This window comes from Pseudomonas asturiensis (genome assembly GCF_900143095.1).
Classification (GTDB): Bacteria; Pseudomonadota; Gammaproteobacteria; order Pseudomonadales; family Pseudomonadaceae; genus Aquipseudomonas; species Aquipseudomonas asturiensis.
The window spans coordinates 1-40757 of the sequence record NZ_FRDA01000028.1 but is presented as its reverse complement, the minus strand read 5'-3'; the positions used below and the strand labels follow the sequence as shown (position 1 = coordinate 40757).

The following is a 40757-nucleotide window of genomic DNA, read 5'->3' as shown; positions in this document are numbered from 1 at the left end:
TTAAGCCAGCGTTTTATGGTGGGCTTGTCGTTGGTTATCGAGGTGAGCAGATCCTGATCTGGCTCATAAATAACGAGTTCAACTTTGGCGACATCCACGCCCACGATTGACTTCGAAACGCGCATTGCCATGGACAGTTCTCCACGTTAAGGTTTTACGGCTTGAAGGGGTTTCACCCAGAGGCGCAGGCTTGTTTCTATCGTCGCTTGAACGAAGCATTCTTTATCGGCGCTTTTGGTGGAAGGGGTGGGGCGAGGTCTCCCACGGTCTGTACTGTTACAGCAGTCAGATGCGAACTGTTCGTCCCACCACCCCTTCAAGTCTAACCATACAAGCGAGCTTGCTCGCGAAGGCTACGGCTGGAGCACTGCACCTTTATTGAATTCGAGTGCCCATTCGCGAGCAAGCTCGCTCCCACTCGAACAGTGAGCAGTAGCTCGTCGGCGATGGCGTCAATCCAGTCACTGACAGGCATTGGAAACAGCAGCGCCGACGAGCCGCCTCCCACAGACCTGGGTCATTAGACCCGCTATGCGTATATCCGCTTAAAACCACTTCTCCGGCAACAGATTGCGCGCATACCATGGCCGACGTGGCACGCGGCGGACCAGGTCGCCGAGTTTGTCGTCGGCCGCGAAGGTGATGCGCAGCGCCAGCTTCATGACTTCCGGGTCCATCTCCATCGACGTCCCCGCCTGCAGGCCGGGTGTGGTACTGCAGCCGTGGGTCTCAGGACCGAGCCATGGATCACTGACTTCAACCCAGCGTCCCGGCGCGAACCAGGGAACGCCGTCGACCTCAAGGCGCTTCACCTCGCCCGGATGAAAGCGCTCGTGCGCCCTGAACCAGTCGTCGATACGGTCGTCGATCCAGCCATGAAACATCCAGAACACCGGGTTCACATGGGATGAGAACGGGTCGGCGAGAAAGTCGTTTTCCGGACCGAACCAGCGCTCGGCAAAGTCATCCGAACGTCGCGCCATCGGCACCGGCTGGCCGTTGGCCGGGTCGCGGGCCACCGAGGCCCAGCGCATGTGCAGCCAGTCGTGCAGCTCCAGTTCGACCTGCGAACCGAACTGCCCCAGCGTCAAGGTCGACAGAAAGCGTGGATCACGGTACTGGGATTCCCAGACCTGAAAATGCGTGTGGTAGGTCTCGGGGCTTTTGATGTCGCTGACCAGTTGGGTGTATTCCTCATCGCCGGGAGCCAGCCAGTTTGGCGGCAGTGAACAGCCGTCGTGATTGTCGAAGTAGCGAGCGAAGCCCAGGCGGTCACGTTCAAGTTCCGGCTGCGGCATCGGAAAGCGTGGCCACGACGGCAGATCCTGAATGCGCCGTGCCTGAATCAGCATGTGCCGGTGCATGTAAAAGAAATCCACACCCGAGCCGTTGCGATCCTTGTGCGGTCCGCGAGCATCACGCTCCTTGTCCCGCGGCCCCGGCTGCCAGCCGATCCCGCGCAGGGCTTCCTGCTTGTCGCGGGGCAGCTTGTGCCACTTGTCGCGGGACGCATGCCAGAGCTGATGAAACAGACGATGTTCCCTGGAAATCAGCCAGGCATGAAACTCAGGCGTCAGGCTGACGCGCTCCCGCGCCTCGGGGAACAGTTGTTTGATGGCGATCACCCGGTTTTCCAGCTCCGGCAACGCCAGCGGTCGGTCGAGGCGTTCGATACGGCCACTCAACGTACCGCTGCCCGCGTTGCCGAACGCACCCCAGACCTCATCGAGGATCAGACTGAATTCATAATGCGGCGTGTCGCTGTGGGGGTCATTGCCCACGTGACCGTCCATGACCCGCAGATACAGTTTGGCGGCGTTGGCCGGTTGCAGATCGCCAATGACCCGAAAGCGCGGCGGTGCCTCGCCGCGCAGGTTGTCCGCGGTGTCGATGTAGCCACGCAGACCGCGACCGCGCGGGGCGATGTCGAGGAACATTTCCAGGCCCTGCAGCGGCGCACCCGGCAAGCCCGCATCGCGGCCTTCGAAGCGCAGCGTCCACACGCCCCGCAGCTTGTCGGCCAGACGCTGAGTCGCGGTGTCGGCCGGCCCTGCGGAGGCCTCGCCGGGAGTGACGGGCTCCTCGACACGGGTGAATTCCCGATGCGCGTACCAAGCAGCCGGTACTGCCGCGCCGGTCAGCGCCAGACCTGCCATGAACCCTCGTCGAGAAATCGTCATCACCCTACCTGCTACAGCCCCCGAGACACCGGTTATCCAGCTAGAACGTAAAGCCTGGGCATAAATTTACTGAGCGGCTCGTCTTTACACTGATCGCTCTACGTGGCCCTCATCGCGAGACAAAAGTCATCTGACTCTCCAAAAAGCAGCAGCACTGAAGCGCTTTTCTGACGCGATAGTGAGAACACCATCGATTGCGACGTGGGTGAAGGCTGAGTCCTGGCGCTGATTCGGGGGTCAGCCGGCAGGGATGCCGGCTGAGCCGCACTGGGCCATGGATGGCCCATTTGCGGCGACCCCCGAATCAGTGTCAGGACGAAGGAACCCCGGCGAAGCCGGGGCCGGAACCGGAGCTTAGGGGTTTGCCTACTTTGCCCCGTCAAAGTAGGTCGCCGAGGGGCGAAAAGGTGATGAGAGTCGAGCGCGCGGCTCACTGAGTCCACTGTCTGTGCCATTTGTGACGCGGCGCGTCACGGGCTGAATGCCCACGCGAAGCGATGGGCACAATCAGTACGAAAGCGCAGTTGAGAAAAATAATGCGCGCCCTGCCAGGCTGAACCGACGCTAAATTTTTCCGCCATCCGCTCGTTCTCCCCACATAGCAACGGCCCTGATGCCCACAGGCAAGGCAGGCCTGCACCGATCACCTGAACGAGACGGCAATGACAAAACCGCGTTGGAAAAAGGCTCTCTTCATCGGCCTGCCCCTGGCCCTGGCCATCAGTGCAGGCGCGGGCTATCTGGCCTGGCATTACGGGTCGCCAGCGGGTTATCCGATCAAGATCATGAAGCAGGCCGAAGACTTGCAGGAACGGATCATTTCCTTCGACAGCCACATCACCGTGCCGATGAAGTTCGGCAGCGAGCGCAACGAAGCCGACAAGGACGGTTCCGGGCAATTCGACCTGGTGAAGACCGCACGCGGCCGACTCTCCGGTGCAGCCTTGACGGTGTTCGGCTGGCCGGAAATCTGGAATGGCGCCAACGCTCCGCATCGCCCCACACCCGGCTTTGTCGATGAAGCGCGTAAGCAGCAGGAAGTGCGCTACAAGATCATCACCGGCATGGTCCGCGACTTCCCGAATCAGGTCGGCATCGCCTATACCCCGGACGACATGCGCCGGCTGCACGGCGAAGGCAAGTTCGCAATCTTCATCAGCATGCTCAACGCCTACCCGCTGGGCAACGACCTCGATGCGCTGGACCGCTGGACCGCACGAGGCATGCGCATGTTCGGCTTCAGCTATGTCGGCAATAACAGCTGGGCCGACTCGTCGCGTCCTCTGCCGTTCCTGAACGACACGCCGGATGCACTGGGCGGTCTGTCCGGGATCGGCAAGCAGGCCGTACAGCGGCTCAACGATCTGGGCGTGATCATCGACGTATCGCAGATGTCGAGCAAGGCGCTGGAACAGGTCAGCCAGTTGAGTCGCACGCCGATGGTCGCTTCGCACTCGGCACCGCGCGCGCTGGTGGACATCCCGCGCAACCTCAGCGATGAAGAAATGCAGTTGATCAAGCAAAGCGGCGGTGTGGTGCAGGTGGTGGCCTTCCCTGCTTACCTCAAGCCCTTGAGCCAGCCGACCCAGGACAAGCTCAATGCGCTGCGCAAGGAATTCGACCTGCCGCCGCTGCCGAACCTGGCGATGGCGCTGATGCCCGGCGACGCGATCATCACCGTCTGGCCGGAACAACGCTTCGGTGCCTACGCCAGCAAGCTGTACGCGATTCTTGAGGAAGAGCCCAAGGCCACGGTCAAAGACTTCGTCAACGCCATCGACTACACCGTGAAGAAGATCGGCATTGACCACGTCGGTATCAGTTCCGATTTCAACGACGGCGGCGGCGTGAAAGGCTTCAACGATGTCAGCGAGATCCGCAACGTGACGGCTGAATTGATCGAGCGCGGTTACGCCGAGGCGGACATTGCCAAGCTCTGGGGCGGCAACTTCCTGCGTGTCTGGGAACAGGTGCAGGCCTCGGCAAAACCGGTGGCCCAGCCATGACTGATCGCAGAACGTTCCTCAAACAGGCCGGACTGCTGGCCGCCGCCCTGCCGCTCGGATCGAGCCTGATCGCGCCTGCTGTGGCCGCCACACCAGACCCCGTGGCAGCAGACAAGTGGACCGCGTTGAAGCAGTTGTTCAATCAAGACCCTGACTACATCCACCTCTCAAACTTTCTGGTGACCTCGCACCCAAGGCCGGTGCGCGAAGCCATTGAACAGCACCGCGCTCACATCGACCGCAACCCCGGTCTGGCAATGGATTGGGACCTGCAGGAAACCGAGCTGCGCGAGCATGAAGTGCGTGTCTGGGCCGGCAAGTACCTGAACGCCAAACCTGGCCAGATTGCGCTGACCGGCAGCACCACCGAAGGGCTGGCGATCATCTATGGCGGCCTGCACGTACGCCCGGATCAGGAAATCCTCACCACCGAACACGAACATTCCTGCGCCCGTAGCATCCTCAATTTCCGCCAGCAGCGTGACGGCACACGGGTGCGCAGGATTCGTCTGTTCAAGGATCCGGCGCAGGTGTCGGCCGACGAAATCATCGCCTCGATTGCCCGCAGCATCAAACCCGACACCCGCGTGCTGGGCATGACCTGGGTGCAGTCGGGCAGCGGCGTGAAGCTGCCGATCGGCGCCATCGGTGATCTGGTGGAAGAACACAACCGCAACCGCGACGCCGGGGACCGCATTATTTATGTGGTCGACGGAGTCCACGGTTTTGGCGTCGAGAACCTGGATTTCCCGGACATGAAATGCGACTACTTCGTGGCCGGTACGCACAAATGGATATTCGGCCCACGCGGTACGGGGATCGTCTGCGCCCGTTCGGAACAGATGACCGACCTCACGCCGACGATTCCGACCTTTTCCGAAGCGACCAACTTCGCCACCACCATGACGCCGGGCGGCTATCACTCGTTCGAGCATCGCTGGGCATTGAACAAGGCGTTCGAATTGCACTTGCAACTGGGCAAAGCCGATGTTCAGGCACGCATCCATCAGCTCAACACCTGCCTCAAGGAGCGCCTGCAGGCGCAGCGTAACGTCGAGCTGGTCACACCGATGAACCCTGCCCTGTCGGCGGGCTTCAGCTTTTTCAGGATCAAGGACCAGGCCAGCGACGAAGTGGCTGCCTGGCTGATGAAGAACCGCATGGTAGTCGATGCGGTAAGCCGCGATGTCGGCCCGGTGGTGCGCACCGCGCCGGGCCTGTTGAACAGCGAAGCTGAAATCGACCGGTTCATGGCCCTGCTCAGCCAGCGCACCTGACGCCTGCACACCCGCTTTGCTTCACCTGCTTTCCGTTTTGCCATTGAGGCCCGTCATGAAAAAGATGCTGTTCACCCTGTCCCTGACCTCGCTGCTTGGCCTGTCTTTGAGCGCTACGGCCCAAGCCGCCACAGCCGAGCCCGGCAAGGTTTTCAAGGACTGCAAGGACTGCCCGGAGATGGTCGTACTGCCCGCGGGCACCTTCACCATGGGCGCACCGGAAGAGGAAATGGGTCGTCAGCCGGATGAAGGCCCGCTGCACGATGTGACCTTCGCCAAGCCGTTCGCCATCAGCCGCTTTCAGGTCTTGAGCGGTGAGTGGGACGCCTACATCAAAAGCTCCGGCTACAAAATGCCGGACGGCGACACCCGGCCCGGACGCGAGTGCAAGGCTGGCAAGCCACGCTATCCGCTGGGGCCTCGTCAGCCTGCGGTGTGCATGGACTGGAACGAAGCCAAGGCCTACGTCGCCTGGCTGTCGAAGAAGACCGGCAAGTCGTACCGCATGGTCAGCGAAGCGGCCCGTGAATACGCCGCACGCGGTGGCAGCAAGGGCTCATTCCCGTTCCCGATGGATGAAGGCAAGCCCTACGGCATCGCCAAACACGCCAATACCTACGGCCCGGAAGACGGCTTCAGCTACACCGCTCCGGCCGGCAGCTACAGCCCGAACGACTTCGGCATCTACGACGCCCACGGCAACGTGTACGAGTGGACCGCCGATTGCGAGACCAGCAACTACAACGGCGCGCCCACCGACGGCAGTGCCTGGCTGGCAGGCGATTGCACCTGGAAGATGATCCGCGGCAATGACTGGACCGAAGCGCCGATCTTCTCCCGCTCGGGCAATCGTAACAGCCGCCAGCCGGATGTACGTGGCGACTGGCTGGGCTTTCGGGTCATGCGCGACCTCTGACCGATCGATCGACCCTGCGGCCTTCACGAGGGCCGCAATCACGGACACTCACGAGAACCATCATGACCCTCAAAACCCAAAGCCTCGTCGGGGAAACCCTGAGAATCCTCAAACCCTTCTGGTGGCTGGTGGCGCTGTCAACGGTGCTGGGGATCGTCAGTGGCCTGAGCGTGACGGCGCTGCTGGCCACGATCAATAACGCGATGAACCTGCCGGGCGGACCCGACACCCAGACCGCGCTGCTGTTTGCCGGGCTGTGCGTGCTGACGCTGGCGTGTTCGACGCTGTCCAACCTGTCGACCAACTACGTGGGCCAGCGAGTGGTTGCCAACCTGCGCCGCGAGCTGGCCGCCAAGGTGCTGGTCGCCCCCATCGAGCAACTGGAGCGCTATCGCTCGCATCGGTTGATCCCGGTGCTGCTCAACGACGTAAATACCATCAGCACGTTCGCCCTGTCGGTGGCGCCGATGGTGATTGCCTTCACGGTGACCCTCGGCTGCCTGACCTATCTGGCGTTGTTGTCCTGGCAGATTCTGGGCCTGACGGTGCTGACCGTGATCCTGGGAACCGGCGCGCAATTCGTGGCGCACAGGTTCGGCATGCGCAGCATTCTGGCGGCACGCAATGGCGAAGACGAACTGCAGAAGCACTATCAGGCATTGTCGGCAGGCGCCAAGGAACTGCGCATTCAGCGCAAGCGTCGTCAGCACATGCTCGACGAAAAGATCCACGCTGCCACCGAACAGATCTGCCGGTCCAACATCCGCGCCGCGAACATCTTCGTCAGCGCCGAGACCTTCGGTTCGATGCTGTTCTTTGCCGTGATCGGCATGGCCATCGCCTTTCAGGCCCTGTGGCCGACCACCGAAAAGACCGTACTGGGCGGCTTTGTGCTGGTGATGCTGTACATGAAAGGCCCGCTGGAGCGCCTGGTGAACGCCTTGCCCGCCATCAGCCGCGCCCAGATCGCCCTGCGGCGCATTGCCGAACTGTCGTGGAAATTCTCCAATCCCGAGCCGCACCTGCTGGTCAGCGACCGCCCCAATGCGCTGGCCAACCTCAAGACCCTGGAACTGCATCAACTGCGTTACGACTATCCCCGCGTCGAGGGCAGCGACGCGTTTCACCTCGGCCCGATCAACCTGAGCGTCAAACAGGGCGACATTGTGTTCATCGTTGGCGAGAACGGCTGCGGCAAGACCACGCTGATCAAGCTGCTGCTGGGCCTGTACACGCCGCAACAGGGCGAAATACGCCTCAACGGCGACGCCGTCACCCCGGAAAACCTGGACGACTATCGCCAGCTGTTCACCACGATCTTTGCCGACTATTACCTGTTCGACGAACCGCTGCCGGGCCAGGCAAGCCTGCCGCAAGACGCCGGCAAATACCTGGAACGTCTGGACATCGCCCACAAAGTCAGCATTCGCGACGGTGCCTTCACCACCACTGATCTGTCCACCGGGCAGCGCAAGCGTCTGGCCCTGATCAACGCATGGCTGGACGAACGTCAGGTGCTGGTGTTCGACGAATGGGCTGCCGACCAGGACCCGGCCTTCCGGCGCGTGTTCTACACCGAGCTGTTGCCGGAACTCAAACAGCAAGGCAAGACCATCATCGTGATCTCCCACGACGACCGGTATTTCTACATCGCCGACCAACTGGTGCGCATGCAGGCCGGGCAGATCGACGTCGAGCAGGTGCAGAGCGAATCCGTGTCGGCCTGACCACAGGCCCTCCCCGATGCCCCGCCCGGCTGGTCCGCGAGCGGGGTTTTTTCGTTAATTACGCTGCTACTCACTGGACGCAGATAGCCATACGCCATCTTTTTTCGTGAATTGTGAAAAATTCATTAAATAACAGCGAGTCGGTTTCGTTCTCATTTACAGCGAATGGTGCGCCCGGCTGTTTCTGACGTCTGGTCGCTCATCGATAAAGTCGCTCACGACTGCCCGGTTCCCTTGGCGAAACCCGAGTCTGCAGATCTGAACGACGCTTTCTGCCCTCTGCCGATACCTACGAGAAAGAGCCACGTCATGCACAACCCGTCACGACTCACCCCGCTCAGCAAAGCCTTGCTGCTCAGCCAGATGTTCAGTTCCCGACCATCCATGGCAGCCATGGGTTTCGCGCTTTGCATGCCACTGGCCTCGCAGGTTCAGGCGGAGGAAGCCAGCACAGAAGGCTCGTCCACCGCAGGCACGGTGACCCTGGCGCCGACCGCCATCGACTCCAGATCGCTGGGCACCACCACCGACGGCACCGGCTCTTACACCACAGGTGCCGTCAGTATCGGCAAGGGTGCCGCTCAATCACTGCGTGAAACACCGCAGTCGGTCAGCGTTGTGACCCGTCAGGTAATGGACGATAAGAACCTGACCAGCCTCAGCGAAGTGCTGGAAGACACCCCCGGCATGAGTTTCCAGTACCGCAACTTCGGCGGCCACGTGTACACCTCGCGGGGTTTTTCGCTGCTGGCGGAAAGTTTTCTGGTCGATGGCATCGGCGGTCAGGGCTATCAGATCACTGGGTGGATGCAGCCGGACATGGCCATTTACGACCGCGTCGAAGTGCTGCGTGGCGCGTCCGGCCTGCTGGTCGGCGCAGGTCAGCCTGGCGGTGCGGTGAATCTGGTGCGCAAGCGCCCGACGGCCGAGAACAAATTCTCGATCACCACCCGTGCCGGCTCCTGGGATCAGTATCGGGTCGATCTGGACGGCAGTGGCAAGCTCAACGATTCGGGCACGCTGAGGGGCCGTATGGTCGCCGCCTACGATGACAGCGGCTCTTACCTCGACGGCCGCGACAGCCGCACGCCGCTGCTGTATGGCATCGTCGAAGCCGACGTGACCGACAACACCACGCTGACCATGAGCCTGCGTCGTCAGGAGCAGGTCATCAACGGCTATTCCATCTATGGCCTGCCGCGCTACAGCAACGGTCAGTCACTGGGGCTGTCGCGCTCGACCAACCTGGCGCAGGACTGGAACCGCCTGGAAAGTGACATGACCGAGGTGTTCACCGAGATCGAACACCGCTTCAACGATGACTGGAAAAGCCGCACGTCGTTGACCTATTCGCAAGGTGGATTCGATCAGGCGATTGCGTATGCACGTGGCGCGGTGAACCCGACGACCCTGGCAGGCTCGACCTTCCAGAACACCCTGTTCCGCAAGGACGAAGTGAACAGCATCGGCCTGAACAGTCAGCTGGAAGGCAACATCAATGCCTTCGGCCTGAACCATCAGTTGACTCTGGGTGCGGACTGGTCGAAACAGGAATCCAATACCAAACAGGCGACAGTCAGAACCGCTTCGCCCATCAATATCTTCAACGTCAACCAGAACGCGTTCGCCAAGCCCGCCCGCCCGGCCTGGGGCAACGACATCGACATGACCGAAGAGCGTGCGGGCCTTTACGCCAACGCGCGCATTCACTTGAGCGAACCGTTGAGCGTAGTGCTCGGCAGCCGTTTGAGCTGGTATGACTACAAGTACGATGTAAAAACCGGCGCAGCCAACAGCTACGAATCCAAGCAGACCCAGGAATTCACCCCGTTCGCAGGTCTGATCTACGACATCAACGACAACTGGTCGTGGTACGCCAGCTACGCGGACATCTTCACGCCGCAAGCCGACTTCGTCGATGTGGCGGGCTCGCCGCTGGACCCTGCCGTCGGCTCCAACTACGAAACCGGCTTCAAGGGCGAGCTGTTCGACAAGCGTCTGAACCTGTCGATGGCGTTGTTCTACATCAAGCAGAAAGACGTGGCAGCAGTGGATCTGTCGGCTGACGCCGCTTCCGTGTTCTGCCCGACCAGCTCGGACGGTTCGTGCTACGTGCAGGACGGCATCAAGCGCAGCAAGGGCGTGGAAATCGAAGCCAGCGGCGAAGTGTTGCCGGGCCTGCAGGTGTTCGGTGGCTACACCTACAACATGCTGCGTAACAATGGTGACGCCGAAGTCGCTTACGAAACCCCGAAACACATGCTGCGCCTCAACACCAGCTACAACCTGCCGGGCGCATGGAACCGCCTGACACTGGGTGCGGGTGTGTCGGCGGACTCGGGTTATGAAGTGCCGTCCAACGACCAGTTGGGCGTGGCCGGTCGTGCGATCTGGGATGCCCGTGCCTCCTGGAAACTCGACGAAAACTGGCGCGTTTCGCTCAATGCCGAGAACCTGTTCGACCGCAAGTACTACTCCACTGCGGTGGCGACCGACCGTTCGAACGTGTACGGCGAACCTCGCAGTTACGTCCTGACCCTGCGCGGGGATTTCTGATCGATCGCCCGATTCCCGGATAGCCGCAACAGCCACAAAGCCAAGGGGAAACCCTTGGCTTTTTGTGCTTTGACGGTGCGGGTATCAGCGATATGTGCACGACACCTGACTGACTGAAGAAACTCCGTGGGAGCGGACCGGGCGGCGTTCCGCTTGTCCGCGAAGGGGCTCGTACATCCGACAATTATTCAGTGGCTGAAACACCGTATTCGCGGACAAGTCCGCTCCCACCAGGATAAGTGCCCTGCCCAGGCTATCGGGCGCACCTCAAACTCCGTGGGAGCGGACCGGGCGGCGTTCCGCTTGTCCGCGAAGGGGCCCGGACATCCGACAAATATTCAGCGACTGAAACGAAGACTGACGGCCGCCCCCCTTGCCGACGACAGATACAGTATTCTGCACCGGCGTCCCGAAAGAGCTTTTCTGCCATGCAACCACCCTTCAAACGCTGCCATTCAGGCCCCGTGAAACCCTTCGACAAAAGCCAGAAATCCGGGCTGACACTGAAGGGGCTGGGGCTCGTGCTGTCGCTGTTTGTTCAGGGCAATGCGCTGGCCAAGGAAGTCGAGTTCGACATTCCCGCCCAACCCTTGAACAGCGCCTTGAAAGAACTGGCGCGTCAGGGCGATCTGCAAGTGCTCTACAACCCGGACGACGTGCGCGGCAAGACCAGCAGCGCGGTACACGGCAAACTCACGCCCGAACAGGCGACGACGTATCTGCTGCGGCAAGCCGGGGTTGCACACACGCTGGAGGCCAACACCCTGACGCTCAGCCAGGCGCCAGCGCTGCAGCCGGTAACGTTGGGGGCGATGGCGATTCAGGCGAAGCAGTTCGGCGTGACCACTGAAGGCAGCGACTCGTACACCACCGCGGCCACAAGCCTCAACAAGACACCGCAGTCGCTGCGTGAAACGCCGCAATCGGTGACCGTCCTGACGCGTCAATGGATGGACGACAAAATCCTCACCGGTCTGGACGAGGTGATGGCGCAAACGCCCGGCATCACGTTCTCGCAACGCAACTTCGGCTCACACGTTTTCAGCGCTCGCGGCTTCGCCATGGAGGACGAAAGCTACACCATCGATGGCGTGTCCGGTCAAGGCTACAGCGTGACGGGCTGGATGCCCCCGGACATGGCCATCTACGACCGCGTCGAAGTCCTGCGCGGTGCTGCGGGTCTGTTGATCGGTGCCGGTAATCCCGGCGGAGCGGTCAACCTGGTGCGCAAACGCCCGACCGCCATTGCGCAGTTCTCGGTCACCACCCGTACCGGTAGCTGGGATAACGACCGGATGGAGCTGGACGGCAGCAGCGCGCTCAATGACGCGGGCAACATTCGCGGCCGCTTCGTGGCGTCCTATGAAGACCGTGGCTACTTCATCGACGAACTGCACAAGACCGCACCGCTGATATACGGCATTGTTGAAACCGACCTCAACGAAGACACTACCCTGACCCTCGGGCTGCGCCATCAGAGCGCAGACATACGAGGCTTTTCCATCTTCGGCCTGCCGCGCTACAGCGATGGCCGTGCGCTGAACCTGCCTCGCTCCACGTCCCTGGCCCAGGACTGGAATCGCCATCAAACGGAAGCGAACGAGGTGTTCAGCGAGCTGAAGCATCACTTCAGCGAAGACTGGGCGGGCACCCTGTCAGTGACCCACTCCGAAGGCGACTTCGATCAACGTGTGGCCTACGCCCAAGGCGCCATCGATCCACAGACCCTGACCGGCTCGCGTCCGCTTCGCACGCTGTTGCGTTCCGATACGTTGCAAAGCACCGGTTTCGACAGCCATCTGGATGGCCACTTCGAGGCCTTCGGACTGACCCACCAGTTGACCGTGGGTGCCAACGGGTCGGAACAGCAACGCCGCTCACAACAGGTTCTGGTCAGCTCGAACACGGCACTGGATGTCTTCAATCCGGACCACCACGCCATTGCCCGACCGAACCGTCCGGCGTGGAGCAGCATCACCGACTTCAGCGACAAACGTTATGGTCTCTATAGCAACCTGCGCCTGAGCCTGAGCGATTCCCTTAGCCTGGTGATGGGTGGGCGCGTCAGCGGGTACGACTATCAGACCCAGGCGGCGGGACTGACCACCAAGGCCCAACAGAATCACGAGGTCACGCCGTTTATCGGGGTGATTTACGACCTGAGCCCCGAATGGTCGTGGTACGCCAGCTACACCGATATCTTCCTGCCGCAGAGCGGCTATCAGAGCGCAGCAGGCAAATTCCTCGATCCGGCCATTGGTGCCAGTCATGAAACCGGGATCAAGGGCGAGCTGTTCGACAAGCGCTTGAACGTGTCGATGGCCGTGTTCTACGTGAAACAGAAAGACGTGGCCGTGGAAGATGACGCGAACAGCGGCAACTGCCCGACCAACGACAGCTACGGTACTTGCTACCTGAACGGTGATATCCGTCGCAGCAAGGGTTTCGAGCTGGAGGCCAGCGGCGAGCTGCTGCCAGGGTTGCAGGCGCTGGCCGGCTATACCTTCAATGTCACGCGAGGCAGTGACGGGCAGTCGATTTCTGCCGAAACGCCCCGCCACCTGTTCCGCCTGACCAGCCACTACACCCTGCCCGGTGCCTGGCATCGACTGACGTTGGGAGCAGGCGTTTCAGCGCAGAGCGGCTACTCGGAAACCGAATCGACCCAAGTCATCAAAAATCCCGGCCGCGCCATCTGGGATGCCCGTGCAGCCTGGAAAATCGACGACCACTGGTCCATCGCCCTCAACGGCAACAACCTGCTGGATCGCACGTACTACAAGGCGACGGGTGATATTGACCGGGGCAATTATTATGGCGATCCGCGCAACTACGTCCTCACGTTGCGAGGGGATTTCTAGCGGTCGGGCGGGTTACAGAACCCAGTAAGCAAACACCGGACTGTGGGAGGCGGCTTGCCGGCGATGAACGATGACGGGTTTTTCTGACCTACCGCGTCGCCTTCATCGCGGGCAAGCCCCCTCCCACAGATTGATCTGCACCCCAGGAAGTCAGATGGGTGTCCAGCTTTGGGGGTGCAGATCAGATGCTGACCAAGAGACAGTGCTGCATCGTAAAGCCTGGAATGCGTCCGCAACGAACTACGCCCTCAACCGCGCCGCCAGCCCGTCCAGAAACGCATCGGCAATCACCACGTTGTCATGGCGTTGATCGACGACGCTGGAACTGGCCAGTCCATTCACCGAGCACTGTTCGAGCACCACCCTTTCAGCCTTGGCAATCTGCTCAGGCTCACGGCTTTGCCCTGCCCACCAGCAATCCACTTTCACGCTCAACGGTTTCAAGGTGAAGGCTTCGCTCAAGCGGGCGTTGGCTTCCAGCAGTCGGTAGCCGGTTTCGATTTCGTCCTGCACAGCGATGTCCTGGAACACACTGCGCAGGCTATCAACGCTCATGCCTGCGTCGAGTGCAACCTTGTCGACGACCCAATCGATGACCTCATTTTCACCGGACAACGACTGCCGCGCCGTGTCGATCAACGCAACAATGGCCTCTTCCTGCAAACCCGGCACGAAGGCCTGGAGACTCTTGATCAGGCTGCGGTAGTAATTTTCACCCTGGTTCCGGGTCAGGCTTTCCGGGTCGTCCTGAATGAATGCCATGCCAACGGACGCAGGCAACTGGGTGTCCACCAGACCGACGAACTCCACGGTCTCGCCTGCGCCTTCCAGGCGATGCGCGATGTCGATCGCCAGCGCGCCACCCATCGACCAGCCCAGCAGGCTGTAAGGTCCGACCGGCTGGGTATTGCGAATCTGTTCGACGTAATAATCAACCATGTCCGGCCAGGACGTGTCGAACCAGCCCGGCACCACGTACGCCTTGTTGACCAGCCCGTAAACCCTGCGGTCGTCGTTCAGCCTGCCCGCCAGCGGGTAGTAGGAATACGTACCGCCGCCACCCGGTGGTAGGCAGAACAAGGGGGTTCGAGCCGACTGGCTGGTGTTCATGGCGATGACCGCTGACTTGACCTTGGCCTCGCCAGCGCGCATGAAATCGGCCAGCTCACCCAGGGTCTGCATCAACAGAAAGTCGTGCAGTTTGATCGAGACATCAAACGTCTCGCGGATCCGCCCGGCCAGCGAAACCGCCAGCAAAGAATGCCCACCCAAGGCAAAGAAGTTGTCGCTCAACCCGACCCGCTCGACCTGCAGCACCTGCTCCCAAAGCGCAGCCAGACGCTGTTCCAGCCCGGTACGCGGCGCAACGTAACCTTGCGCGCGGCCCGCTTGAGGTTTGGGCAAGGCGCGGCGGTCCAGCTTGCCGTTGGCGGTCAGCGGCATGGCGTCGAGCAGGACGAAATGCGCAGGCACCATGTAATCCGGCAGATGCGCCTTGAGGTGCGTTGTCAGCGCTTCACGCAAGGCATCTGCATCCTGATCCACAGCGTCTGTCACCAGATAGGCCACCAGCTGTTTGCCGGTCGGGCCGTCGATGTCGATCACGCTGGCTTCGCGAACGGCTGCGTGCTCATGCAGCCGCGCTTCGATTTCACCCAGTTCGATGCGCAGACCGCGGATTTTCACCTGATGATCGATGCGCCCGGCATAGTCGATCACGCCTTCGTTTCGCCCTTCATTTCGATAGCGCGCCAGATCGCCGGTGCGATACAGACGCCCGCCGCCCTGCTCGTCGAACGGGTCCGGCACGAAGCGTTCGGCCGTCAGCGCGGCACGCTGGTGATAACCCCGCGCCAGGCCAACGCCGCCCAGGTACAGCTCTGCTGCTACGCCTGGTGCGGCAGGCAGCAGGCCGTCGTCGAGGATATGAGTCTTGAGGTTGTCGATGGGACGCCCGATCGGCACGCTCAGGACGTCGTCCGGGGTGCAGGTCCAGTGCGTGACGTCGATGGCCGCTTCGGTCGGGCCATAGAGGTTGTACAGGCCGACCTGCGGCAAGCGTTTGAGCACTTGCCCGGCCAGCTCCGCAGGCAAGGCTTCGCCACTGCACACCACGCGCTTCAGGCTCTGGCAGCTTTCCACCTGCTGATGAGTAAGGAAGGCTTGCAGCATCGACGGCACGAAATGCAGCGTCGTGACCTGATACTGGCGAATCGTCTGCACCAGGCGCTCCGGGTCACGATGATCGCCCGGCAATGCGACGGCCAGACGCGCGCCGGTCAGCAGCGGCCAGAAGAACTCCCAGACCGACACGTCGAAGCTGAACGGGGTTTTCTGCAGCACCGTGTCGGTCGCATCCAGCCTGTAAGCCTTCTGCATCCAGTGCAGACGGTTGACCAGCGCACGGTGGCTGTTGCCCGCGCCCTTGGGTTTGCCGGTGGAGCCTGAGGTGTAAATCATGTAGGCCAGATTCAGCGGATCGGTCAGGTTGATCGGGTTGGCACGGCTGTAGCCGCTCAGCCAGTCGCTGTCCTGATCCAGACACAGGCTCTGCACGCCGGCAGGCAGCGGCAGCCGCTCCAGAAGCGCCGTCTGGGTCAGCAGCAGACCGATGCCGCTGTCCTGCATCATGTACGCCAGCCGGTCTTCGGGATAATCCGGGTCCAGCGGTACATAGGCACCGCCTGCCTTGATGATGGCCAGCAGGCCGATCACCAGCTCCAGGCTGCGCTCGACACAGATACCGACTCGCACATCCGGGCCGACACCCGACTCGCGCAGCTTATGCGCCAGCGGGTTGGCGCGTTCGTTGAGCTCCATGTAACTCAGGGCGTTGCCGTCAAAGATCAGTGCCGGAGCATCCGGCGTGGCCAGTACCTGGGCTTCGATCAAGGAGTGAATGCACTGCTCGCTCGGGAACGCCGCAGCCGTCGCGTTCCAGTCACGCAGTATCCGCTGCTGCGCAGGCTGATCCAGCAACACCAACTCGCCAATGGCGGCCTGCGGATCGCGGATCAACGCCTGCAACAGGTGCTGGAACTGCGCCGACAATTGCGCCACATCGGCTTCGCTCATGCACTGGCGGTCGTAGCTGAAACGCATCGACAGGGTCTGTCCCAGATTGACCACCAGCGTCAGCGGGTAATGGGTCTGCTCCTGGGTGTGCAGGCCGCCGAACACCAGCCCCGGCGGTGCGGTCTGTTGCAGCGCGTCGGACACCGGGTAGTTCTCGAACACCAGAATGCTGTCGAACAGCGCGTCACCGCCGCTGCGCGCCCAGCGCTGAACGTCGTACAGCGGTGTGTGCTCATGCTCGCGCAGGGCCAGGTTTTTCGCCTGCACCTGTTGCACCCAGTCGGCCACGCGCTGCTCGGGACGCGGGCTGGCGATCACCGGCAAGGTGTTGATGAACAGACCGAGTTGCTCCTCGACGCCCGGCAGGTCTGCGGGGCGTCCGGCGACGGTCGCGCCAAAGGTCACGCTGGACTGCCCGGTATAGCGTTGCAGCATCAGCAGCCAGGCTGATTGCACCAGGGTGTTGAGGGTCACGCGCTGCTCGCGGGCAAACTCGCTCAAGGCCTGGGTGGATGGCGTGTCGATCAGGTGCAGAAGATCGCCCTGCCCTGCTTGCCCCGGCGGCGATTTGAAGCACTGCATCAGGCGGGTCGGCGCGTCCAGTTCCGCCAGTTGTGCGGTCCAGAAACGCTCGCTGAGCGCTGCGTCCTGACGTTGCAGCCATTGAATGTAGTCCCTGTAACGGCTGGTCTGCCTGGCCGGCGCCTGCCCGCTGTAGCGTTGCAGCACTTCGCCCAGCAGGCGCGAACTGCTCCAGCCGTCCATGAGGATGTGATGGCTGGTGTAGATCAGTTGATGGGTGTTCTCGCCGGTACGCACTGCGGCCAGACGCAGCAACGGCGCCCGGGCCAGGTCGAAACCCTGCTGACGGTCCGCAGCGGCCCAGTCGCCGAGCCATTGCGGAGCCTGTCCTCTGGCATCCAGCTCGGTGAACGGCATCGACACCTCACGCAACACCACTTGTAACGACTGATCGAGGTGGCTGACAAAACCGCTGCGCAGCACGTCATGGGCATCCAGCGTCGCCTGCCAGGCGGCCTTGAAACGCGCGATGTCCAGACCGCTGACCTCGACGCGCATCTGATTGATGTAGTGGCCCGCCTCCTGCTCGAACAACGTGTGGAACAGCATGCCTTGCTGCATCGGTGCCAGCGGATAGAGGTCTTCGATCTGCTGTGCAGCCACGGGCAGGCTGTTCAGTTGCGCCTGAGTCAGGCGGGCCAACGGGAAGTCGGACGGCGTCACACCGGCCGCCCCCTCAGACGTGCAATGCGCAATGAGCTGTTGCAGCTCCAGTGCGTAGTCATCTGCCAGACGCTGTACGGTATCGGTCTCGAACACTGCGCCGCTGAAACTCCAGCTCAGGCGCAACTCGCCGCCGTACACCTGACCATTGATGCTGATCGGCGCGGCCAGCGGCGCGTTGCTACTTTGCGAAGCACCGACCCGGTCGGCAGAAGGCGTGAACAGCGCGCCCTGCGCATCGAAACTGCCATCGAACTGGCCCAGATAATTGAATACGATGCTGCCTTGCGGCAACTGCTGCAGCGTTCGACGCGCCGAGTCGCTGCCCAGATACCGCAGCGCGCCATAGCCGATCCCCTTGTCCGGCACCGCACGCAATTGTTCCTTGATGGTCATGATCGAGTCGGACAATGCGTCCTGCGGCGACAACCTGACCGGGTACAGGTTGCTGAACCAGCCGACCGTGCGGGTGATATCCAGGGCATCGAACAGGTCTTCGCGGCCATGGCCTTCCAATCGGATCAGCACGTCGCGACGGTCGGTCCAGCGGCTGATCACCCGCGCCAGCGCGGTCAGCAGCAGGTCGTTGATCTGGGTGCGATAGGCAGCAGGCGCATCCTGCAGCAGCTGTCGGGTCAGTTCGCTGTCGAGTTGCGTGACCACCGACATGGCGTGCTTCTGCTGTTGCCCGCCGTGCGGATGGTCGCAGGGCAGTTCGTCACTGACGTCCTGTAACCGGCTCTGCCACCAGGCCAGTTCCTGCTCCAGCGCAGCGCTCTGAGCATAGGCTTGCAGGTGTTCGGCCCAGGTTTTCAGTGAGCTGGTCTTGCCCGGCAGCGTGACGGGCTGACCGGTGGAAACCGCCTGATACGCCTGTTGCAAGTCTTCCAGCAATACCCGCCATGACACGCCATCCACAACGAGGTGATGGATGACCAGCAGCAGGCGTTGCTCGTCCTGCGGCAGCGAGACCAGCACGGCGCGCAGCAGCGGGCCGTTTTTCAGGTCGAGACTGCGTTGCGCTTCGTCGGCCAGTTCGGTCAGGCGTTGCGGATCGTCCAGTTCATGCCGCCACAGCACCTCACCGGTGTTCAGCGCGCCAAAGGTGGCGTGCCACTGTCCGCCCTGTTGCGCGAAGCCCAGACGCAGCGCGTCGTGCTGTTCGATCAACGCGGTCAGCGCATTTTGCAGCGCCGTGGCGTCCAGCCGGGTGTTGGGCTTGAGCATCACCGCCTGGTTCCAGTGATGACGCTCGGGAATCTCCAGTTCGAAGAAGCGCGCCTGTATCGGCAACAACGGCAACGAACCGCTGACCTGCTCCACCGCGGCTGCCGGCTTCTTCTGGATAAGCTTCGCCACCAACGCCAGTTGGCTGATGGTCTGTTTTTCGAACAGTTGCTTGGGGCTGAGCTTGATGCCCTGACGCTTGGCGCGGGCGATGATTTGCAGGCTGAGGATCGAGTCGCCGCCCAGCTCGAAGAAGTTGTCGGTGCTGCCGACCTGTTCCAGCTTGAGCACGTCGGCCCAGACAGCCGCGAGTTTTTCCTCAATCTCGCCGACCGGTGCGGTGTAGCGCTGTTTGACCACGCCCGGTTTGGGCAATGCACGCTTGTCGAGCTTGCCATTGGCGGTCAGCGGCAGGCGTTCGAGCAGCAGGATCTGCGCAGGTACCAGGTATTCGGGCAGGCGTGCAGCCAGTTGTTCGCGCAACGCTTCAGCGCTCACAGACGCCACGCACCACGCCACCAGTTGCAGGCGCGACTCATCGCTTTCCAGCGGCTGAGCCAGCACCACGGCCTCGGTCACGCCGTCCAGGGTTTGCAACAACTGCCCGACCTCACCAGGCTCGACACGGTAACCGCGGATTTTCACCTGATCGTCGGCGCGGCCAAGGTACTCCAGTACGCCGTCTACCCAGCGCGCCCGGTCGCCTGCGCGGTACAGGCGCTTGCCATCGGCATCAGGGTCCGGCACAAAGCGTTCGGCGGTCATCGCTGCGCGCCCCAGATAACCCTGCGCGAGGCCTGCGCCGCCCAGATACAGCTCACCCGCCACCCGCTCGGCGACCGGATTCAGGTAAGCATCCAGTACCCGCGCCTTGCCGTTGGCCAGCGGCTGGCCGACCGGCACGCTGCGGCAGGCAGGCAGCCGTTCAGCCACCTCATGGGTGAGAATGCCGACGGTGGTTTCGGTCGGGCCATAGTGGTTGACGATCCGGCAACCCGGCTTGAGCAGGCACACCTGCTCGATCAAGGCCCAGGCACTGACCTCGCCACCGACAATCAGCATCTGCCTGGGCAACACGTCGGCCGGATTGGCCGCCTGCAGCAGACCTTGAAGATGGCTGGGAACGATTTTCAGGACATCCACCTGATGCTCGGCCATGTAGCGGGCAAACCCGTCGGGGTCGAACGCCTGTTCATGGGACAACAGGTGCAGTGTGCGACCCGAGGCCAGCGCGCCGAACAACAGGGTGTGCCCCAGGTCGGCCGCCACGGTGGAGACCATCGCCATGCTCGCGTCGGCGTCGAGCGACAGGCGAGTCAGTACTGACTGCACGTAATTGGCCAGCGCGCCATGGCTGATCACCACGCCCTTGGGCTGGCCGGTCGAACCCGAGGTGTAGATGATGTAGGCCGGCTGTTCGGCGGCAACCTGAATACCCAAGGCGTCATCGGCAATGTCGGCCCACTGCGTCGCGTCGAACGCCAGCACCGGGCAGACGCCCAGATGGTCGGCCTTGTCGTCACCTGCGGCATGAATCAGCAGCACCGCGCCGCTGTCTTTGGTCAGTTGCTGCAAGCGCTCGGCAGGCTGTGAGGTGTCCAGCGGCAGGTACACCGCGCCCAGCTTCAGCACCGCCAGCAGGCTGACCACCCATTCCACAGAGCGATCCTGGCACAGCGCAACGGTCATGCCTGCGCCAATGCCTTGGGTTTGCAGGTAACGGGCGAAGCGGTTGGACTGCTGCTCCAGTTGCGCGAAGCTCAGGGTTTGCTGACCCACCCGCACAGCGGTCTTGTCGCGTCCACTGTGCAGACCCTGTTGCCAGAGGCCGGGGAAGTCGCAACAGGCGAAACCTTGAGAGGGCTCGACAGCAGGCAACGCCCCCGTCAACGGCTGATCGGCCAGACGCTGGTCGATATCCACTACCAGTGCCTGCAGCAGGTCACGCAAGGCGTCGGCGATGCGTTCGATGGTGCGCGCTTCGAACAGGTCGGTAGCGTAGCTGAAGTAACCGCGCAGGCCACTCGGCGTGTCGGTGAAGTCAAACGCCAGGTCAAAACGCGCATCGCCCGCGCCCACGGGAAATTCGCTGACGCTCAACCCGGACAGGCTCTGGCGCGACGCGTCCGTCTGCTCGGCAACATAGACATGCTGATTGATCTTGAACTGAAACAGCGGGTTGTGGCCCAGATTGCGCTCTGGTGCCAGGGCGTCCACAAGATGCTCGAAGGGCAGTTCCTGATGCGACTGCGCGCCACTCACCACCTGCTTCACCTGATCCAGCAGCGTCGCGAAGCTGTCACGCTCATCCACCTGCACGCGCAGTACTTGGGTGTTGACGAAAAAGCCGATCAGCCCTTCCAGCTCGCTGCGGGTACGCCCGGCATTCGGCGCGCCGATACGAATATCGGCCTGCCCGCTGAACCGCGACAGCACCACTGACAACGCCGCCAGCACCTGCATGAAGATCGTCTGGCCACGGCTGCGGGCCAGGGTCTTCAGTTGCGCACACAGGTGCCCAGGCAGGTCGAGCCGCACGGTCGCGCCGCGATGGCTGGGCTGCAACGGACGCTCATGGTCCAGTGGCAAGCTCAGCAACGGGTGCTCGCTGCCCAATTGCTGCTTCCAGTAATCCAGCTGGCGCTCGCCCTCGCCGGCTTCCAGCCAGGCGCGTTGCCAGATGGCGTAGTCGGCGTATTGAATCGCCAGTTCAGGCAGATCAGCGTTTTGACCAAGGACCCGCGCCTGATACAACTGGACGAATTCACGAATCAACAACTCGCCCGACCAGCCATCGGACACCACGTGGTGCATGCACACCGTCAGTACATGTTCGGTGTCGCTCAACTGGAACAGCTTGACCCGCAGCAGCGTGTCGCTCAGCAGGTCGAATGGCGTATGCAGCTCAGCGTGCACCTGCGCGTCGATCTGCTGGGCCTCGACGCTGACTCGTGCCAGGGCAACGCTGCCCTGCGCCAGGATTTGCTGATGGAACTCGCCGTCTTCGCAGACGAACCGGGTACGCAGGGTTTCGTGGCGCTGCACCAGTTGATCGAGCGCTTCGGCAAGTGCCTGCGGGTTCAGCGGACCGTTCAGGCGCACCGCCAGCGGCACGTTGTAAGCGATGCTGTGCGGCTCCAGTTGCCAGAGAAACACCATGCGTTGCTGCGCGTACGACAGCGGAATGCGGGCCAGGTCATGGCGGGTCACGGCAATCGGCAGCAGCCGGAAGCTCTGCCCGGTCTCGTTCATCTTGCCGAGGATCTGGCGACGCTGTTCGACGGGCAAACCGACGAAACGCTGGGCGATACGCGCTGCTGCAGACTTGTCCATGTCAGATACCCGCCATTTCGTTCATCATTTTCTCGATATCGGACAAGCCGTCTTCGGTCAGCGACAGACCGCTGTGGGCAAACGCCTGGATAAATTCGTTCAATTGCGGTTTCTCGAAAATCAGGCGCAACGGGATGTCGATACCCAGGCCGGTGTGGATTCTGGAAATAAGCTGTGTGGCCAACAGTGAATGACCGCCCAGTTCGAAGAAGTCGTCGGTCAGACCCACACGTTTGACGTTCAGGACCTCGGCCCAGATCGCCGCCAGTTGCTGCTCCTGCGCAGTGACCGGCGCCACGTAAAGGCGCTGCAATTGGCTGGCATCCGGCTTCGGCAACACCTTACGGTCCAGCTTGCCGTTAGGGGTCAGCGGCAGTTGCGCCAGCCAGATGAAATGGCTGGGCACCATGTATTCCGGTAACCCTTGCTTGAGAAGCGACTTGAGTTCTTCGCGCAGCGTGTGGGTGTCGCGGGCCGGATCGCTGGCCACCAGGTAGGCGACCAGTTGCTTGCCGGAAGGCCCGTCGATGTCGATGACCACCGCGTCCTGGACACTGTCCTGTGCCAGCAGCACCGCTTCGATTTCGCCCGGTTCGATACGGAAACCGCGAATCTTCACCTGATGGTCGAGACGGCCTGCGTATTCGATCACCCCGTCGGCGTGATAGCGCGCCAGGTCGCCGGTGCGATACAGGCGACTGCCATCGGCGGCAAACGGATCAGGAATGAAGCGCTCGGCGGTCAGGGCTGCGCGGTTGTGATAACCCCGCGCCAGCCCGTCGCCGCCGATCAGCAATTCACCCCGCACGCCCACAGGCAGCAGGTCGATGGCGTCGCTGACGATGTGCAGACGGGTGTTGGCCAGTGGACGTCCGAGCCGGATGTCATCGCTGTCGGTCAGGTAATGGCGGGCCGACCAGACCGTGGTTTCAGTCGGTCCGTAGACATTCCACACGTGCCCGGCGTGCGCGATCAGACGTTCCGCCAGCTCGACGCTCAACGCCTCGCCGCCGCACAGCACGGTCTTGCCGCTCAGCGCGTTGGCCGGTGCGACGTCCAGCAGCATGCGCCAGGTCGAGGGCGTAGCCTGAATGACACTGACTGCCTGCTGCTCGATAACCCTGAGCAACGCCTGGGGATCCTTGTTCTGGTCGGGTTGCAACAGCACCACCGTGGCACCGCGCATCAGCGGCAGGTACAGCTCAAGCCCTGCGATGTCGAACGACAGCGAGGTCAGCGATAGCACCTTGTCATCCGCGCTCAGGCCCGGCTTTTCAGCCATGCTGGACAGGAAGTTCACCAGCGCGTCATGACGAACCGTAACCCCCTTGGGCTGCCCGGTGGAGCCCGAGGTGTAGATGACGTACGCCAGGTTTCGCGGGTGCAGATTGCCCGGCAGATTGTCCTCGTTGTAGTCGGTGAGCCAGTCATCGGCGCGGTTCACGCACAGGCTCTGCACATTGGCTGGAATCGGCAGGCTGAGCAGCAGATCGGTGCGGGTCAGCAGCAGGCTCAGGCCACTGTCCTGAATCATGTAGGCCAGCCGCTCCTGCGGGAAATCCGGATCCAGCGGGACGTAGGCACCACCGGCCTTGAGGATCGCCAACAGCGCGACGACCATGTCCAGGCTGCGCGGCACGGCGACACCGACCAGCACGTCCGGGCCGACACCCAGTTCGCGTAGGCGATGAGCCAGCTGATTGGCGCGGGCGTTAAGCTGGCGGTAAGTCAGGTGTTCACGCTCCAGCACCAGCGCTGTGGCGTGCGGCGTGGCCTGCACCTGCGCCTCGATCAGCGCGGGCAGGCACTGGGTCGGGTAAGCCGACGGCGCAGGGTTCCACTCATGGACAATCTGCTGACGCTCGGCAGCGTTGAGCATCGGCAACTGCGCCACACGGCACTCGGCATTGACACAGATCGCTCGCAACAGCGCTTGCCAGTGCTGCGCGATACGCTCGATGGTGCTGCGTTCGAACAACGCGGTAGCGTAGGTCATGCCTGCGCTCAGTCCACCGGCGTGCTCAGCGGTGTTAAGGGTCAGGTCGAACTGCGCCGGATGGCTGTCGAATTCCACGGGCTCAACCTGCAGACCGGACACCGCACGCACCTCGGCGCTGGCTTGGCTCTGGTGGTTGAACATCACCTGAAACAATGGGCTGTGACTCAGGCTGCGCTGCGGTTGCAGGGCTTCGACCAGTTGCTCGAACGGCAGCTCCTGATGCGCCTGGGCCTGCAACGCCGTGTGTTTGACCTGTTGCAGCAGTTCGCTGAAGGTCGTATGCAGGTCGAACTCGGCGCGCAGCACCTGGGTGTTGACGAAGAAACCGATCAGCCCTTCGGTTTGCGTGCGGGTGCGGTTGGCAATCGGCACGCCGACGCGAATGTCAGACTGCCCGCTGTGGCGATGCAGCAGGCTCTGGAACGAGGCCAGCAACAGCATGAACAGGGTCACGCCCTGCTGACGTGCGACGTTTTTGAGGTTGTCGATCAGCGCCGGCTCCAGCTCGACGGCGAGGCGCGCACCGGCATGGCTCTGCAGCGCCGGACGCGGTCGATCGGCGGGCAGCTCCAGAATCGGCTGCTCGTCGCCCAGTTGCTGTTTCCAGTACGCGAGTTGCCGCGCCTGCTCGCCCGCTTCCATCCAGTTGCGCTGCCACAACGCGTAATCGGCGTACTGCATGCTTAATTCGGCCAGTTGCACGTCACGGCCCTGGCTGAAGCCTTCGTACAGGCGTACCAGCTCATCGACCATGATCGGCATCGACCAGCCATCGGAGACGATGTGGTGCTGAGTCAAAACCAGCACATGCTCGTCGCGACCAGGATTCAACAGCCTGACGCGCAGCAACGGCCCTTGCTCCAGATCGAACGGACGCTGCACGTCCTGCTGCACGATGGCTTCAAGGCGTTGCTCGCCTGACACCTGTTCGACCGTCAGGGTCAAGGCGCGCGGCGGATGAATGATCTGCACGGCCTGCTCGCCGTCCTGACGGAAGGTGGTGCGCAGGGTCTCATGACGGGCGATCAACGCACTGAAACTGTTTTCCAGCGCTGCGATGTCCAGCGCGCCGCTCAGGCGCAACACCGCAGGCATGGTGTAAGCGGTACTGTGCGGGTCGAGTTGCCAGAGGAACCATTGCCGTTGCTGGGCGTAGGACAGGCCCAGCGGCTGGCTGCGGTCGGCTTTGACGAACGAGGGCTCGCTCTCTGTCTGGCCCTGATCTGCACGCTGCGCGAATGCGGCCAGATCCGCGGCTTCGAACAGGTGGCGCAGGGACAGCTCCATCTTGAGCTGCTGACGAATGCGCGAAATGACCTGTGTGGCCAGCAACGAGTGCCCGCCCAGCTCGAAGAAATTATCGGTACGACCGACCTGCTCGACCTTGAGCACCTCGGCCCAGATCGCCGCCAGTTGCTGTTCCCGTTCGCCTTCGGGCGCAACGTACTGGCTCTGCAATTGGCTGGCGTCCGGCGCAGGCAGGGCCTTGCGGTCCAGCTTGCCGTTGGCGGTCAGCGGCAGGGCGTCCAGCAGCACGAAGTGGGTCGGGACCATGTAGTCCGGCAGTTGGGTTTTCAGCTCGGCTTTCAAGGCGTCGCGCAGGGTTTGCGGGTCCTGCGCAGGGTCGCTCGGCACCAGATACGCTGCCAGTTGCCCGTCCAGGGCGAGCACCACCCCTTCGCGCACGCCGGGCTGAGCCTGCAAGCGTGCTTCGATTTCGCCCAGTTCGATGCGATGGCCACGGACCTTCACCTGATGGTCGATCCGCCCGGCGTATTCGATCACCCCGGCAGCGCGATACCGGGCCAGGTCGCCGGTGCGGTACAGACGCCCGCCGTCCGCTGAAAACGGGTCGGGCACAAAGCGCTCGGCGGTCAGCGCCGCGCGGTTGTGATAACCCCGCGCCAGACCGGCATGGCCGATGTGCAGCTCGCCGCTGCAACCCTGGGCGACCGGGTTGAAATCAGCGTCCAGCACGTACCACGACAGGTCCGGGATCGCCTCGCCAATCGGGCTGGACAGGCTCAAGGTGTCGGCCTGGGTGATCGGCCGGTAGGTCACGTGAACCGTGGTTTCGGTGATGCCGTACATGTTGATCAGTTGCGGCGTTTGATCGCCGAAACGTTCGAACCACGGCGTCAGGCTGGTCACGTCCAGCGCCTCGCCGCCGAAGATCACCGAACGCAGCGCCAGCGGTTGCGGGCTGTCGCAAGCAACGTGCATCAACTGCTTGAAGGCCGAAGGCGTCTGGTTGAGTACCGTGACCTGTTGCTCGATCAGCAAAGCGTGAAAGTCTTCCGGCGAGCGGCTGGTGTCACGCGACACGATCACCAACCGACCGCCGTGCAGCAACGCGCCGAAGATTTCCCAGACCGAGAAGTCGAAGGCGAAGGAATGGAACAGCGTCCAGACGTCCTGCTCGTTGAAGGCGAACCACTCATCGGTGGCCGCAAACAGGCGCATCAGGTTGTGGTGGGCGAGCAACGTGCCCTTGGGCGTGCCGGTCGAGCCCGAGGTGTAGATGACGTACGCCAGGTTGTCCGGCGTGGTGTGGTTGATCGGGTTTTCCGTGCTGTAGCCGTCCAGCGACGCGTCGATCAGCAGGCAGTGGACGTTCGCTGGAACGGGCAGCCTGTCCAGCACAGCGGCTTGAGTCAGCAGCAGCTCAATCCCGCTGTCCTGCATCAGGAAGCTCAGCCGATCCTGCGGGTAATCCGGGTCCAGCGGCACGTACGCGCCACCGGCTTTCAGAATCGCCAGCAGGCCGACGATCATGTCCAGGCTGCGCTCGGCCGAGAGCCCCACGCGCACGTCCGGGCCGACGCCCTGCTCGCGCAGTTTGTGGGCGAGCTGGTTGGCGCGACGATTGAGCTGCTCATAGCTCAGTTGCTCGGCACCCAGGCTCAGGGCGATGGCCTGAGGGGTTCGGGCAGCCTGGGCCTCGAAGCGTTGATGCGCGCATTGCCCGGTCGGGTAAGCTTTCAGACTGGCATTCCAGCCCTGCACTGTCGCCTCTCGCTCATCGGCGCTCAGCAACGGCAGCTCGGCAATGCGCTGCTGGACATTGCCCGTCATGGCGTGCAGCAGGTTGCGCCAATGGCCAGCCATGCGCTCGATGGTCGAAGCGTCGAACAGGTCAGTGGCGTAGATCAGGGATGCACCCAGCCCGTTCTGGCGCTCGCAGGTGTCCAGCGTCAGGTCGAACTGTGCAGTGTGTTTGTCGGACAGCTGATACTCAAGACGCAGACCGGCCAGCTCGCGAGCTTCATTGCGGGCTTCGGTCTGATGGTTGTAGGCAACCTGAAACAGCGGGCTGCGGCTCGGATCACGCGCCGGCTGCAAGGCCTCGACCAGTTGCTCGAACGGCAGGTCCTGATGGGCCTGGGCCTGCACAGCGGTGTGTTTGATCTGTTGCAGCAGGTCGGCCACGGTGGTCTGCGCCGAGAACTCGGCCTTGAGTACCTGGGTGTTGACGAAGAAGCCGATCAAGCCTTCGGTTTCGCTGCGGTTACGGTTGGCAATCGGCACGCCGACGCGCACATCGTCCTGGCCGCTGTAGCGATGCAACAGGGTCTGGAACGAGGCCAGCAACAGCATGAACAGGGTGATGCCCTGCTGACGGGCCAGCGCCTTGAGGCTGTCCAGCAGCGCGGCGTCCAGTTCGATATTCAAGCGTGCGCCATGAGGGTTGCGCGTGGCCGGACGTGGTCGGTCGGTGGGCAGTTCCAGCACTGGCGACTGATCGCCGAGCTGCTGTTTCCAGTACTCCAGCTGCCGCGCGTGCTCGCCCATTTCCAGCCAGTTGCGCTGCCAGATGGCGTAGTCGGCGTATTGAATCGGCAACGGTTCACGTTCGATGTCGCGACCCAGGCTGAGCGCCTGATAACCCTGCAGCAATTCCTCGACCATGATCGGCATCGACCAGCCATCGGAGACGATGTGGTGCTGGGTTAACACCAGCACATGTTCATCATCGGCGACGTTCAGCAGCCTGACGCGCAGCAGTGGCCCGTGTTGCAGATCGAACGGCTGCTGCACTTCGTGATCGACACAGGCCTGAACCGACTGGCCGTCGGCAAGCCGCTCCACATTCAGCACAAAGGGCGATGCCGGATGCACGACCTGAAGCGCATCGTCACCCTGTTGCTCGAAGGTCGTGCGCAGGGTTTCGTGACGTTCGATCAACGCCTCGATGCTACGGCGCAGCGCTTCGATGTTCAAAGAGCCATGCAGCCGCAACGCCAGCGGAATGTTGTATGCCGCGCTGTGCGGTTCCAGTTGCCAGAGAATCCATTGCCGCTGCTGCGCGAAGGACAATACGGACGGCGCCTGCGTCTCCCGTGGGAAGATCGGCGTGACCCCGTAAAGATTCACCCCCTGACGTTTGAGCAGGACCGCCAGGGCCTTGCGTTCACGGGCGGACAGCGATTTAACGGAGTCAAGCAACTGTTGCACGGGTGTTTCTCCTAAACAACTGAAATGAAGCAGTCCTGAGGGAACCGGCGCTGTGCCTGACACAACGCTATCTCGCGGCAGATAGATAATCTGTGGGAGATCATTCGTGGGAGCGGACTTGTCCGCGAATACTGCGCGTCAGTCGCTGAATATTCGTCGAACTGACTGGCCTTTTCGCGGACAAGTCCGCTCCCACAAGTGTGCTGCGCGACAGCGCTGTGTCAGGGCATAAAAATGCCCCTCCACCCTGCAAAACCATCACGCCAGCAAATTATCAATTTCCTCCGCTGATAAACGTTTGAGAGCCTCCAGTGATTTAGTCAATTCGTCCTGTGCGAGGTCACTTTCGCCGTTTTTCTGCTGAATAGTGGCGCTGAAGTCGGCCAGTGTGGGTTGCTCGAACAGGTCCTTGAGGCTGACCTCATGCTGCAGTTGCTCGCGAACGCGCACCAGCATCTGCACCGCCAGCAGCGAGTGCCCGCCCAGTTCGAAGAAATTGTCGGTACGACCGACCCGTTCGACCTTGAGTACGTCGGCCCAGATCGACGCCAGTTGCTGTTCCCGTTCGCCTTCGGGCGCAACGTACTGGCTCTGCAATTGGCTGGCGTCCGGCGCAGGCAGGGCCTTGCGGTCCAGCTTGCCGTTGGCGGTCAGCGGCAGGGCGTCCAGCAGCACGAAGTGGGTCGGGACCATGTAGTCCGGCAGTTGGGTTTTCAGCTCGGCTTTCAAGGCGTCGCGCAGGGTCTGCGGGTCGTGTGCGGGGTCGGTCGGCACCAGATACGCCCTTGGGTTTCGTGCTTCGATTTCGCCCAGTTCGATGCGATGGCCACGGACCTTCACCTGATGGTCGATCCGCCCGGCGTACTCGATCACCCCGGCAGCGCGATACCGGGCCAGGTCGCCGGTGCGGTACAGACGCCCGCCGTCCGATGAAAACGGGTCGGGCACAAAGCGCTCGGCGGTCAGCGCCGCACGGTTGTGATAACCCCGCGCCAGACCGGCATGGCCGATGTGCAGCTCGCCGCTGCAACCCTGGGCAACCGGGTTGAAATCAGCGTCCAGCACGTACCACGACAGGTCCGGGATCGCCTCGCCAATCGGGCTGGACAGGCTCTGTGTGTCGGCCTGAGTGATCGGGCGATAGGTCACGTGAACCGTGGTTTCGGTGATGCCGTACATGTTGATCAGCTGCGGCGTTTGATCGCCGAAACGTTCGAACCATGGCGTCAGGCTGGTCACGTCCAGCGCCTCGCCGCCGAAGATCACCGAACGCAGCGCCAATGGCTGATCGTTCTCACAGGCAACGTGCATCAGCTGTTTGAAGGCCGAAGGTGTCTGGTTGAGTACCGTGACCTGTTGCTCGATCAGCAGCGCATGAAAGTCTTCCGGCGAGCGGCTGGTGTCACGCGGCACGATCACCAGTCGACCGCCGTGCAGCAACGCGCCGAAGATTTCCCAGACCGAGAAGTCGAAGGCGAAGGAATGGAACAGCGTCCAGACGTCCTGTTCGCTAAAGGCGAACCAGTGATCGGTGGCCGCAAACAGGCGCATCAGGTTGTGGTGGGCGAGCAACGTGCCCTTGGGCGTGCCGGTCGAGCCCGAGGTGTAGATGACGTACGCCAGGTTGTCCGGCGTGGTGTGGTTGATCAGGTTTTCCGTGCTGTAGCCGTCCAGCGACGCGTCGATCAGCAGGCACTGGACGTTCGCTGGAACCGGCAGCCTGTCCAGCACAGCGGCTTGAGTCAGCAGCAGCTCAATCCCGCTGTCCTGCATCAGGAAGCTCAGCCGATCCTGCGGGTAATCCGGGTCCAGCGGCACGTACGCGCCACCGGCTTTCAGAATCGCCAGCAGGCCGACGATCATGTCCAGGCTGCGCTCGGCCGCCAGGCCCACGCGCACGTCCGGGCCGACACCCTGCTCACGCAGTTTATGGGCTACTTGGTTGGCGCGATGATTGAGCTGCTCATAGCTCAGTTGCTCGGTACCCAGGCTCAGGGCGATGGCCTGAGGCGTCTGTGCAGCCTGGGTCTCGAAGCGTTGATGCGCGCATTGATGCGTCGGCCAGACTTGCACGGTCTGAGTCCAGTCCACCGGCAACGACAACTGACCGAGACAGGCCGAAGGTTCGGCACTCAGATTGTGCAGCAGGCAGTCGAAGTGTGCGGCCAGTTGCGCGACCGTTTCGGCGTTGAAGTGCTGACGGTCGTAACTGAAGCGCACCGACAGCACGTCGGCAGCCTCGACCACCAGGGTCAGCGGGTAATGCGCCTGTTCCTGATTGCGCAGCTCGCTGAAGGTCAGGCCGTCCGGCGCACGTTGCAGCGCTTCGGACATCGGGTAGTTCTCGAACACCAGAATGGTGTCGAACAGCGCTTCGCCGCCGGTACGCGCCCAACGCTGAATGTCGTACAGCGGCGTATGCTCGTGCTCGCGCAGAGCAAGGTTTTTCGCCTGAACCTGCTGCACCCAGTCAGCCACCGTCTGCTCCGGACGCGGGCTGGCGATGACCGGCAAGGTATTGATGAACAGACCGAGTTGCTCCTCGACACCCGGCAGATCCGCCGGACGCCCGGCGACGGTGGCGCCAAAGGTCACGCTGGACTGGCCGGTGTAGCGTTGCAGCACCAGCAGCCACGCCGACTGCACCAGCGTGTTGAGGGTCACGCGTTGCTCGCGGGCGAATTCGCTCAGGCGTCGTGTGCCGTCGGCATCGATCAACTGCACATAATCGGCATGGCCCTGCCCGCTCGCCGACGACTTGAGCGCATGCACCAGCCGGGTGGGTTCGTCCAGCCCGGCCAGTTGCGCGGTCCAGAAACGCTCACTGTCATCGGCATCCTGAACGCTCAGCCACTCGATGTAGTCGCGATAACGCCCGGCCTGTTTAGCCTGCACCTGGCCGCTGTAGCTTTGCAGCACTTCACCCAGCAGGCTCGAGCTGCTCCAGCCGTCCATGAGGATGTGATGGCTGGTGTAAATCAGTTGATAAGCGTCTTCGCCGGTCTGCAACAGCGCCACCCGCAGCAGCGGCCCCCGCGCCAGATCGAAGCCCTGCTGCCGGTCGTCGTTGGCCCAATCATCCAGCCAGTGATCCGGTTTGCCGCGCGCATCCAGTACCAGAAAAGGCACATCAGCCTGGCGCAGCACCACTTGCAGCGACTGCTCGGCGTGGCTGACAAAACTGCTGCGCAGCACGTCGTGGGCATCCACCGCAGACTGCCAGGCAGCCTTGAAGCGCGGCACGTCCAGCCCATTCACAGTCACGCGAAGCTGATTGATGTAGTTGCCCGCCTCCTGCTCGAACAAGGAGTGAAACAGCATGCCCTGCTGCATCGGCGCCAACGGGTAGATGTCCTGAATGTTTCCGGCAGGAATCGACAGCCGATCGAGCTGCGGCTGACTCAGGCGCGCCAGCGGGAAGTCCGATGGCGTCACGCCCTGATTACCGGCCAGGCAATGCTCGATCAGGGTGATCAAGGCCTGCTCGTAACGCCGCGCCAGGGCATCGATGGTCGAAGGCTGGTATTGCTCGCGGCTGAAAGTCCAGTTCATCTGCAACTGGCCGTCGAACACCTGACCGGTGAGGCTCAAAGCGTTGGCCAGCGGGCCGTCTTCATCCTGTGCGACACCGGCGCTGTCTGCGCTCGGCAGCCACAAGGCGCTCTGGCTGTCGAAGCTGCCGTCGAACTGGCCCAGATAGTTGAACGTAACCTGAGCCTCGGGCAACGCGGCCAGTTGGCGGGCGAACGCCGGCTCGCCCAGGTAACGCAGCACGCCATAACCGATGCCTTTGTTCGGCACGGCGCGCAGTTGCTCCTTGATACCGCACAGGCTTGCGCCCAGCGCGGGTTGCGGCGTGAGCCGGACCGGAAACAGGCTGCTGAACCAGCCGACCGTGCGACTGAGGTCCATGTCGTCGAACAGGTCTTCGCGGCCGTGGCCTTCCAGCTGGATCAGCACTGAAGGCTGTCGGCTCCACTCACAGAGCACTTGCGCCAGCGCCGTCAGCAGCAGGTCGTTGACCTGAGTGCGATAGGCCGCAGGCGCGACTTTGAGCAACTGATGCGTCAGTTCCTTGCTCAGCCAGGACGATGCGTGGGCCGCGTCGCGGTTGCGCTGCGTGCCATCCGGATTGTCACGGGGCAGCGGTTGAGCGCCGTTCTGCAACGTGCTCAGCCAGTAGTCGCACTCGGCAGCCAAAGCATCGCTGGTCGCGTAACGCTGCAACTGCTCGGCCCAGTGCTGCAGCGCGGTGGTCTTCGCAGGCAGCGCCAGGGGCTGACCGGTCACCAGCGCTTGATAGAGGTGTTGCAGATCTTCCAGCAGCACACGCCATGACACGCCATCGACGACCAGGTGATGAATGACCAGCAGCAGGCGTTGCTCGCCTTGCGGCAGGTTGACCAGAACAGCGCGAATCAGTGGGCCGTTCTGCACATCCAGGCTGCGCTGGGCCTTGTCGGCCAGTGCAGTCAACTGCTCGCGATCGTCCAGTTCATCGACCCACAGCAGATTGCGCGTATCAGGCACGGCGAAACTCGCTTGCCACTGGCCGTTCTGCTGAGCGAAGCCTGCGCGCAGTGCGTCGTGCTGTTCGATCAGCGCCGCCAGTGCGCCTTGCAGCAGCGTCGCGTCGAGTGGCGTTTGCGGCTTGAGCATCACGGACTGATTCCAGTGCTGACGCTCGGTAATCGCCAGCTCGAAGAAGCGTGCCTGAATCGGCAGCAGGGGCAACGAGCCGCTGCTCTGCTCCACCGCCGTCACGGTTTTCTTCTGAATCAGTTTTGCCACTGATGCCAACTGGCCAATGGTCTGCTTTTCGAACAGCTGCTTGGGGCTGAGCTTGATGCCCTGGCGTTTTGCGCGGGCGATGATTTGCAGGCTTAGGATTGAATCTCCGCCCAGCTCGAAGAAGTTGTCGGTGCTGCCGACCTGTTCCAGCTTGAGCACGTCAGCCCAGACAGCGGCGAGCGTTTCCTCGATCTCGCCGACCGGCGCGGTGTAGCACTGCTGCACCACGCCCGGTTTGGGCAAGGCGCGCTTGTCGAGTTTGCCGTTGACGGTCAGCGGCAAACGGTCGATCAGCACAACCTGCGCGGGCACCATGTAGTCCGGCAGCCGTGTTGCCAGCTGTTCGCGCAACGCTTCTGCGCCAACAGACGCCACGCAGTACGCCACCAGTTGCAGGCGCGACTCGTCGCCTTCCATCGGCAGCGGCAGCACGCAGGCCTCGTTCACCGACTCAAGCGCCAGCAGCACCCGCGCCACTTCGGCAGGCTCGACCCGATAGCCGCGCACCTTGACCTGATCGTCGGCACGACCGATGAACTCCAGCAAGCCTTGGTGATTACGCCGCATGCGGTCGCCGCTGCGGTAAACCCGAGCGCCATCCTGCGCAAACGGATCCGGCACGAAGCGTTCGGCGGTCAGACCAGGCTGGCCGAGATAGCCCAGCGCCACGCTGTGGCCACCGATGTACAGCTCGCCCGCCACCTGAGTGTCAGCCAGGTTCAGCACATCATCCAGCACATAAGCCTGCGCACCCGGCAACGGCGCACCCACCGGCACCGGGCGGGCCGGATCGAGCGCCAGCACTTCGTGGGTCAGCACCCCGATCGTGGTTTCGCTCGGGCCATAGTGGTTGATCACCCGGCAACCCGGTTTGAGCTGACGAACCTGCTCGACCAGCGCTGGCGAACAGGCTTCGCCACCGACGATCAACGCGTGCTGCGGCAATGCATCGGCAGGTCGGCTGGCCTGCATCAAGGCCGCCAGATGACCGGGGACGATCTTCAGCACGCCGACCTGATGCCCGGCCATATAACGGGCAAAACCGTCCGGGTCGAAGCCCAGGGTTTCAGGCAACACGTGCAAGGTACGCCCGGAACACAGCGCGCCGAACAGCACGGTGTGGCCCAGATCGGCGGCGATGGTCGAGATCAGTGCCATGCTCGCATCAGGCGTCAGTTGCAGTCGATCCAGCAAACCGCGCACGTAACTGGCCAGCGCGCCGTGGCTGACCAGCACGCCCTTGGGTTGGCCGGTGGAGCCGGAGGTGTGAATGACGTAGGCAGGTGCTTCGGCGACCAGGGTCGGTTCGACGACGCTGGTTGGCAGGTCCTGCCAAAGCGCAGGCGTCCAGGTGACGCCCTGACAGCCGTCGACCGCGAGTGAATCGGCCCGCGTGTCGCCTTCGGCACACAACAGTACGCTGGCCTGCGCGTTGGACAGCATCTCTTGCAGGCGTGAATCCGGCGCTTTGACGTCCAGCGGCATGTACACGCCGCCCGATTTGAGAATGGCCAGGACCGAGGTCAGCCATTCCAGCGAGCGCTCCATCAGCACCGCGACGGGCTGGCCTTGCTTTACACCCAGGCGGGTCAGATGACGGGCCAGTTGATTGGCCGCCTGATCCAGCGCCAGGATGCTCAACGTACTGTCGAGATATCGGGCCGCCAGCGCGTGGGGCTGCTGCGCAACCTGATGATTCCACTGTTGCAGAACGCCGCGCGCAGGCTCAAGCGGCCGTGGTGCCGGCTCGACCGCCAGCGCGCCGAGGCTGAACAATGGCGCGCCGGGTGCCGCCAGCAGGGCCTGGAACAGTGCCAGCAATTCAGGCACGAAGCGCTCGACGGTCGAACGGCGATACAGGTCGCTGGCAAAGGCCATATCGCCATGAATCAGCGTGCCGTCGTCGGTGATGTCCAACGCCAGGTCAAAGTGCGCACCCTGCTTGTCGAAGGCATATTCACTGACTTCCAGGCCCGGCAGCTTGAGCGCAGTCTTCTGTTTAAGCACCACGTTCTGATTGAACTTGGCCTGGAACAACGGGTTATGACCCAGATTGCGTTCCGGCGCCAGGTGATCCACCAGTTGCTCGAACGGCACGTCCTGATGCGCCTGCGCGCCAAAGGAGGTGTCGCGAATCTGTGCCAGGAGATCGAGGTAGCTCAGGCGTTCGTCCACCTGACAACGCAGCACCTGGGTGTTGATGAAGAAGCCGATCAGCCCTTCCGTCTCGGCCCTGCCCCGGTTGGCGTTGGGCACACCGATGCGGATATCGCGCTGCCCGGCCTTGCGCGACAGAAACAGCGAGAACCCGGCCAGCACCAGCATGAACAGGCTCATGCCCTGACTGCGGGCAAAGGCGTTGAGCTGCTGCGACAGGTCCGCACCGAAATCGAAGCGCAGGTGCTCGCCCTGATAGCTCTGTACGATCGGTCGCGGGAAGTCTTGCGCAGCATCAAGCAGCGGCTGTTCGTCGCCCAACTGGTCGCGCCAGTAAGCCAGCTGACGCTCGCCCTCACCCGCCTCCAGCCAACTGCGCTGCCAGATCGCATAGTCGGCGTATTGCAGCGGCAGTTCCGGCAGGCTCGGTTCGCGGCCTTCGCTGTATGCCTGATAGGCATGCACGAATTCCTGAATCATCACGTCCATCGACCAGCCGTCGGACACGATATGGTGCATGCACACCACCAGCACATGCTCATCGTCGGCAAGGCGGAACAGGTGAGCACGCAGCAGTGGACCGTTGCGCAGGTCGAACGGCTGATCGGTGACGGTCGCCACCTGCAAGGCCAGTTCAGCCTCGCGCTGTTCGGTGCCCAGCGCCGACAGATCAATACGCCCCAGCGCCACGTGCTGATCGTGCAGCACCACTTGCAGCGGTTGGTCGCCGTCCGTCTGGAACACGGTGCGAAGCACTTCGTGACGCTCGATCAGGCAGTCGAATGCGCGGGTCAACGCCACCTCATTCAGCGTGCCGTTCAGACGCAGGCCGGTGGTCATCTTGTAGGCATCGCTTGACGGATCGAGCTGCCAGAGGAAAAGCAGGCGCTGCTGAGCGAAGGACAGCGGGATCGCGGTGAAGTCATGGCGACTGACCGGTACTGGCAGCAGGCTGAAGTCCTTGCCGTCCTGGCGCAACCGGGTGAGAAACTGTTGGCGTTGCTCCAGTGACAGGCCGACAAAACGTTTCGCGATACGTGCAGCAGTGGTCCCGGTCATGCTTCAAATTCCTCCAGCGAATCCATGAACTGGTCCATATCGCTCCAGTCGTTGTCAGGGGTGTTGGCGGTCAGCAGCGTCACCTCAGCCGCCAGATCGCCCAGCACCGGCTTTTCGAACAGCACGCGCAACGGCAGGCTGACGCTCAGTTGCGTCTTGATCCGGGCAATGACCTGCGCGGCCAGCAGTGAATGGCCGCCCAGCTCGAAGAAGTGATCGTCCAGCCCGACCCGAGGCGCGTGCAGCACTTCCTGCCAAATGGCGGCGAGGCAGGTTTCGACCTCGCTGTGCGGCGCACGATAACGCGCCTGCAACTGGCCGGGATCCGGCGCGGGCAAGGCCTTGCGGTCCAGCTTGCCGCTGGGCGTGAGCGGCAGAACGGGCAGCAGCAACAGATGCGTCGGCACCATGTAGTCCGGCAGGTCAGCTTGCAGCTGGGCCTTGATCCGTTGGCGCACGGCCAGTTGCTCGGCGTCGCTGACGGTTGCGGTCCCCGGCACGATGTAAGCCACCAGTTGCGTGCTGCCCGCCAGGGAAAGGGCTAGCACGACCGCTTCGCGCACATCGCTGCACTGCTGCAGGCGCGATTCGATTTCACCCAGCTCGATGCGGAAGCCGCGAATCTTGACCTGATGATCGACCCGGCCGATGTACTCGATGGCACCGTCCAGACGCTGCCGGGCGCGGTCGCCTGTGCGATACAAGCGTTCGCCCGCCACGAACGGATCAGCGACGAAGCGCTCGGCACTCAAACCCGGCTGGCCGTGATACCCCCGCGCCAGACCCGGCCCGCCGATGTACAACTCTCCCACTGCGCCTTGCGGCATCAGGTTGAGGTCATCGTCGAGCACGTACAGACGTCGCCCGACAAGCGCATGGCCAATCGGCACGCCACGCCAGGACACCGCTTCGGGCGTCAGGGCGCTGCAATCGTGGATGCTCGACACCACCGTGGCCTCGGTCGGGCCGTAGGTGTTGAGCAAACGGACATGGCTCAACCCTGCATCGCGCCACAAACGCAGGCCTTCGATGGCCATGGCCTCGCCGCCCACATGGATCTGCCGCAGCGCGCCGTAATGCGCAGGCCGGTGGGTGGCGAAGTCCTGAACCAGCGTGAGCCAATAGGCGGCGGGCAAATCGGCAAGGGTCACGCCGTGCTCGACAACCGCCTGATGGAAGGTGGCGCTGTCCCATAAACGCTCGTCACGCAGTACCACGGCGGCACCCCGGCACAACGGCGGGTAGAACTGCTCGACGAAGCCGTCGAAGCTGTGGGTCGCGAACTGCAGCACCCGGTCACCGTCGCGCAGATCGCTGTAATCAGCGCCAAGGGTCACGAATTCGGCCAGCGCGCCATGACTGATCGCCACACCTTTGGGCCGCCCGGTGGAGCCCGAGGTGTAGATGACATAAGCGAGGCTGGATGCATCGACCGCAACATCCAGATCCTGCTGATCGGCCGCCATGCTGTCGGGCTGATCGATGCACAGACACTCGATATCAGCCAGCCCTTGCAACGCGCTCACATGGTCGCTGTGGGTCAGCAGCAGAGTGAGGCCGCTGTCGTGCAGCACATGGCGCAAGCGCTCGCCCGGCACCGACAGGTCGAGCGGTACGTAAGCGCCACCGGCCTTGAGCACAGCCAGCAGCGCGACAGGCATGTCCAGCGACCGGCCCAGTGCCACGCCGACCAGCACGTCCGGCCCAACGCCCCGCCCGCGCAGGCGATGGGCCCATTCATTGCTGCGTGCGTTCAACTCGGCGTAGGTCAGGCTCGGCGAATCGCTGGCCTGGGCGAGGATCACTGCGACGGCATTGGGCGTGTGCCTGACCTGCGCCTCGAACTGTCGATATGCGGGCGTGCTGCTATCAGCCTTGATGACGTTGTCGACATCCAGCAACTGCGCGCGCTCATCCGGCGCCAGCATGGACAGTTGTGACACGGTTTGCAGCGGGTCGGCGCAGACCGAAGCCAGCAGGTTGCGCCAGTGCGCCGCCAGTCGGGCGATGGTCGACTCGTCGAAAATGTCGGTGGCATAGGTGAAGGCGGCGTTCAACTGCTCGCCTTCGCCGCTGGTCGCCAGCATCAGGTCACTGGCCGCAGCGTGGGAACGCTGAGCCAGCGCCTGTTGCTCGGCAGGCAGGTTGGCCACGCGCAGGCCGCAGGTCAGTTGCTTGTCGAGCAGATCGGCGACCACCGGCTGGTGATTGAACATCACTTGAAACAGCGGGTTATGGCTCTGGCTGCGCTCGGGCTGCAGGGCATCAATCACCGCATCGAAGGGCAGTTCCTGATGCGATTGTGCGCCGGTCGAGGCCTTGGCGACGCTTTGCAGCAGATCGACAAAGCGCGTCTGCGCGGTCACGTCGCTGCGCAGCACCTGGGTATTGATGAAGCAGCCGACCAACCCTTCGGTTTCGCTGCGGGTGCGGTTGGCGATCAGTCCGCCGACACGGATGTCGTTCTGCCCGCTATAGCGATGCAGCAGGCTTTTGAAGGTCGCCAGCAGCACCACGAACAGGGTCACGCCCTGGCGATGAGCCAAGGCTTTGAGGTTACGCAATAGCTCCGGTTCCAGCGCCAGTTCGAGGCGTGCGCCTTCATGGCTGGGCAAGGCCGGGTACGGACGGTCTGTCGGCAGTTCAAGCACCGGATGTTCATCACCCAGATGCGCACGCCAGTAATCCAGCTGCCGCTCCTGCTCGCCTGCCTCCAGCCAGCTGCGCTGCCACACGGCGTAGTCGCGGTACTGTACGACCAGCGGCTGAAACGGCATCGGCTGATCGGCCACCAGCGCGTCGTAACCGCGCAGCCACTCATCGATCAATACGTTCATCGACCAACCGTCGGTGATCATGTGGTGCAGGTTGAGCAGCAGCAGGTGCTCCTGCTCGGTCAGGCGCAGAACACGCACCGTGAACAGCGGCCCGCGCTGCAGATCGAACGCCTGTACCGCCTGCTCGGCCATCGCCTGACGCGCAGCGGCCCAGCGCTGATCGACAGGCAGCGGGCTCAGGTCAGTCAGCTCGATACTGACGGGCGCTGGCGGTGCGACCCGCTGGAACGCCCGATCACCTTCCTGACCGAACGTCGTGCGCAGGCTCTCGTGACGCTCGACCAGCGCGCTGAAGGCCTGCTCCAGCAGCGGCAGATCCAGCGCGCCGTTCAGGCACACCGACATCGGCAGGTTGTAGGCCGCGCTGCCTGGGTCCAGTTGCCAGAGAAACCACATGCGTTGCTGCGCGTAAGACAGCCCGTCACGCTCGGCCAGCCCTTCGCACGACGGGATCGGGAACAGTGAGAAATCCATGTCTTCGCGACGCATGCCGTCGAGAAACAGGCGACGTTTTTCAAGAGGTAACTCGACAAAACGGCGAGCGAGTTTCTGGGCGTGTTCGGGATTCATGGGGCAAGTCCTTGCTGAATGGGGCTGACCATGTGGCGCGGTCGTATCAACAAGAACGAATTGGCGGGGAAATATTTAGAAAGGTTTTGAGGGGATTGGCAGAGACATTGGTGCGCCTTTCAGATCGGACGCGGAGCGTCCCGGTAGGCATTGCCACGCAAAGCGCTCAGCGTCACACACACGTCCTGCTGCAACCAGCAGACCGTGGGAGGCGGCTTGCCGGCGATGCTTTTTCTGAAGCAAGTTAGCAGTGACTGAACTGACGCCTTCGCCGGCAAGCCGCCTCCCACGGGTACGCATTCAGTCAGACGCTTTAGCCTTCACCCGTTTTGCGCGTTTTCCAGACGTATGTATAGCGATGAGCGCCCCGCGTCCGGTCAGCGCATCGGCGTTAACGCAGAGCATTGGCACAATCATTACACGTCTAGGGGCAACCAGCAGACCGTGGGAGGCGGCTTGCCGGCGATGCTTTTTCTGAAGCAAGTT

The 40757-nt window shown here is 62.6% G+C and carries 12 protein-coding genes; 6 read left to right on the top strand and 6 right to left on the bottom strand.

Annotated features, from left to right (window positions below; genetic code table 11):
• Positions 1-545 precede the first annotated feature (545 nt).
• Entirely contained in the window at positions 546-2180 is a 1635-nt protein-coding gene (gene pvdP, locus BUB69_RS27530; protein ID WP_073173257.1) for a pyoverdine maturation tyrosinase PvdP, read from the bottom strand.
• A gap of 662 nt (positions 2181-2842) precedes the next feature.
• Here pvdP and pvdM point away from each other — a divergent pair.
• The 6 genes from pvdM (at position 2843) to BUB69_RS27500 (ending at position 13523) form a co-directional block, all read left to right on the top strand.
• Entirely contained in the window at positions 2843-4186 is a 1344-nt protein-coding gene (gene pvdM, locus BUB69_RS27525) for a pyoverdine-tailoring dipeptidase-like protein PvdM (RefSeq protein ID WP_073173253.1), read from the top strand.
• The gene (gene pvdN, locus BUB69_RS27520; protein WP_073173250.1) at positions 4183-5463 is read left to right on the top strand and encodes a pyoverdine-tailoring periplasmic protein PvdN; all 1281 of its coding nucleotides are present in this window, start codon (positions 4183-4185) and stop codon (positions 5461-5463) included. Before pvdM ends, pvdN begins: the two co-directional genes overlap by 4 nt.
• Before the next feature lie 55 nt (positions 5464-5518).
• Positions 5519-6379, top strand: coding sequence for a dihydropyoverdine dehydrogenase (pvdO, locus tag BUB69_RS27515; protein WP_073173247.1), 861 nt, complete (start codon positions 5519-5521; stop codon positions 6377-6379).
• Positions 6380-6441: 62 nt separating this feature from the next.
• Positions 6442-8106, top strand: a complete 1665-nt coding sequence (locus tag BUB69_RS27510; RefSeq protein ID WP_073173244.1) for a cyclic peptide export ABC transporter — start codon at positions 6442-6444, stop codon at positions 8104-8106.
• 309 nt (positions 8107-8415) lie between these two features.
• Entirely contained in the window at positions 8416-10662 is a 2247-nt protein-coding gene (locus tag BUB69_RS27505; protein ID WP_073173240.1) for a TonB-dependent siderophore receptor, read from the top strand.
• A 428-nt stretch (positions 10663-11090) separates the two neighbouring features.
• Positions 11091-13523, top strand: coding sequence for a TonB-dependent siderophore receptor (locus BUB69_RS27500; protein WP_084537219.1), 2433 nt, complete (start codon positions 11091-11093; stop codon positions 13521-13523).
• Positions 13524-13763: 240 nt separating this feature from the next.
• Here the strand turns inward: BUB69_RS27500 and BUB69_RS27495 are convergent, their stop codons facing one another.
• The 5 genes from BUB69_RS27495 to BUB69_RS29045 form a co-directional block, all read right to left on the bottom strand.
• A complete protein-coding gene (locus tag BUB69_RS27495; protein WP_073173237.1) occupies positions 13764-22403 on the bottom strand; it encodes an amino acid adenylation domain-containing protein in 8640 nt (2879 codons plus the stop codon).
• Position 22404: 1 nt separating this feature from the next.
• The gene (locus BUB69_RS27490) at positions 22405-28857 is read right to left on the bottom strand and encodes a non-ribosomal peptide synthetase (protein ID WP_073173234.1); all 6453 of its coding nucleotides are present in this window, start codon (positions 28855-28857) and stop codon (positions 22405-22407) included.
• Positions 28858-29115: 258 nt separating this feature from the next.
• Positions 29116-36864, bottom strand: a complete 7749-nt coding sequence (locus BUB69_RS27485) for a non-ribosomal peptide synthetase (RefSeq protein WP_073173230.1) — start codon at positions 36862-36864, stop codon at positions 29116-29118.
• Positions 36861-40271, bottom strand: coding sequence for a non-ribosomal peptide synthetase (locus BUB69_RS27480; RefSeq protein WP_073173227.1), 3411 nt, complete (start codon positions 40269-40271; stop codon positions 36861-36863). The genes BUB69_RS27485 and BUB69_RS27480 overlap by 4 nt, the downstream gene beginning before the upstream one ends.
• A gap of 300 nt (positions 40272-40571) precedes the next feature.
• Positions 40572-40757: hypothetical protein (locus BUB69_RS29045; protein ID WP_217654487.1), on the bottom strand; the 186-nt coding region annotated here is incomplete at its 5' end.

Excerpts from the sequence above, each read along its gene's own strand:
- BUB69_RS27480 (WP_073173227.1), bottom strand. The coding sequence starts at position 40,271 with ATGAATCCCGAACACGCCCAGAAACTCGCTCGCCGTTTTGTCGAGTTA.
- BUB69_RS27495 (WP_073173237.1), bottom strand. The coding sequence starts at position 22,403 with ATGGACAAGTCTGCAGCAGCGCGTATCGCCCAGCGTTTCGTCGGTTTG.
- BUB69_RS27510 (WP_073173244.1), top strand. The coding sequence starts at position 6,442 with ATGACCCTCAAAACCCAAAGCCTCGTCGGGGAAACCCTGAGAATCCTC.
- BUB69_RS27485 (WP_073173230.1), bottom strand. The coding sequence starts at position 36,864 with ATGACCGGGACCACTGCTGCACGTATCGCGAAACGTTTTGTCGGCCTG.
- pvdP (WP_073173257.1), bottom strand. The coding sequence starts at position 2,180 with ATGACGATTTCTCGACGAGGGTTCATGGCAGGTCTGGCGCTGACCGGC.
- BUB69_RS27505 (WP_073173240.1), top strand. The coding sequence starts at position 8,416 with ATGCACAACCCGTCACGACTCACCCCGCTCAGCAAAGCCTTGCTGCTC.
- BUB69_RS27500 (WP_084537219.1), top strand. The coding sequence starts at position 11,091 with ATGCAACCACCCTTCAAACGCTGCCATTCAGGCCCCGTGAAACCCTTC.
- pvdO (WP_073173247.1), top strand. The coding sequence starts at position 5,519 with ATGAAAAAGATGCTGTTCACCCTGTCCCTGACCTCGCTGCTTGGCCTG.
- pvdN (WP_073173250.1), top strand. The coding sequence starts at position 4,183 with ATGACTGATCGCAGAACGTTCCTCAAACAGGCCGGACTGCTGGCCGCC.
- pvdM (WP_073173253.1), top strand. The coding sequence starts at position 2,843 with ATGACAAAACCGCGTTGGAAAAAGGCTCTCTTCATCGGCCTGCCCCTG.